This is a genomic window from Ruegeria sp., assembly GCF_040830605.1.
In the GTDB taxonomy this organism is placed as follows: Bacteria; Pseudomonadota; Alphaproteobacteria; order Rhodobacterales; family Rhodobacteraceae; genus Ruegeria.
The window spans coordinates 57,672-112,782 of sequence record NZ_JBFOMD010000016.1; the positions used below are offsets into that span (position 1 = coordinate 57,672).

Consider the following 55,111-nt stretch of genomic DNA (forward strand, 5'->3'; position numbering starts at 1 on the left):
GAATTGGCCTCGTGATCCTGATTGGTGACCACGATCGCCTCACCCGGCTGCATCCATTGCCGGACTGCCTGCGCCAGAACATAGGTGTTCTGCGTGGTCGAGGGGCCAAAGCTCAACTCATCGGCCTCAACCCCCAAAAGAGCCGCCATGCGCGTGCGCGCCTCGTCCATTTCCGCACCACCCAGACGGCTGGCCTCGTAAGCCCCATAGGGCTGCACCTTGCGCTGGGTGTAAAACCGGGTCAGCCGGTCGATCACCGGCTTGCAGGTGTAAGATCCGCCTGCATTTTCAAAGAATGCCTGCCCATTCAACGAAGGTTCGGAAAACGCAGGGAATTGCCCGCGTACAAAATCGATATCGAGCGCCATGGCCTCCCCCGGTGCAATTTCGAAATGGATGCCGGTCTTGGGTCGGCGGGTCAAGCCCGCAGCTGATGCCAGAAACTGACATCAGGGCATGTCACCCTCGGGGGTATCTCAACCAAGGAGGTGACAGATGAGTTACGTACCCAAGGATTTTCTGGTCTGGGGAGAGCTTCCCGTCTCGGACCTGGACGCAGCCCTGAAATTCTACGCCACCACCACCGGAGCCGAACTGGAAGTGGATGAAACCGGCCCGAACCCGGTGGTGATGTTCAAACCCGCCGATGCGGCCACCGGCATTGCCCTGCATCTTTATCCGGGCAAGCCTGCGGGCGACGGGCGCGGCCCGACGTTGCACCTGGCGTCCGAGGGCGCGCTTGAGGACACGATGACACGGGTCAACGATGCCGGGGGTCAGGTGGTTTCGCCCATCATCCAGATCCCGCCGGGGCGGTTTTTCTACGCAACCGATCTGGACGGCAACTCGATCGGGTTCTTTGAAACCGAGGCCGCATGAAAAAGGCCCCGGAGCGTATCCGGGGCCTTTCCAATGTCTGTTGCGGCAAGCTTACTTCCCGCGCCGCTCACGCGACAGGCCGATGAAGATCGACACGCACATCAGCATCAGCACGATGGCAAAGGGGAAGCCGGTCGCGATCGAGGCCGCCTGAAGCGCCCCCAGTCCGCCGCCCAGCAACAGCACGATGGCGATGGCGCCTTCCAGAATGCACCAGAACACGCGCTGCGCGGTAGGCGCATCGGTCTTGCCGCCCGCGGTGATGGTGTCGATCACCAGCGAACCCGAATCCGACGAGGTGACGAAGAACACCACCACCAGGATGATGCCGACAAAGGACAGGATGCCGGTCATCGGGAAGGCCTCGAACATCTTGAACATTTTCAGCTCAAGTGCCGCATCCGACAGCGCCTGACCGGTGCCGGACATCACCTGATCCAGCGCCGCGCCGCCAAAGACGCTCATCCACAGGGCGCCGACGACGGTCGGAATCACCAGCACGCAGACGATGAACTCGCGCACGGTGCGCCCGCGCGAAATGCGCGCGATGAACATACCCACGAACGGCGACCACGAGATCCACCAGGCCCAGTAGAAGGTGGTCCAGCCCTGCACGAAATTGGTGTCCTCACGGCCCATCCAGTTCATCATCGCCGGCAATTGCGCGGCGTAATCCACCAGATTGGTGAAGAAACCCGAGATGATCGCGATGGTCGGACCGACGATCAGCACCAGGATCAGCAGCGCGGCGGCCAGCACCATATTGGCCTCGGACAGCCGCTTGACGCCCTTGTCCAGACCGGCCACGACCGAGACCAGCGCAAAGATGGTGATCAGCACGATCAGCAGCACTTTCATGCCGTCGGTTACCGGTACACCGAACAGATAATTCAGACCTGCCAGCGCCTGTGTTGCGCCCAGACCAAGCGAGGTCGCAAGGCCGAAGATGGTGGCAAACACCGCCAGCACGTCGATGACATGGCCCAGAATGCCCCAGGTCGCCTGCCCGAAGATCGGGTAGAAGACCGAGCGCATGGTCAACGGCAGCCCCCGGTTAAAGCTGAAGAACGCCAGTGCCAGAGCGACAACGGCATAGATCGCCCAAGGGTGCAGACCCCAGTGATAGATGGTGGCCGCCATCGCCAGATCGCGCGCGGCTTGCGGATCCTCTGCGGCGGCACCCAGCGGCGCCCAGTCGGTGCGCAGCCCGTCTTCGCCCACGGCCACGCCACCCAGCGACGCGCCATAGTGTGAGATCGGCTCGGCCACGCCCCAGAAAACCAACCCGATGCCCATGCCCGCGGCAAACAGCATCGAGAACCAGCCGGCGTAGCTGTAGTCGGGCCTTGCATCCGCGCCGCCCAGCCGGATCGAGCCATAGGGGGTGACGATCAGCAGCAGCGAGAACAGCACGAAGACGTTGCAGGCGATCATGAACACCCAGTCGAAATTGCTGGTCAGCGCCGGGCGCAACCATCCGAAGAATTCGGTCGCCTGCTCGCGGAACACGAGCGAGAAGAACACGAATGCAACGATGGTCAGGCCCGAGACAGCAAAGACCGGATTATGGACGTCCAGACCCAAGATCTGCACATTGTCCTGACCGACTTCATAGTCGGTCTCCGTTGTGTCGGACATTGTCTCTTCCTCTCCATTATTCGTGGCCTTCTAATCAAGGAAGAGACGAAAATCCGGCGTTATGAAATGGACCCTCTGCGGCCCGAAACCGACGTTTTGGCGGATTATGACAGAAAAGCGACACATAGGCGCATCAGATGCGTCGCTTTTCATCCTTGAAGGGTCGCATGCCTATGCGGCCAATTGTATCCGCCTTGCACTGCCTATCGGGCAAGCATTGCGTTTGCCACCTTCGCCCGTGCTGCTGCCGTGGTGAGCGCGAGCCAACTCAAACAAAGAAACGAGCGCACCGCTGGCGCGCACTCAGCAAACCGGGGCGTTCCGGCCCGACCTGTCACATGGGAAGCAGATAAAGGGTTTTAGTTCTGAACCTTGGTGTAGGTCCCTTCACCCGCCAGAATGCCGCGGAACCCACCGGGTTCGTCCAGCGAGAACACGATGATCGGCAGGTTGTTGTCCCGCGCCAGCGCGATGGCCGAGGCGTCCATGACGCCTAGGCGCTTGGCCAGCACGTCGTCATAGCTTACTTGATCATAGCGCTTGGCATCCTCGAACTTCACAGGGTCCCTGTCATAGACCCCATCCACCTTGGTGCCCTTGAAGATCGCTTCGCAGCTCATCTCGTTTGCGCGCAGCGTGGCGGCGGTGTCGGTGGTGAAATAGGGGTTGCCGGTCCCGGCGGCAAAGATGCACACCCGTTTTTTCTCAAGGTGCCGAACGGCACGGCGACGGATATAAGGCTCACAGACCTGATCCATCGGAATGGCCGAGATCACGCGGGTGAACACCCCCAGCCCTTCCAGCGCCGACTGCATCGCCAGCGCGTTCATCACCGTGGCCAGCATCCCCATGTAATCCGCCGTCGTCCGCTCCATCCCCTGCGCCGATCCGGATAGCCCGCGAAAGATGTTGCCGCCACCGATGACCATGCAGATCTCGACACCCAGATCGTGCACCGACTTCACCTCTTCGGCGATGCGTTGGACGGTGGGTGGGTGCAGACCGAATCCCTGATCCCCCATCAGCGCCTCGCCGGAAATCTTCAGCATGACGCGGTTATAGGTGGTCTGGGGCTTTTCAAGGGTTTCCACGGGGGAGGATGAGGTCATGTTGCGCTCCGGGCTGGCACAGGGTTATTTTCCGGCGCAAAATGGAGCAAAAGCCACGCAGGTTCAATGCGGCTTGGTAAGGAATGAGGCACCGGCCCGATGGCATCAGACACTGCGGCACGATTGCTAGGGGCTTTGCCCCCGATTCCGGCGGATATGCCGGTGCTGATCGCGGGGCCGACGGCATCGGGAAAATCGGCGCTGGGGCTGGCCATTGCCGAGCGTCATGGCGGCGTGATCGTCAACGCCGATGCCAGCCAGGTCTATGATTGCTGGCGGGTGATCACCGCCCGTCCCTCGGCGCAGGAAGAAGCGCAGGCGCCGCATCAGCTTTACGGTCACGTGCCCTATGACGCCCCCTATTCCGCCGGACACTGGCTGCGCGAGGTGGTGCCGCTGCTGACCGGGCCGCAGCGCCCGATCATCACCGGCGGCACCGGGCTCTATTTCAAGGCGCTGACCGAAGGAATGGCTGAGATCCCCGCCACCCCGCCCGAGGTTCGGGCCGAGGCCGATGCGATGACGCATGAGGCACTGCTGGCCGGGCTCGATGCTGCATCCGCCAGCGGGCTTGATCAACAGAACCGCGCCCGCGTGCAGCGTGCGTGGGAGGTGCAGCGTGCCACCGGGCGCCCCCTGAGCCAGTGGCAGGCCGAAACGCCGCCACCGGCCCTGCCGCTGAGCGATGCGGCACCGCTGGTGTTTGACGTGGACAAGGACTGGCTGCTCGACCGCATCACACGGCGCTTCGATCAGATGCTTCAACAGGGCGCGTTGGACGAAGTTGCGGCCATGCGCGACCGCTACGATCCCGCCCTGCCCTCATGCAAGGCCATCGGGGTGCCCGAGTTGATGGCCCATCTGGACGGCACGCTGACACTCGATCAGGCGCGTGAGCGGGCGGGCATTTCCACCCGCCAATTCGCCAAGCGTCAGCGCACCTGGTTCCGGGCCCGGATGCAGGGCTGGCACCCGGTTAAAATGCCACTCTGAGACTTCGTTTTCCCGGGTCGCTTGGGCGCGGAAAGTGATTCCCATCCGCCGCAATACCCGTAAACTGCGGTTTTACTCGCTATTACCCTGCTTTTTCGTGGATTTTTGTCCCGATGCTCCAGGAAACCACATCCGGCCCGAGTCGTTTAATAGCGCTCAAGATGTCGTTTTTGTCTCATTGATGACGAAACCGAACATTGACGTGGCCCGCGATCTGGTGCCGAATACCGACTATGGGGATGCGTACGTTCCAAATGCAGGTCATCGACGATCGAACCGATTCGACGGATCGGTGAGCGATCCTGAAAACCTCCTCCAACAAAATTTACGTCACAGGGAGACTTACATGACAAATCAAACCATGACTGGAAATCCGGTCCACTGGGCAGCCGAGATGCACGCCCAGGAATATCGGGACGGCAAGCTGAGCCGCCGCGAATTCCTGACCCGTGCCACCGGCCTGGGTGTGACGGCAGCGGCCGCCTACGGGATGATCGGCCTGCCCACACCCGCCATGGCTCAGAGCGATGCGGCCAAGCAGGAGGGCGGCACCCTACGCGTGCAGGCGGCTGTCCGTGCACTGAAGGATCCGCGCACGTATGACTGGTCGGAGATGGGCAACCAGAGCCGCGGCACGCTGGAATACCTGGTCGAGTACAACTCGGACGGCACCTTCCGCGGCATGCTGCTGGAAGGCTGGGAAATCAACGAAGACGCCACCCAGTACACGCTGAACGTCCGTCAGGGCGTCAAGTGGAACAACGGCGACGACTTCACCGCCGATGATGTGGCCCGCAACATCGCCCGCTGGTGCGACAAGAGCTCGGAAACCAACTCGATGGCGGGACGGTTCGCCACGCTGGTGGATGAAGGCACCGGACAGGCCATCGACGGCGCTATCGAAGTGGCCGACGCCAACACCGTCAAGCTGAACCTGCCGAAATCGGATATCTCGCTGATCGCGGGCATGTCGGATTATCCGGCGGCGATTGTGCACAGCTCGTTCAACGAGAACGATCTGACCAACAATGTCGGAACCGGCCCCTATCTGATCGAAGAGCTGGAAGTGGGCGTGAAATGCACGCTGGTGCGCAACGAGAACCATAGCTGGTGGGGCGAAGCCGCGTTCGGGCGTCCCGCACTCGACCGGATCGAATATATCGACTACGGCACCGACCCGTCGGCTTGGCTGGCCGCCATCGAGTCGGACGAGGTCGACATGCTGCACGAATCGGTGGGCGAGTTCATCGACGTGCTGGACGGTCTGGGCTATGTGAAGTCCGAAGTGGTCACCATGGGTTCGATCGTGATCCGTCCGAACCAGCTGGCCGAAGTGGACGGCAAGCAGCCCTATGCCGACAAGCGCGTGCGTCAGGCCCTGCAGATGGCCGTGGACAACGCGATCTGCCTTGAGTTGGGCTACGGCGGGCGCGGTGCGGCCGCAGAGAACCACCATGTGGGTCCGATCCATCCGGAATATGCCGAACTGCCGCCGCAAAAGCATGACCCGGCGGGCGCCCTGGCTCTGATGGAAGAGGCCGGCATGGCCGATTACGAGCATGAGTTGCTCTCGATCGACGACGACTGGCGCCGCAACACCACCGATGCGGTGGCCGCGCAGTTGCGCGACGCGGGCATCAAGGTCAAGCGGACGGTGCTGCCGGGCAACACCTTCTGGAACGACTGGGCGAAATACCCCTACAGCTCGACCAACTGGAACCACCGTCCGCTGGGCGTGCAGATCTGGGCACTGGCCTACAAATCGGGTGAAGCCTGGAACGAGTTTGGCTGGGCCAATGCCGACTTCGACGCGATCCTCGACGAGGCGCTTGCCATCGCCGATGCTGAAAAGCGCAGCGAAGTTGCCGCAAAAGGCATGGCGCTGATCCAGGAGGAAGGCGTGACCGTTCAGCCCTATTGGCGGTCGCTCTATCGCCACATGAAGGAAGGCCTGGTCGGCACCGACATGCACATCTCGTTCGAGCACCATCACTACAAGTGGGGCTGGGCAGCCTGACCCACCGCTGATGTAAAAAACCGGGGGCGCCTATAACGGGCGCCCCTCTCCAGCCGCAGACGTCCCGGCGCCACGCCGGATGTTCGAGGCCAGACAATGGTCCAGTGATCTGCGGGATACCTGAAAAACAGGGGCCATCATGGGACTATTTCTCCTCCGGCGGGTCGGTGTGATGCTGTTGACGGCATTGTGTCTGACCTTTGTGGTCTTCTTCCTGACCAACCTCTATCCGAACCTCGAAAAACTGGCCAAGACCCAGGGCAACCAGCGGATGAGCGACGCACAGGTCGCTGCTTGGCTGGACAACCGGGGCTATGAACAGCCCATCGTCAAACAATATGGCCAGTGGCTGGGGATCGTGCCCGGTTTCACCAACACGCTGGATGACGGCCAGTTCGTCGGCACTTGCGTCCGGCCCGGCTCAACCCCCGAGGACACGCCGACATTCTGCGGCCTGTTACAGGGCGAATGGGGTTATTCCACCGTTTTCAAGGACGATGTCGGAGGCATCGTGTGGAAACGTCTGGGCAATACCGGATACCTGATGTTCTGGGTTCTGGTGCTGATGGTCCCGATGGCGCTGATCGTTGGTGTGCTGGCGGGCATGAAGGAAGGCTCGGCATTGGACCGGTCGCTGTCGACCTTCTCGATCATCACCACCGCAACGCCGGAATACGTGTCGGGCGTGATCTTCATCGCGGTCTTCACCTCGTCCACGGTGGGCCTGAAATGGTTCAAGGGCACCGCGACGCAGGCGATGGACAACCCGACCTTCGAGAACTTCTTCCTGCCGGTGCTGACCATCGCGCTGTACGGCATGGGCTACATCGCCCGGATGACCCGCGCCTCGATGACCGAGGTGATGACGGCGCAGTATATCCGCACGGCACGGCTGAAAGGCGTCAGTTTCCCCAACGTCGTGATGAAACACGCGCTGCGCAACGCGCTGATCGCGCCTTTCACCGTCATCATGCTGCAGTTCCCATGGCTGCTGAACGGCGTGGTGATCGTCGAGACGCTCTTCAACTACAAGGGCTTCGGCTGGGCGCTGGTTCAGGCCGCCGGCAACAACGACATCCAGCTGTTGCTGGCCATTTCGGTGGTGTCGGTCTTTGTGGTGCTGGTGACACAGCTGATATCGGATATCGGCTATGTCTACCTCAACCCGCGCATCCGTATTTCGTAAGGGAGGATAGATCATGGAACCTCTTAGCTGGACCGGCTCTATCGCCTTTCTGAACCCCCTGCTGATGATCGCGATCGCGGCGCTGGTGCTGTCGATACTGATCTGGATCGTGGGCAGCATTCTACTGCCCGAGGAACAGGTGAGCGTGAATGCCGATGGCACGGTTGCGGCCAGCGGCGGTATTCGCGGATTGACCCAACAGGCCTTGCGCTTTAGCTTCCTGGCCTGCGTCGGTTTGGCGCTGGCCTATCTGGTGCTGGGTATCCTGATGGGAACCAGCGCAGGCATTATCGGGGCGATGTCGCAGCAATTCCTGCCCGTCTGGGTCGCGCTGGTCATCGTGTTTGCCATGTCCATCGCCTTCAAGCGGCGGCTTGGCCTGTATGGCAAGCTCTATGACAGCCCGATCGGCATGATCGGCTTTGGCCTTGTCACGTTCTGGGTCTTTACCGGGATATTCGGAGCGCTGGACCTGATCGTCACCCATGACCCGCTGGTGCAGGTCTCGGGGATGAAGAACAAGGTGCCCGGGACACCGCTGCCGAACCTGGAAGAAGGCGAGTATGCCTGGTATCTGCTGGGTGGCGACAACCTGGCCCGCGACGTCTTTAGCCGGATGGTCAAAGGGGCCTGGATCGTGGTGCAGATCGCGCCGCTTGCGACGCTCTTTGCCTTCATGGTCGGTATCACGCTGGGCTTGCCCGCGGGGTATTACGGTGGCCGTCTGGACACGTTCCTGTCCTTCCTCGCCAACCTGATCCTGGCCTTCCCGGTCATCCTGCTGTTCTATCTGCTGGTTACGCCAGAGATCGTTGCCACGGGTGTTCCGAACTATATGGCTGCGGTGCTGTTCGTGTTCCCGATCCTCTTTATCGGCGTCTTGCTGAATTCGCGCTTTTACACGCGCCCGAATTTCCGCACGCCGCTGCTGATCGGGGTTCTGGGAGTTGCGATCTGGTTCTATCTGTCGCTGATTTCGACCGGTGGCTACGTCATCAATACCGACAGCTACCGGATCTGGGGCCTGCCGACCTATCTCGACCTTTTCGACATCCCTGGCGGTATTCTTGTGGTCTTCGTCTCGGTGGTCTTCGTGAACTCGCCCACCGTGTTCCGGATCGTCCGGGGCCTGGCGCTGGACATCAAGACCCGCGACTACGTGGCCGCCGCTCAGACCCGGGGCGAAGGCCCTTGGTACATCATGCTGTGGGAGATCCTGCCCAACGCGCGCGGGCCGCTGATCGTCGATTTCTGCCTGCGCATCGGCTATACCACCATCCTTCTGGGGACCTTGGGTTTCTTCGGGCTGGGCCTGCCGCCCGAAAGCCCGGACTGGGGCTCGACGATCAACGAGGGGCGCAAGCTCTTGTCGATCTACCTGCACCCGGCTCTGCCGCCCGCGCTGGCGCTGTTGTCACTGGTTCTGGGTCTGAACCTGCTGGCGGACGGTCTTCGTGAGGAAAGCCTGAAGGACTGATGTGATCGAGGCCGGGGGCGCTGCCCCCGGACCCCCGGAGTATTTTCGAAAAGATGAAGATGGGCCCCGCCCGCCTTTGTCTAGGAGAACTAAAAATGAGCAAACTGGCGGATTATGACGGGCCAATTCTTGAGATCGACAAGCTGTCGATTTCATTCTTCACCCGCCTGCGGGAAATTCCGGCCGTGATGGATTTTTCGGTCTCGGTAATGCCGGGTGAGGCCGTGGGCCTCGTGGGCGAATCGGGGTGCGGCAAATCCACCGTGGCGCTGGGCGTCATGCAGGATCTGGGCAAGAACGGCCGCATCGTCGGCGGCACGATCAAGTTCAAGGGCCGCGACCTGAGCGAGATGAGCACGGATGAGCTGCGCGACATTCGCGGCAATGAGATCGCTATGATCTATCAGGAGCCGATGGCCAGCCTGAACCCGGCGATGAAGATCGGCAAGCAGCTGATGGAAGTGCCGATGATCCACGAGGGCGTTTCCAAGGAAGAGGCCTATACCCGCGCGCTCGAGGTGGTGACCGATGTGCGCCTGCCCGACCCCGAGCGGATGCTGAACAGCTTTCCGCATCAGCTGTCAGGCGGCCAGCAGCAGCGGATCGTCATCGCCATGGCGCTGATGTCGAAACCGGCGCTGCTGATCCTCGATGAACCGACGACGGCGCTCGACGTGACGGTCGAGGCCGCCGTGGTGGAACTGGTCAAGGATCTGGGCAAGAAATACGGCACCTCGATGCTGTTCATCAGCCACAATCTGGGGCTGGTGCTGGAAACCTGCGACCGGCTTTGTGTGATGTATTCCGGCGAGGCGGTTGAGCGCGGCTCGATCCACGACGTGTTCGACGAGATGCAGCACCCCTATACGCAGGCGCTGTTCCGCTCGATCCCGCTGCCGGGCGCCGACAAGAACTCGCGTCCACTGGTGGCGATCCCCGGCAACTTCCCCTTGCCCCACGAACGCCCGCCGGGCTGCAATTTCGGACCACGCTGCGATTACTTCGAAGAGGGTCGTTGCGACAAGGAGGACATCCTGATGGAGGCGGTGCCGGGCAATGACCGGCATCACACCCGCTGCCTGAAATTCAAGGAGATCGACTGGAACGCGCCGATCACCGTGGGTGAGCAGAAGGAGAAAGGCGAGGTCGGCAATGTCGTCCTGAAGATGGACAACCTCAAGAAATACTATGAGGTGGCGGCCAATGCGCTGTTCGGTGGCGGCGAGACCAAGGTGGTCAAGGCCAACGAAACCCTCAGCTTCGAGGCGCGCGAATCCGAGACGCTGGCGATTGTGGGCGAGTCGGGTTGCGGCAAATCCACCTTCGCGAAGGTGCTGATGGGGCTTGAGACGGCGACCGAAGGGCAGATCCTGCTGGACAACCGCAATATCGAACAGGTGCCCATCGAGGAGCGCGATGCCAAGACCGTGGGCGAAGTGCAGATGGTGTTCCAGAACCCGTTCGACACGCTGAACCCGTCGATGACCGTGGGGCGGCAGATCATCCGGGCGCTGGAAATCTTTGGCGTCGGCAATTCCGAGGCCGACCGGCGCCAGCGGATGCTGGAACTGCTGGATCTGGTGAAACTGCCCCGCGCCTTTGCCGAGCGGATGCCACGCCAGCTCTCGGGCGGGCAGAAGCAGCGTGTGGGCATCGCCCGCGCCTTTGCCGGTGACGCCCGGATCGTGGTGGCGGATGAGCCGGTCTCGGCTTTGGATGTGTCGGTGCAGGCGGCGGTGACCGATCTGCTGATGGAGATCCAGCGCGAGCAGAAGACGACGCTGTTGTTCATCTCTCACGACCTTTCCATCGTGCGCTATCTCAGCGACCGGGTGATGGTGATGTATCTGGGCCATGTGGTCGAGCTCGGCTCGACCGATCAGGTGTTCTCACCGCCCTACCATCCCTATACCGAGGCGCTGCTGTCGGCGGTGCCCATCGCCGATACATCGGTCGAGAAGGAACATATCGTGCTCGAAGGCGATATTCCCTCGGCGATGAACCCGCCATCGGGCTGCCCGTTCCAGACGCGCTGCCGATGGAAGTCCGAAGTGGCGGACGGGCGTTGCGAGCGCGAGGTGCCGCCGGTCAGGACGCTGGCAGAGGGACATCAGGTCAAGTGCCATCTGGCCGAGGATGTGCTGGCCCGCATGGAGCCGGTCATCAAGATCGCCGCCGAGTAACCGGAGTAGCAAGATCACGAAAGAACCCGCCTGACGGCGGGTTCTTTTGCTTGAGCGGTACATTTTTTCTCATCACGAAACTATGAACCCCTCATGTGCGGGAAATGCACTAGAGGCTGGTTTTGCACCGCCGCGCTCGCCGGCGATTGGTAAAAAAGCTTCCGGAAAGGACATTCATATGCCGCGCTTTGCCGCAAGCCTGTTTAGCATCATGACGCTGACCGCCGCGTTTGGGATGGCACCCGCTCTCCATGCGGAAGAAACCCCGTTGACCACTCAGCAGATTCAGGAGTTGTTGGTTGGACAGACGGTCGAAGGCATTCATTTCGGCACCCATACGCGCCAGTATTTCGCCCAGTCGGGTCTGACCCTGTGGATCAAGAAAGGCGACGCCGTCCCGTCCGAAGCGCGCTACAAGATCGAGGATGACCAATATTGCTCCAGCTGGACCGGGCTGTGGACGACGCCGGAATGGGGCTGTTTTTCGATTACTCACGACGCCGAGCAAGGGCTTTATTACTACATCGCCGACGGCTTCCGCGCACCGTTTGTGATCGCGGGCGGGTTCTCGCTGTCGTTCGACTGAAAAGGGCCAGCCCGGGATGCGGGCTGGCTCCAGACTGCTGGCAAACCTCTCGATTCCGATGGGATCGGGGAAAATTGTTCCGCGCTCCGGTTGAATGGGTGCGAGAAGGGCCGCGCCCGATCCTGGGTGGGCGCTTGCGAAACGCAGGAACTGAGCTGACCGCTCAAAACACAAGATCTTGTCAGAGATTTACACGACGTCGCAAATGCGCCCTCCCCGGGGGGAGGGTCGGGCGCGGCCCGGGCTGACGCCCGCGCCAAACGGATGGGAAGTGCCGTTCCGGATTGGTTTCCAGGATTTCGAGGCCGGTTTTCAGGAGCCCAGGGTTTGCCAGAGTACAGGAGCCAGCCCGGGACACGGGCTGGCTTTTCGCAACAGCGCTTCAGCCCTGCAACGCGTGATTGCCGAAATACAGGAACTCGCCGTTCATCCCCTGTATTTCGCCCGCCTCTAGGCTCAACGAGGCGCTGTCGAGCATCTTGTGGCTCGGCTGGCTTTGGACCCACTCATCCGCCGACTGCAGAGTGGTCAGCGTATAAGAAGTGGTCTCGTTCAGGTAATGGGTCGGGATGATCACCTTGGGCTGCAGCTTTGCCACGATGTCGTTGCCCATCTCATAGCTCAGGATGTGTTGCGAGCCATCAATCGGCAGGGTCAGCACGTCCACCTGACCAATGGCATCCCAGAACTCCTGCGGCGGGTTGTGGCGGTTGTCGCCCCAGATCAGGGTGCGAATGCCGCCCGTCTCGACCAGATAGACCACCATGTCCATGTGGCCCACATTGTCCGGCGGGCAGGCATTGACGCCGAACTCGGCCAGCGCGTCGGTCCAACTGTACCAGCCGGGCGCCACGCAGGCGTGCTTGTCGGCGAATCCGGTGATCTTGAGATCGGCGAACTCGAAATTCCCAACCATCCGGTCCAGTACCATGGTCGAGCTTGGCCGCTCGATAGCGTCGTGATCGAAATGGGCATGGGTCGACATGGTGATGTCCACCGGGATCTGCGGAAACTCGTTCTTGAACCACAGCCCCCACGCGCCCGAGGGATCGTCGCGCCACGGGTCGAACAGCACGGTCGCACCGCCGGGCGAGGTGATCTTGATCGCGCAATGGCCGTAAAAGTCGATGCCTACCGCCCCGGTGCTGGCCTGTCCGGTCGAGCCCTGCAGATCGATCACATGGTTGTTGTTGCCCGGCTGTTTCCAGGCCTGCGACTGCGCCTGCACCGGTTCGGCCCCGACCAGCGCAGCCCCTGCCCCGACCCCGGCGGCGCCTGCCGCCATGAAGAAGGACCGGCGCGACAGCCCCGGTGCCAGATCATCCTGCCCGCCCTTGAGCAGTATGGGTTTGAGATCCTTTCGATCCATTGTTCTTGCCTCCCTGTTCGTGTGAGTGAGCAGCCCCAAAGGGCCGTCTCAAACAGGCTAGCAAGGGCGAAACCCCATGCTCAGACCGGAAAAATTGGGGGGAAATAGGGGGGCGATCCCCATATTCGACGTTCACGAAATCGCGAGCAGATGGCTGCGTAGGTTCTGCCCGCGCCCGCCCAGACCCAGCTTGCGCCGGATATTGTTGCGATGGAAGTCAATGGTCGAGGTTTCGCGTGACAGTGCCCGCGCGATGTCCTTGGTGGTCTTGCCGGACATCACCATCTGAGCAATCTCGATCTCGGTCGGCGTCATGACCGAGAACGCATCCGACAACTTGTCGGACATGGTCGACGTGATCTCGCGCAGGTTCCGCTGTGCCAAGTCCAGATAGGTGCGCTGCGGCTCGGCCTGCCCAAGATGATCGCCCAGCTTGTCGAGATAGGGCAGCACCATGCCCCGCACCTGCGCCAGAACCTCGGCATCGCGATGCTTGCGGTCATCCTCGACACTGCTCAACAGCACCCGCAGGGCAGTGTTGGCCTCGCGCAATTCCCGCGTGCGCCCGTCCACGCGGGCCTCAAGATGCGCCAGCGTCTCGTTCAGCTTCCGCTCCAGTTCGCGGCGCAGGTAAACCTCTTGCAGCAAAGCCAAATCCGCCTCGACCAGCCGGGCGAACTGCGCCAGCCCCTCGCGGAACAGCAATGCCCGCCGGTTGCGCTGGCGGTCCAGCACGCAGATGGTGCCAAAGATCGAACCATCGGGCCATTTCAGCGGAAGACCGATGTAGAAGGACATGCCATGCTCCATGTCCTCATTGTCGCGCCAGTCCGGATCGCAGGAGGCATCCTCGACCACCAGTTCCCCATCGCGCTGAAACACGCCCTGACAATAGAGCTTGGGGTGCAGGCGGAACGCCATCCCTTGCGGGTAGGGATTATCCGGGTGGTCCGAGGTGACGAGTACCGCATGATCCGGTGCCTCGGTCTTCATGATCAGGCTGGCCGGGACGTCGGCAAGCTGTCCAACCAGATCCACCAGCCGCTGCCAATTGGCGAGCGTTACGCTTGGAATGTCGGGCCTGTCGGAAGTCATCATGTGCACTCACCTGCGGCTTTGGAGCAGGTAAAAGTGTAGAAGCCCACCGAACCACCGATCAAGCACAGCCCACGCCGCTGCGCAGCGTCGTATCAGCTGCCCCAGATCTTCTTGACGTAATTCTTGGTCTCGGCATAGGGCGGCACGCCGCCATATTTCTGCACCGCTTCGGGGCCAGCATTATAAGCCGCCAGCGCCAGACGCCAGGATTTGAACTTGCGGTACTGGCGCGCCAGATAGCGCGCCCCGCCATCGAGGTTCTGATACGGGTCCTTCGGGTTCACACCCAACGCGCGCGCCGTTCCCGGCATCAACTGCGCCAGCCCCAGTGCCCCCTTGTGCGACTTGGCGTGCGGGTTCCAGCCCGATTCCTGCTGCACCAGACGCAAAAACAGCTCTTCGGGCACATTGTGGCGCCGCGCCGCATCGCGTGCCATCTGCAGGTACTGGCCGCGATACTTACCCGCATAGCGCTTGTCGAACGTGCCATTGGCCGAGGGCGGCCTGAGCCGTTTGGAATCCCGATACTGGCTGGCGCCACGGGTATCGAGGAACTTGGCCTGATTGCGGAAGATGTCGCGACGGTTCTTGGTTCCGAACATGTCGGCATATGCCGGCGCTGCCGTCAGGATCAAAGAAACAACTGTAAACCCGCTAAAAAACCTGCGCATTCTTATAACCTGGCCGTTGAACCTCCGGCGGGAGTATAGGGTTTTTCGCCCAGATGGGAAGCATCGCGGGTCCGGCAGGTCAAATCTGTGACAGTCTGTGTCGTCGTGAACGATGTTTTAACCATGGCGCAGCCTAAATCGGGCCGGTACTGTCACGTGGACGGATCGTTCAGATTCGGGACATCGAGACAATAATTACGGGGAACTTCATGGCTGGCTCAGTCAACAAAGTCATTCTGGTCGGAAATCTGGGCCGCGATCCCGAGGTGCGGTCGTTCCAGAACGGCGGCAAGGTGTGCAACCTGCGCATCGCCACATCCGAGACCTGGAAAGACCGCAATACCGGCGAACGCCGCGAACGGACCGAGTGGCACTCGGTCGCCATCTTCTCGGAACCGCTGGCGCGGATCGCCGAGCAATATCTGCGCAAGGGGTCGAAGGTCTATCTCGAAGGCCAGCTGGAAACCCGCAAGTGGCAGGATCAGTCCGGCCAGGACCGCTATTCGACCGAGGTGGTGCTGCGCCCCTATCGCGGTGAGCTGACGCTGCTCGACAGCCGTGGCGAAGGCGGCGGTGGCGGATATGGCGGTGGCCAGGGTGGCAGCTACGGTGGCGGCTATGACAGCGGCCCGCAAGGCGATCCCTATGGCGCGCCGTCCGGTTCTCCGGCTCCGGCCTCGGGCGGGATCGACGACGACGAGATCCCGTTCTGATCTGACCGGAGGGATATCATGACATGGTCCTTCACACTCGGCCGCCTGTTAGGGTCGGAACTGAGGGTCCATGTCACCTTTTTCCTGCTGCTCGCCTGGGTCGGTTTTGCGGCCTATTCCGACGGCGGACTGGCTGCGGCCATTGAGAACGTCGTTTTTGTTCTGGCACTGTTTGCCTGCGTCGTTGCGCATGAGTTCGGCCATGCCCTGATGGCGCGGCGTTATGGCATCCTGACCCCCGACATCACCCTGTTGCCCATCGGCGGGCTGGCCCGGCTGGAGCGGATGCCCGAGAAGCCGCTGCAAGAGGTGATGGTGGCGTTGGCCGGTCCGGCGGTGAATGTGGTGATCTGGGCCGTCTTAATGATCATCGGCGCCGGAATGCCGCTTGAGGCTTTGGCGCGGATCGATTCCACCGATCTCGACTTTCTCAGCCGTTTGGCGCTGGTCAACCTGTTCCTGGCGGTGTTCAACATGATCCCGGCCTTTCCGATGGATGGCGGTCGGGTGTTCCGCGCCCTGCTCTGCCTGACCATGGATCGGGTGACCGCCACCCGCACCGCCGCCTTCGCCGGGCAGTTCGTGGCGTTTCTGCTGGGCTTTGCGGGCCTGAGTTCGGGCAATCCGGTGCTGGTGCTGATCGCGCTCTTCGTGTTCATCGCCGCCAATGCGGAAAGTCAGGATGTCGCCATGCGCGCCGTCGCCCGCCGCCTGCTGGCCCGCGACGCGATGATCACCAGTTTCGAGGCGCTGTCGCCGCAGGACAGTCTGAACACGGCTGCACAAGCGGTCATCCACACCACGCAGCACGAATTTCCGGTCCTTGACGGCACGGGCGCGCTGCTGGGTTTTGTCACCCGCGCGCGGCTGTTTGCTGCGCTGGCCGGGGATCATCCACTCTCGGACCCCGCTACATCGATCATGGACGAAGACATCCCGCAGGTACGGCTGACCACCGGTCTGGAAACCGTGTTGGACGCGCTGCACAAAGGCGCGCCTGCGGTGGCCGTCTGTGCCGAAAGCGGGCAGATGCTGGGCTATATCACCCGAGAGAATGTCGGTGAGTTGATGGTGATCCGGGGCCGATGAGCACGGCGCGTTGAAACAGACGTCAGCAAAGTCAACAAGTTGCCAGCGCATCCTCAAGCACGGACAGCACGGCCTCGCGCGGCACGTCCGAGGTCACGAAAGCCTGCCCGATCCCACGCGCGAGGATGAAGCGGAGCTGGCCATCCACCACCTTCTTGTCCTGCGCCATCAGATCGACCAGCGCTTCGGCGCCCGGCAGATCGCCCGGAATATCGGCCAGATCGGTTTTCATCCCCATCGCCTTGAGATGCGCGCGCACCCGGCTCGGGTCCTCCTGCGAACATAGGCCCAGACGCGCCGACAGCTCAAAGGCCAGCGCGCAGCCAATGGCCACACCTTCGCCATGCAACAGCCGGTCGGAATAGCCCGTTGCGGCCTCCAGCGCGTGGCAGAAGGTGTGCCCCAGGTTCAAAAGCGCCCGGTCCCCCTGCTCGGTCTCGTCCCGCGCCACGATATCGGCCTTCATCTGCACCGAGCGGGTCACCGCCTGGACCCGTGCTTCCATATCCCCGGCAGCCAGCGACGGACCCTGCCCTTCGAGCCAGTCAAAGAACCCAGCATCGCCCAGCAGCCCGTATTTCACCACCTCGCCGTAACCGGCCAGAAAATCCCGCGCGGTCAGTGTGCCCAGAACCGCCGTATCCGCCAGCACCAGCGACGGCTGATGAAACGCACCGATCAGGTTCTTGCCCTGCGGCGCATTGATGCCGGTCTTGCCGCCCACCGAACTGTCCACCTGCGCCAGCAGCGAGGTCGGGATCTGCACGAACCGCACCCCGCGCCGCAGCACGGCGGCCGCAAACCCGGCCAGATCGCCGATCACGCCGCCGCCAAAGGCCACGACCACATCGCGCCGCTCGACCTTTTCGGCGAGCAGCCACTCAACCGCCCGCTCGAATTGCGGCCAGCCTTTGGTGGCTTCGCCCGCAGGCAGTGCCAGCGACACCATCTCAAGGCCCGCGCGGCCCAGACCCTCGCGCAATGCATCCAGATGCAGGCCTGCCACCGTCTCATCGGTCAGCACCGCCACCCGTGGGCGTTTGAGCAGCGGCGCAATCCGTGTGCCCGCCTCCGCCAGCAGATCGGGGCCAATTTCAACATCGTAAGAACGCGCGCCCAGTTCGACATGTACGGTCTGATGCATCTATTTCCGTTCCAGCACATCCGGACGGGTCAGCAGCGCGGCTACCACCCGGTCCACCATCGTTTCGATCGAGGTCTCGCCATCGGACTCGGCGATCAGATCGGCCTCGGCATAGACCGGCACTCGCGCCTCATACAGCGCGCGCAACGTCGCATGCGGGTTCGCGGTTCGCAGCAGCGGCCGCGTGTCCTTGTGCCGGACCCGGTTCCACAGCACCTCGAGATCGGCACGCAGCCACAGCGAGGCGCCTTGCTGCGAAATCATCCGGCGATTTTCGGGCGACAGAAACGCGCCGCCACCGGTCGAGAGTATGCCACGCTCCTCGCTCAAAAGCCGCCCGATCACCTGGCTTTCCTTCTGGCGAAAAAACGGCTCTCCATCGCGTTCGAAGATCTCGGGGATGGTCATGTTGGCCGCCGATTCGATCTCGGCATCGCTATCGAGAAACGGCACCCCCAGCCGCGCCGCCAGCGCCCGACCCACGGCGGTCTTGCCTGCGCCCATCATGCCCACCATGACCACCGTTTTATGCAGCACATGGTCCTGCGCCGTGGCTGTGACGGGTGCGTTATGCTTAATTTCGCTCATTTCACCGTGAATGACGTGATCTTGGGAAAATTGCCAGTTATAACTTGGCCAAAAGAGTAAAATGGGGCAGCGTAAAATGATGGGCCGTCTGATCAAATTCCTGATTTACGTCTTATGTCTGTGTTTCATAGGGCTGGTTGGCTACGCCTATGTCGGGCCGTTTTTCGGGGCGGATTTTTCGGCGCCCAAGAATGAAGTCCGCCAACCGGTGACGTTGGATGTGGACTAGAACGGCGCTGATCGCGCTGAGTTTGACCACCCCTGCCCTGGCGCAAGACCCTCTCTCTGCCATTGACTGGCTGACCGAGCCTCCCGAAAACCTGCCCGGCACGGTTCTGCTCGAACCGCCGGTGACCGGGACCGGTTTGCGCCCTGAGATCGAAGTGACACCGCTGGAGGAGCTCAAGCCTCCCTTGGGACTGGTTTCCACCAGCGTGACCGGCCTGCCTGTCGATCTGTGGCGCGGCAGCGATCCGGCGCGGATTTCCGAGTTGATCGCAGATGTGCCGGTGCGCGAAAACCCGGCGATGCAGCGGCTGCTCTTCACACTGCTTCTGTCGGAATCCCGCTCCCCAACCGGCCCCCGCGCGGATGAGGCGCTGCTGCTGGCCCGGCTCGACCGGCTGATGCAGCTGGGCGCCACCGACCCGGCGCAGGCGCTGGTACAACTGGCGGGCCCCACCGACAGCACCGACCGCTTCCGCCGCTGGTTCGATGCCACCCTGCTGACCGGGGACGAGGACCGGAGCTGTTCGGCACTGACTGCCGAACCACACCTCTCCCGGGACTACTCCGCACAGATTTTCTGCAAAGCAAGGCGCGGCGACTGGGAATCGGCGGCCCTGACGCTCGAAGCCGCCCACGCGCTGGAGCTGCTGCCGCGCGACCGGCTGGCACTGCTCGATCGCTTCCTCAGCCCCGACCTGTTCGAGGACGCGCCACCCCTGCCGCAGCCAGCCCATCCTGACCCGCTGACCTTCCGCCTGTTCGAAACCATTGGTGAGCGCCTGCCAACCGCCTCGCTGCCGCGCGCCTTTGCCACCGCCGATCTGCGCGATGTGGCCGGGTGGAAGGCGCAGCTTGAGGCCGCCGAACGTCTGACCCGCATCGGGGCGCTGACGCCGAACCATCTGCTGGGCCTTTATACCGAACGCCAACCCGCCGCGTCGGGGGGCATCTGGGACCGGGTCGCCGCCATGCAACGGTTCGAAACGGCACTGTCCACCGGCAATCCGGCGGCCATTTCCAAGGCACTGCCTGCGGTCTGGGCCGCGATGCAAAATGCAGGCCTCGAAGTCCCATTTGCCGAATTGTTCGCCGACAAGCTCGCCGGACAAGACCTGCCCGACCCGGCGGCAGCGGACCTGCTGTGGCGCATCCGCCTGCTTTCAAGCTACTACGAGGATGCCGCGCAGACACCGCCGAACGGCTCCGGCGAGGCCGGATATCTGGCAGCACTGGCGCAGGGTGAGCCTGCCCGCACCCCTGCCCCGTCGCATATGGCCGAGGCGATCTCGGACGGGTTCGCCGAGACCCCACCGATGCCCGAGGACGTGCGGACCCTGCTGGCCGACGGGCGTCTGGGTGAGGCCATTCTGGAATCCATGCAGCTTTTTGCCAGCGGCGCGCGCGGCAATCACAGCGATCTCACCGGCGCGCTGGCGGTATTCCGGCAGATCGGGCTTGAGGACACAGCCCGCCGTGCCGCATTGCAACTGATGATCCTCGATAAGGCCTGAGCTATGGGTGGCCCCGGCACACAGGAACAGTGGATTTCGACCTTTCTCGAGGCGCAGGCGGCCGAACTGGGTGCGGCCAACAACACGCTTCTGGCGTATGGCCGCGACCTCAAGGATTTCGCGGGCTGGCTGACGCGCAAGGGCTCGGGCTTTGCCGAGGCCGACCGCGATCTGGTCGAGGCCTATCTGATCGACTGCGATGCGCAGGGGCTGGCCCGCTCGACCCGCGCCCGCAGGCTGTCGGCGATCAAGCAGATCTACCGTTTCGCCTTCGAGGAGGGCTGGCGCGAGTCCAACCCGGCGATCCAGATCAAGGGGCCGGGACGTGACAAGCGGCTGCCCAAGACGCTGGATGTCATCGAAGTGGACCGCCTGCTGGAGGCCGCCCGCGTCACCGGCCGCTCGCAGGCGGACCGCTTGCGCAACACCTGCCTGATGGAATTGCTCTATGCCACCGGCATGCGGGTGAGCGAACTGGTCTCGCTGCCGGTGTCTGCCGCGCGGGGTGATCCGCGCATGCTGCTGATCCTCGGCAAGGGCGACAAGGAACGGATGGTGCCGCTGTCACCGCCTGCGCGCGAAGCGCTGGCGGTCTGGCTGACCACCCGCGACGAGGCCGAAGACCAGGCCACGGCCAAAGGCGCGCAGCCCTCGAAATTCCTGTTCCCTTCGCGCGGCAAGTCGGGACACCTGACCCGTCATCGCTTTTATCTCCTGATCAAGGAACTGGCTGTTCAGGGTGGCGTATCGCCCGACAAGGTGACGCCTCACACGCTGCGCCACGCGTTTGCCACCCACCTGCTGGCCAATGGCGCCGATCTGCGCTCGATCCAGACGCTCTTGGGCCATGCGGATGTGGCCACGACCGAGATTTACACCCATGTGCTGGACGAACGGCTGGCCGAACTGGTGCTGGAACACCATCCGCTGGCCAAGGACAAAGACTGAATCCGGGGCTAACCCCTTGATCGGGCACAGCCGCGCCCCCATAACGGAGGCAACACCAAGGATAATCAAGGACCGATGGACCCGACCTCTTCCGTAATCGACAGTGCCTTCTGGATCACAGCGGGCGCGATCTTGTTTCTGCTTGTTCTTTCGGGATTCTTCTCGGGTTCGGAAACCGCGCTGACCGCCTCGTCCCGAGGCAAGCTCAGGGCGCAGGCCGACAAGGGGTCGCGCGGCGCGCAGAAGGCGCTGGACATCACCGACGACAATGAACGGCTGATCGGCTCGGTCCTGCTGGGCAACAATCTGGTCAACATCCTCGCCGCCTCGCTGGCCACGGCGCTCTTCACCCGGCTTTTCGGCGAAAGCGGCGTGGCGCTGGCGACGCTGGTGATGACCCTGCTGGTGCTGATCTTTGCCGAGGTCCTGCCCAAAACCTACGCCATCACCAACGCCGAAAAGGCCGCCGCCGCCGTGGCCCCGGTCATCGGCGTGATCGTCACCCTGTTCTCTCCAATCGTCGCCGCCGTCCGCCTGCTGGTACGCGGCGTTCTGAGCCTGTTCGGCGTGCGCATCGACCCGGACAGCCACATTCTGGCCGTGCGCGAAGAGATTGCGGGCGCCATCCAGCTTGGCCATTCCGAAGGCGTGGTCGAGAAAGAAGACCGCGACCGCATCCTCGGCGCGCTGGATTTGGGGGACCGGACGGTGGATGAAATCATGCTGCACCGTTCGAAGATCGAGATGATCGACGCCAATGAGGACCCCGAGGCGATCCTGCAGCAATGCCTGCAAAGCTCTCACACCCGCCTGCCGGTCTTTCGCGACGAGCAGGAGAACATCATCGGCGTCGTCCATGCCAAGGATCTGTTCCGCTCCATGTATGCCGAGGTCGGCGGCGCCGAGGGCGATGCCGACAGGCTGAAACAGTTCGACGTGGCCAAGGTCGCGAACCCTCCATACTTCGTGCCCGACACCACCACGCTGGACGACCAGATGCGGGAGTTCCTGCGCATGCGCGGCCATTTCGCGCTGGTGGTCGACGAATACGGCTCGCTGCAGGGGCTGATCACGCTCGAGGACATTCTGGAAGAGATCGTGGGCGAGATCGCCGATGAGTTCGACCTGCCCGATGAGGTGCCCGTGACCCGCACCGAGGACGGTCAGTTCCTGGTCGAGGGCGCAATGACGATCCGCGACCTCAACCGCACCATGGATTGGACCCTGCCGGATGAAGAGGCGAATACAGTGGCCGGACTGGTGATCCACGAGGCGCAAATGATCCCGACCGTTGGTCAGGTTTTTGCTTTCCATGGCTTCCGGTTCGAGGTCACCGCGCGCGAAGGCAACCGGGTCACGGCACTGAAGATCCGACCGCTGTGACTCCGGGATCTGCCGGGTCTGACAGGGCATAGCCTCCGAATGCTCGGTTTCCCGTGGCAATCGTCAAAACCTCGTCATGACGGAAAACCGCACGCGTTCGGGCGGATCCGGATCATCAATGATTCCTATGTCTTTTTTCATGTGCGCAGACCAATGCTGTAACCGGAGACGCCCGTAGGCTCGCTTGTCGACCTTGCCCCGTCTTCGGCGGATTCGATTGAAGATCAACGCAATTTTCTGTAAAATCTGGACCATCCTGACCGTGCTCCTTGACTGGATCTGCAATCAAGTCTGGCGTTCCGGGGTCATGAATTCCAATTGAACTCCATGCACAGGCATAAAGAGAGCTTATCAATGTCGCGATCCCCTCTTCCACCTCTGGCCTCTGTGAGAGTCTTTGAAGAGGCGGCGCGCTGCAAAAACTTCACTCTGGCCGCGTCGAAACTCGGGATGACGCAGGCCGCCGTCAGCTATCAGATCAAAGTGCTGGAAGAACGCGTCGGCGCACCGCTCTTCCTGAGGCAGGCACGCGGGGTCGAACTGTCTCCTGTCGGATCGAAATTCGCGGCTCGCGCATCAGAGGCGCTTGACGTGCTAAGCGACGCGTTTTCCGAAGCAAAGGGACTTTCGCAGGAGACCCTCGCGGTCAGTGTGATCCCGACCTTCGGAACCAATTTCCTGGCCCAGCGGCTTGGTACGTTTCAGTTGCAGAACCCCAAGATCGCCGTTCGTGTCGAACTCAGCGAACACTTGTCCGACCTTGCCTCGGATGGGTTTGACGTCGCCGTTCGCGGCGGCCACGGACCCTGGCCGGGACTGATCAGCCACCTTTTGATGCCGGTTCGGTTCACGCCCATGCTCAGCCCAGAACTTTTGAACAGTATCGGTGGGGTACGAGAGCCTGCGGACCTTCTGAAGCTGCCTATCCTGTCGGATGCGGACCCTTGGTGGAAACTCTGGTTTACAGCTGCCGGGCTGGATGACGGCGACTTCCCCAACAGGCCCCGGCAACAGGTCGGCCCACAGGTTCTTGAAGCCAACGCCGCAATGGCCGGACAGGGCGTTGCGATGCTGACGCCCGCTTTCTTCCAAAACGAACTCAGCCGTGGCCAGCTCGTTCAACCCTTCGACCTCGTCTGCGATGATGGCAGCGGTTACTGGCTTGTCTTTCCCGAAAGCCACCGAAACTCATTGAAAATAAAACGGTTCAGGACGTGGATCGAAGGCGAAGTGGCCGCGCTCGATGCATGAGTGATCCACCTGTCTTGGACCGAGGGCAGAGGACGCAACCAATGCGACCACTCACTCCCCCAGCAGCACAAAACGACATATTCTGTCGTAAACCATCTTGCAGACACCCATGCGCCGCGCAAACTTCCCGGCATGGCATACAAGGAGTGATCTGTTGAAAACCACCACGCGTGTGGCCGTCATTGGCGGCGGTGTTGTCGGCTGTTCCGTGCTTTATCATCTGACCAAGCTCGGCTGGTCCGATGTGATGCTGCTGGAACGCTCAGAACTGACGTCCGGGTCCACTTGGCACGCGGCGGGCGGGTTTCACACGCTCAACGGCGACACCAACATGGCGGCGCTGCAGGGGTATACGATCCGGCTCTACAAGGAATTGGAAGAGTTGACCGGCATGTCCTGCGGTTTGCACCATGTGGGCGGCGTCACGCTGGCCGACAATCAGGACCGGTTCGACATGCTGCTGGCCGAACGCGTAAAGCACCGATTCATGGGGCTGGAAACCGAGATCGTCGGCCCCGATGAGATCAAGAAGATCGCCCCGATCACCAATATCGACGGCATCATCGGCGCGCTTTATGACCCGCTCGACGGCCATCTCGACCCATCCGGCACCACCCATGCCTATGCCAAGGCCGCGCGCATGGGCGGTGCGACCATCGAGACCCATTGCATGGTGCGTGAGACCAACCAGCGTGCGGACGGCAGCTGGGACGTGGTCACCGACAAGGGCACCATCCATGCCGAGCATGTGGTCAACGCGGGCGGCCTCTGGGCGCGAGAGGTCGGCGCCATGGCAGGCATCTACTTCCCGCTGCACCCGATGGAGCATCAGTATCTGGTCACCGACAACATCCCCCAGATCGAGGCGATCATCGACGCGGGCGGCGAGCATCCGCATGTGATGGACCCGGCAGGTGAAAGCTATCTGCGGCAAGAGGGGCGCGGGCTGTGCATCGGCTTCTATGAGCAGCCCTGCAAACCATGGGCCGTGGACGGCACGCCCTGGGAGTTCGGGCACGAGTTGCTGCCGGACGACTATGACAAGATCACCGACTCGATCGAGTTCGCCTATCGCCGCTTTCCGGTGCTGGCCGAGGCCGGGGTGAAATCGGTGATCCACGGGCCCTTCACCTTCGCGCCGGACGGCAACCCTCTGGTCGGCCCGGTCCCCGGCGTGCGCAACTACTGGTCGGCCTGCGGAGTCATGGCCGGGTTCTCTCAGGGCGGCGGCGTCGGTCTGACGCTGGCCCAGTGGATGATTGAGGGCGAGCCCGAGCGCGATGTGATGGCCATGGACGTGGCCCGTTTTGGCGACTGGATCAGCCCCGGTTACACGCGGCCCAAGGTGATCGAGAACTACCAGAAACGTTTCAGCGTCGCCTACCCGAACGAGGAACTGCCCGCCGCCCGTCCCAACCGCACCACGCCCATGTATGACGTCTTCTCCGACATGGGAGCAGTCTGGGGCCAGCAATACGGGCTGGAGGTGGTGAATTACTTCGCTCAAGAGGGCGAGCCGGGATATGAAACCCCATCCTTCCGCCGCTCCGACGCGTTCGAGGCAACGGGCCGCGAAGTGCGTGGCGTGCGCGAGGGCGTGGGCATCAACGAGGTCCACAATTTCGGAAAATACCTGATCAAAGGTGCAGGCGCACGGGCGTGGCTGGACCGGATCATGGCGGGCCGCATTCCGCAGCCGGGGCGTCTGAGCCTGACCCCGATGCTGTCGCCCAAAGGCAAGCTGATCGGCGACTTCACCGTCTCCTGCCTGAGCGAGGATGAGTTCCAGCTCACCGCCTCCTACGGCAGTCAGGCCTTCCACATGCGCTGGTTCCTGCAACATGCAGAGAGCGGCGTAAGCATTGAAAATATCAGCGACAAACGGAACGGCTTCCAGATCGCAGGTCCCAAGGCGCGCGAAGTGCTTGCCGCCTGCACCCGAACTGACATCAGCGACATGCGCTTCATGGATGTGCGCCGGATGACCATCGGCATGACCGATTGCATCGTGCAGCGCGTCAGCTATACCGGCGATCTGGGGTATGAAATCTATTGCGACCCGATGGCCCAGCGGCAGCTCTGGTGGACGCTGTGGCAGGCGGGCCAGCCCCACGGCATGGTCCCCTTCGGCATGCGCGCGATGATGAGTATGCGGCTGGACAAGTTCTTTGGCTCATGGATGGCCGAATTCTCGCCGGATTACACCGCCGCCGAAACCGGGCTGGACCGGTTCATTTCCTTCAAGAAGAACGCCGATTTCATTGGCCGCGCTGCAGCGGAAGCAGAGCGCGAGGCAGGCACCGCCCGAAAGCTTGTGGCCTTTGAGGTTGATGCCGACGATGCGGATGTGAATGCCTATGAACCGATCTGGCTGGACGGCGAAGTGGTCGGGTTCTGCACTTCGGGCGGCTATTCGCATCACGCGCAGAAATCGATTGCGCAGGGGTTCCTGCCAACAGACCGCGTGGCCGATGGGCTGGGGGTCGAAATCGAAATCCTCGGCCAGATGCGCAAGGCCCGGGTGATCTCGACCCCGCTTTTCGACGTGGACGGGGCGCGGATGCGCGGGTGACAAGCCCAGCCTGCCGGGCCAAGGTGGCTGGATGAGCGAGATACCCATCATCCTGCTGGCCGCCGGTCAGTCCAGCCGTATGGGCGGCACCGACAAGCTGATGCAGCAGGTGGACGGTATACCCCTCCTGCGCCGCGCTGCCGGGATCGCACGTCAGGTCGGGCCGGTCTTCGTCGCCCTGCCCCCACAGCCGCATCCCCGATACAGTGCGTTGTCCGGTTTGGATGTGGGTATCGTGGAGGTCCCGGATGCCGCCGAAGGCATGAACGCCAGCCTGCGCCGCGCCATTGCGGCGCTTCCTGAACAGACGCCCGCCGCGATGATCCTGCTGGCCGACCTGCCCGATCTAACGGTCGAGGATCTGCAGACTACGCTTTATGCGGTCAGCAAGTTCCCGGCTTGCAAAATCTGGCGCGGCGCCACCGAGGACGGCAAGCCGGGCCACCCGGTGATCTTCCATCGCTCGCTGTTTCCCGAACTGATAGCATTGACGGGCGACAACGGGGCGCATTCTGTGACCAGACGACATCCTGAAAACGTGCATCTCGTGCCCCTACCGGGCCAGCGCGCCCGGCTGGATCTGGACACACCGGCAGACTGGCAAGACTGGCGCAACAGGAAAAGAGACCGCGAATAGAACCGGCTGCACCGGATGACGATACCAGGATAGTGCTGACTCGGCCTACGAAACCAGCCGCGCCAGCCGCTTGCCAGCAGTCGGGCGTGCCAGCGGATGGGGCTTTTGTCTGGAACCGGTTTTCAGTTCAGGAAACAGTTCAAAGATCTCGCCTCGCTGCGCATTGTCCATCCCGGCGAGCGCTTCGACACTGGGGTGAAAGCTCTCAGCCCAGATGCCGTTCGACAGCACGACCTCGTGCCGATCACACATGAAATGGATGTAACGCAGGTTCGAGGCCTCGACCACGTCCACGCCTTTCACGCCGATCAGATGCTTTGCCGCGGCCAAAACCTCGGGTTCATCGGTCTCGAGCATGGTCTGGTCGCCGGACACGAGCACGCGGTGATTGGGACTGACCAGCGTATCACGTTCGGGCAGCCCATTCCCCAGCGCCCCTTGCCGGATCAGCACCGGCCGCAGATAACTGGCATAGCGCAACCGGGTCTGGCCGATGACGGTGTTGCCGATCCATCTGATGGTTTGGATTCCATTGTCGCGGGTAATCACGCGGTCGCCGGGCTTCAGATCCTCGACCCGGCGTTCGCCTTTGGGTGTCGCGATCATGGTGCCGGGCGTAAAGCAGGGCGAAATGCGCTCAGCTCCGGACCCCGTGTCGACCTGTCCTTTTTCGGGTTCGTCGGCAGCAGACGCTTCCGAACGCCCATCCCCCAGAGAACCGTCCGGCTGTCTCAATTTTTCCAACAATGATCTTTCAAATTGCCCCACGAGGCCAACTCCCACCAAAGCGGCGCCCATGAATTGCGCCTGACCGGTCAGCCCGGGCGAACAAATGGTTTTCGCCGCTCACTGACCTTTTCACCAAAAACCGGGGACGGGTCGGTCCGACCTCAACATCAAGGCCAGACCGATCACCCAACACACCAATTGCCACGGATGCTTTGAACCCCAGGCACGTTCCGAAATCCGAACTACCTGGTTACGCCGCCGCCAAACCTACAAATGACCCCCTCATTACCCTGGCGGCGGGCGTTCCCAGCATCTGATAAAAAACTTCCGATCGCCCCCGTACCGGCAGTTCCCCCTCAGTTGGGCAAGTCAATGCTTGACCAAGAATTCGATACAAACAACGAAAAATTTTGAGAAGTTTCTGTGTCAGTTAGAGGGCGAGAATGTGGCGCCCCACCCCCACTCAACCCTAGATCAACCTATGGGATATCGATCCGAAAAGATGCTTTTAAATGGCACCTCTGGAAAGGCGCTATTTCCTTAGCTTCACCGCATCCGAGTCAGGATTTTCAAGGCGGCATGCCGGTGATGGCCGAATAAGCATGAGCACACCTCGCACAACCCATAAGCGATCAATCGCGTGATATCAGGGGCTTATGATCGGCATTTTTGCTACAGGAACCAATGTACTTTCCCTGCCGCTATTCTCTCCATTTCAAGAACAATAGGGGCGATCAGGTGATTCGATGCCGCGCAATGCCGGATCGATTCGAACGACGAACGAGCAGGAAGCGGGCAAAATTCCGCTTAGGCTTTTCTGCCGCAAGCGCTTCTGGCCAGCGTATCGACACCGAACAATCCCATCGCCGCCCGACCACCCGTGTCGTGCCCGCATGAACGCAGATGAAGAACTCTTAATCTTCCGTCCAGACAGCCCTCAGATTCAATCGCCATGTCTCCGATCAAGCCCCGGGCATGAACCGGTGCAAGACACAGGAGATTCATATGAGCTTTCGCAAATCCAACCGCCTGATGCCGCCGCTGACCAGATGGACCGGCGCTCCGGCTCTCGGCGCGGCGCTGATTGCGGCGACGGCCTTGCCCGGCCACGCGGACGAAGCGCTGGCCGATCTGGTCGAGGAGGTCGCCCCCTCGGTCGTGACCATCGTTGCCAAACAGGATAAGGCACCGGCTACGCCCCGGGGCTTCGACCCCGAGCGCCATCCCTTTGGCGAATTCTTCCGGCAGTTCGGCGCACCGGAGGGGTTTGACCTGCCTCAGCAAGGCCCGCGGCAGGGGCTGGGCTCCGGCTTCATTCTGGACGAGGCCGGCTATATCGTGACCAACCACCATGTGGTTGACGGTGCAAACACTGTGACCGTCCGGCTGAACGACGACCGGTCGTTCGAGGCCGAGGTGATCGGCACCGACCCGCTGACCGATATCGCCCTGCTCAGGATCGACGCCGGACACACCCTGCCCGCGGTCGAGTTCGGCGACAGCGACGCGATCCGCGTGGGTGAGGATGTGGTGGCCGTGGGCAACCCGTTCGGACTCAGCTCGACCGTCACCACCGGCATCGTCTCGGCCAAGGGCCGCAATATCTCCGAAGGGCCCTATGCCGAATTCCTGCAGACCGACGCCGCCATCAACAAGGGCAATTCCGGCGGGCCGCTCTTCAACATGGAAGGCGAAGTGGTCGGCGTGAACTCGGCCATCTACTCGCCAACCGGCGGCTCGGTGGGCCTGGGTTTTGCCGTGACATCGAACATCGTGGAAACCATCGTGGCCGATCTGCGCGATGACGGTCAGGTGGATCGCGGCTGGCTGGGCGTGTCGATCCAGAACCTCAACCCCGACATCGCCGCGGCAATGGGCCTGGGCAAGGCCACCGGCGCACTGGTTTCGGACGTGGTCGCGGACAGCCCTGCCGATGGCGCGCTGAAATCCGGTGACGTGATCGTTGCCTTCGACGGCAAGGACGTGACGTCCAGCGCCGACCTGCCGCGTCTGGTCGGCACCACGAAGATCGGAACCGAGAGCACGCTCAAGGTCCTGCGCAACGGTCAGGAGCAGGAGGTGACCGTGACCATCGGCGCGCATCAGTTGGCCTCGGCAGACCTTGGCCAACCCGCGGACGAAGCGCCCGCCACCACTCTGGGTGTCACCGTGGCCCCGCTGACCGAGACCGCGCGGGCGGAAATCGGTGTCGGCGATGAGGTCACCGGCGTCGTGGTCATGTCGCTTGAGCCCGACAGCCCGGCAGCGAAGGCCGGACTGAAGCGCGGCGACGTGATCGTCAAGCTGGGCGCCCAGGAAACCGACAGCCCCAAGGCACTCAAGGCCGCGCTGCAAAGCGAAAAGACCGATCCGGCCCTCATGCTGATCAATCGGGGCGGCAGCCAGATCTTCGTCGCGGTCGAGATCGCCTGACGTGAACCCGCGCGCGCCATAGATGGGGAGTCCAGCGCGCGCATGTTCGGCGGCTCCGGCCTACCCTCCACCCGCCGAACCGGCCGGGCGCGGCCCCCCGCGCCCGGCACGTGCATTCTCGAAAGGCAATGTATATACCTCAAGAAAAAGGGATCTTTGAGCATGAGCCGACGCCTTCTGATCGTCGAGGATGACAGCGAAACCCGCGAGTTCATCGCCAAGGGCTTTGCCGAAGAAGGTTTTGCCGTCGAGACCGCCCCGGACGGGCGCGAAGGTCTCTACCACGCGACTGATGGCAGTTTTGATGTGATCATTCTGGACCGGATGCTGCCGGGGCTCGACGGGCTTGCGCTGATCAAATCGATCCGCGCGGCGGGGCTGAAGACGCCGGTGCTGATGCTGACCGCGATGAGTGCGGTGGACGAGCGGGTCAAGGGCCTGCGCGCGGGCGCCGATGATTATCTGGTCAAGCCGTTCTCGTTTCAGGAACTGCACGCCCGGATCGAGGCACTGCTGCGCCGCCCGCAGGATACCGAAGAGGCGGCTGTCCTCACCTGCCGCGACCTGCAGATGGACCTGCTGGCCCGCCGGGTGACGCGCGGCGGGCAGGACATCGCATTGACCCCGCGCGAATTTCAGATCCTCGAGTTTTTCCTGCGCCGCAAGAACCGGGTGATCTCGCGCACCATGCTGCTCGAGGGGGTGTGGGACTATCATTTCGACCCCAACACCAATGTGGTGGACGTGCATATCTCGAAACTCCGCCGCCAGATCGACGAACATGGAAACGGCGCGCTGATCGAGACCGTGCGCGGCGCGGGCTACATGATGTCCGATGGCTAAACCACTGGTCTTCATCAGAAACTCGCGCACCCGTCTGGTTCTGGCCAGCATGGTGCTCAGCACGCTTCTGACGGCGGCTGTCCTGGGGCTGGTCTACGTCACCGCCAACCGCACCATCGCGGGCGAAACCCGCTCGGTGGTGACCGCCGAACTGACCGGGCTGGCCGACGAATACGAGCGGCTGGGCATGATCGGCCTGATCACCGCCATCGAACGCCGGACCGAGAATGCCGCCGAACGCGACGCGCTCTATCTGCTGACCGATCCGCTGGGCACAGTGCTGGCGGGCAATCTGACCAGCTGGCCGCCCGAGGTCGAACCCGGCAGCGGCTGGGTCGAGCTGGATCTGATCCGCACCGCGTCGAACGAGCCGGTGCCGATCTCGGCCGCTTCGATCCGGCTGCGCGGGGGTGAGCGGCTGCTGGTCGGACGCGACGCCTCGGCCCGGCGGCAGTTCGACCGGGTGCTGTTCCGCTCGGTGGCGCTGGCGCTGATGGCGGCGCTGGCGCTCAGCCTGCTGACCGGCTGGCTGCTGACCCGGCTGGTGTTCTCGCGCCTTAAGGATATCGCACAGACCGCCGACGACATCGTGTCGGGCGATCTGACCCGCCGCATTCCGCTGCGCGGCTCGGGTGACGAATTCGACCAGATGGGCGCGACACTGAACGAGATGCTGGACCGGATCGAGGAACTGGTGAGCAACCTGCGCACCGCCTCGAACTCGGTTGCGCACGACCTGCGCTCGCCCCTGTCGCGCCTGCGCCAGCGGGTCGAGGCGCTGTCCGATCCCGGGCGCACCGGCCCCGAGCGCGAAGCCGACGCCGCCCGCGCCCTGTCCGAGGTGGATCACCTGCTGCGGGTCTTTGCCCAGCTCACTGAAATCTCGCGCGCCGAGGCGGGTCTTGGGCGCGAAGAATTCGAACCGGTGGATCTGGGCCAACTGGTGCAGGATGTGGTCGAGCTTTATGACCCGGTGGCCGCCGATCAGAGCGTGCGCCTGCAGGTCGAGGGCGAAGCCGAGCCGGTCCGAGGTCACCGCCCGCTGCTGTCGCAGGCCTTGTCGAACCTGCTGGAAAACGCCCTGCGCTATGCGCCGCCGGGCAGTGAGATCACTGTCAGCCTCTCGGATGTGCGTGGATATCCCAGGCTCAGCGTCCGCGACGAAGGCCCTGGCGTGCCCGAAACCGAACTGCCCCGGCTGGCGCAGCCCTTCGTCACCCTCGATCCGGCGCGCAGCTGCCGCAATTCAGGGTTGGGGCTGGCACTGGTTGCGGCCATCGCCCGGATGCATGGCGGCGCCTTCGCGGCAGAAAACCGTGATCCGGGGCTTGAGGTCACGCTATCGCTGGCCAAACAGGCCGCCTAACGGGCGCTGAACGCCTGAAACGCCTGCGCCACGCCCAAAGCGGCCAGCTCCAGCAGCCGCGCGCCATGCTCGGGCCGCGCCAGCGCCGAGTGCGATCCGACCCGGCCATCGGGAAACATCGCCCGGTGCTCCTCGGGCGGGCCATGCCGGTCGCCTGCATGGGCGGCGATGAACTTAGGGCTCAACTGTTCGGGCGGCGCGGCGGCATCCCCTTCCGGCAGAACCCCCAGCAGCGCCTGCGTGATCGCCACCTCGGAGGGCGTGGCATGCATCCCCTCCCAATCTCCATAAAACGACTTGCGCAAGGCATCGGCCTCGGGCGCCTCCCACCAGCTCATGATCTGCAACGCGCCCTCTGCCAACCGTTCACCGATCCGTCGCAGCGGTGCGAGATTGGCGCCGTGGCCGTTGACGACAAACACGCCCCTGAACCCCTGCGCCAGCAGGCCCTCGATGACCTCGGCTGCCATCGCTTCGAATACGGGCTGAGACAGCGACACGGTGCCGGGAAAGGCGGTGTTGAACGGCGCGGGCGTATAGGCCAGCGCGGGCGCGACAATGGCATCGCTCAGGTCGGCGGCCCGCAATGCCACCGCCTCGGCACAGATCGTGTCGGTGCCGATCCGCCCCATCGGCCCGTGCTGCTCGGTCGAGCCCACCGGCAGCATCGCGCAGGCCCCCTGCCCGATCCGCGCCTCGACCGCCTGCCACGTCATATGCGCCAGCTGCATTCCACACCCTCTCGGCTCTTTCGGTTTCACTCCGCCCACACTAGTCTTGGCCCATGGAAGATTCAGCCCCTCGCGAGGCGCCCGGCCCAACCCTGGACCAGAAAGTCGGCGCCGCCGTCAAACACCACCGCGCGCTGGCCGGTCTAACGCTGGCCGAGTTGTCGGCGCGGGCGCAGGTCTCGACCGCGATGATCTCGAAAATCGAGCGCGGACAGGTCTCTGCCTCACTCACCACGCTACAGGCGCTGTCAGGCGGCATCGGGGTGCCGCTGATCAATTTCTTCGCGGGCACCGTCGAGCGCTCGGACGTCTCCTTCGTCCGTGCTGGCGAAGGCATCACCGTGCAGCGGCTCGGCAGCGATTTCGGCCATAGCTACAAGATGATCGGCCGGGCCGAGGCCAGTCACGTGGGCTTCGAATGTTTCGACGTCACGCTGGAACAGCCGCTGGCGGCGCGCCCCGTCTACCTGCATCGCGGTATCGAGTTCATCCATCTGACCGAGGGCGAGATGGTCTATCGCTGCGGCGATGCCTCGTACCACATGCGCCCCGGCGACAGCCTGTCCTTTGACAGTAACAGCGCCCATGGCCCGCAGGAGCTGCTGAACGACCGGGTGCGGTTCATCACCGTAGTGGCCAAAGCCGAACCCAAGGACCCCGGACTCTAAACGGGGCCGCGCATTCGCGCGACCCCGTACATTCACGCGTGGCAGCCCGCTCAGAGGCCCCACTTGGCCTTGGTCGTTTCAAAGAACCCCTGCGCCTGTTTCACCTTCACCCAGTTGTTCACGTAGTTGATCCAGACCTGATCGTTCTGAGGCAACAGCATCGCAATCGGCGAGGGTGAGCGCGGCTCGGCCCCGGTCACGCGCACGACCGGGAACTTGGCCTCAAGCGTCGAGCCTTCGATGTTCGATGTGATGAACACGTCCGCGCGGCCCGCCAGCACTTCCTGAAACCCGCGCGCCGGGGCCTCGACCACCTTGATATCCGCATCCGGGAACCACTCGCGCACCCGCTTCTCAAAGGTGGTGCCCAGCGTGGTGGCCACCTTCACATCCGGCTTGTTGATCGAGTCGTAGCCGTCGAACCGGTCCGCCTTGTCCTTGAGAGTATAGGGATAAAGCTCCACTGAGATATAGCTCTCCGAAAACCCCGCGACTTTCATCCGCGGCGGCGAGATCGAGGCCGAGCCGGTCATGTGGTATTTGCCCGCCACCACACCGTTGACCAGCGTCTTCCAGTCGGTCGGCACGAACTCCAGCTCAACCCCCAGATCGGTGGCCAGCTCGGTCATCACGTCGATGTCGAACCCCTTGTAGCTGTTGGTCGCCGGATCGCGCTGGGTCATCGGATTCCAGTCACCAGTTGTACCGACCTTCAGCACCCCGCCATCGAGGATTTCGTTCAGCGCCGACTGCGCCTGCGCCGCGCCGGACAGCGCGATCCCGATGGCGGCAACGGCGGCTGCCTTGAGAAGGTGTTTCATGAGTTTCTCCCGTTGGTGGCTTTTTGTTCTGGGCATCATAGCCGGATTGCTGCTTGATTTAAGGCAAAGATAACTCTTAGTCTCAAGAAAAAATTTTCCCCCCAGGAAAACAAGCCCCAGGGAGTGTGCCATGCCGGAAACCGCAATCGAGCTTGTTGGCGTCAACAAGTGGTATGGCACGTTCCACGTGCTCAAAGACATCGACCTGATCGTGGGGGCGGGTCAAAAGGTCGTGATCTGCGGCCCGTCGGGGTCGGGCAAAAGCACGGTGGTGCGCTGCATCAACCGGCTGGAAGAGCATCAGAAAGGTACCATCCGCGTCGACGGGATCGAGCTGACCAACGACCCGAAATCCGTGGCCGCGATCCGGTCCGAGGTCGGCATGGTGTTTCAGCAGTTCAACCTGTTTCCACATCTGACGGTGCTGGAAAACCTGACCCTCGGACCGATGAAGGCGCGCGGCTATTCCAGGACCGAGGCCGAGGATCGCGCCCGCCACTATCTGGAACGGGTGCATATCCCCGATCAGGCGCTGAAACGGCCCGGCCAGTTGTCGGGCGGTCAGCAGCAGCGGGTGGCGATCGCCCGGTCGCTGTGCATGGAGCCCAAGGTGCTTTTGTTCGACGAACCCACTTCGGCGCTCGACCCCGAGATGATTTCCGAGGTGCTCGACGTGATGGTCGAACTGGCCGATGAGGGCATGACCATGGTGGTGGTCACCCACGAGATGGGGTTTGCCCGCAAGGTGGCCGACAACATGGTGTTCATGGATGCGGGCGAGATCGTGGAACACGGCCCGCCTGAGGAATTCTTCGGCGCCCCGCGATCCGAGCGCTGCCAGAAATTCCTCAGCCAGATCCTCCAACATTAAGAACGGGGCACAAGATGAAGAAACTTATCGTATTCTCCCTGCCCTTCCTGTTGCTCTCAGGCTGCTCCAGTTCCTCCACCTGGGGCTGGTACGTGATCGACCCGCGCACCGCGTCGGGCTGGACCAACGTGAAATTCCTGATCTCGGGCATGGGCGACACGATCCTGATCTCGATCATCGCCGCCGCGATCTCGATCGTGGTGGGCCTGCTGGTCGCCCTGCCGGGCCTGTCGAACCGCTGGCCGATCCGGCTGATCAACCGGGTCTATGTGGAGTTCATCCGCTCGATCCCGCTGCTGCCGATGCTGTTCTGGGTGTTCTACGGCCTGCCCATCGTGTTCCAGTCCATGGGGCTCAACATCCCCATCGACCCGTTCTGGGGTGCGATCATCACGCTGGCGATCTCGGACAGCGCATTCACGGCGGAAATCTACCGCGCGGGCATCCAGTCGATCCCCAAAGGGCAAAGCGAGGCGGCCCAGACCATCGGCCTGAACTACGCCCAGACCATGCGATACGTGATCCTGCCTCAGGCGATCCGCCGCATCCTGCCCCCCTTGGCCAACCAGTTCATCTATATCGTCAAGATGAGCGCCTTTGCCTCGGTCATCGGCATGCAGGAACTGACCCGCCGCGCGAACGAACTGGTGGTGACCGAATACCGCCCGCTGGAAATCTACACTCTGCTTATCCTCGAATATCTGGTGCTGGTCCTGATCATCAGCGCCGGGGTGCGCTGGCTGGAACGGCGCATGGGATCGGATGAGCGCAGTTAACGGAGAGAGACATGGACTGGACCGCATTCATGGCCGAGATCGAGGGCGATATCGGCACCTATGCCAAGGAAGTGCCCGAGACAATGAGGGGCTTCGGCACCATGGGCGCTGCCGCCAAGAAAAGCGGTGCTCTGGATGAAAAAACCAAGGAAATCATGGCGCTCGGCATCGCCATTGCCACGCGCTGCGACAGTTGCATCGGCTTTCACACCCGCTCCTTGGTCCGTCTGGGCATGACCCGGGACGAGATGTGCGAGGCGCTGGCGATGGCAACCTATATGGGCGGCGGCCCGTCGCTGGCCTATTCCGCCAAGGCGCTCAAGGCCTATGACACCTTTTCGGAGCAGGAATGATGCAGGCGGACCTGATCGGCGCTGACGGCTATGTCCGCAATTGCTGGTATGTCGCCGCGCGCAGCGAGGACGTCACCAACACGCCCACCGCCGCCACGCTGCTGGAGGATGAAATCGTCCTGTTCCGCGGCGCCAAGGGCGAGCCTATCGCGCTCGAGGACGCCTGCCCGCACCGCAAGCTGCCGCTGTCGCGCGGCACGGTCGAGGGCTCGACCATTGTCTGCGGCTATCACGGGCTGACCTTCGACTGCACCGGCTCGTGCGTGCACGCGCCCACGCAAGAGGATGCCCGCCCTCGCCGCGCCCTGATCCGCTCCTACCCGGTGGTGGACCGCTACGGATTCCTGTGGATCTGGATGGGCGATGCGCAGTCCGCCAACCCGGACGACATCATCGACATCCCCAATTTCGACAACCCGGGCTGGGGCAAGACCCCCAAGGGCGCGCTGTCGATGGCCTGCAACTACCTCTACATCACCGACAACCTGCTCGACCCCAGCCACGTGGCCTGGGTGCATCTGACCTCATTCGCGGGCGCCGGAACCGACAACCGGCCGCTGGACATCGAAGAGACCAAGGACGGCGTGATCGTCTATCGCTGGATTCCGTCCGAACCCGCACCGCGCTACTACGCTCAGATGCTGCCCTTTGCCGACAGTTGCGACCGCAAGCAGCATTACGAATGCCGCCTGCCCGCAACCGCGATCAACATGTCAATCTACACGCCAGCCGGTCAGGGCGGCGCCGACAAACCCCTGTCGGATGAGGCATTCGTCAACATCTCGTACAATTTCATCACGCCGGTGGACGCGGAAACCTCGCTCTATTTCTGGTTTCAGCACCGCAACATGCACGCGGACAACGCCGAGATGTCGCAGCGCATGTTCGAAGGCGCCACCATGGCCTTTCACGAGGACAAGGAGGTGCTGGAATATGTCCAGACCGGCATGGCCAAGCGCAAGACGCCCTATCTGAACCTCGGGCTGGATGCCGGCGCGATGCGGTTTCGAAAGATGGTGCAGCGCGCCTTGGAGGCAGAAGCCTGACCTTTCAGACGGGGAGGCCTTCGACGGCCAGTGTCCGGTTTCTATACCGCCGGTCGCTGGTCACCTCGGCGCCAAACCAATCAGGAGGCGTGAAGGACAATGCCTCCTCCTCCGAAGGAAACTCCACCTCGACCATCCGCAACGGCGCCAAAGCCCCTGAAAACACGTCCAGCTCAAAGGTCAGGCCGCCCGCCAATGCACCTGTAAACCGTTCCTTCTCGATCCGCCGCCCGTCGGTCTCGGGCCAGAACGTGTCGAACTGCAGGCGCGTGATCTCAACTTCGCGTTCGCCCCTGACCAGACCTTCGCCATCTTTCAGCGTCAGGAGATAGCGTTCGTCCATCTGGCGCAGGCGCAGTTCGGTGGAATCGTCGGGCCGCGTCAGATAACCTTGCCGCACCTGCGCCCGCCTGGCCGCGCTCAGATCCGGTAGGGCGGCAACCAGAAACCTGCGTTCGATTTCCCGGTTCATGGCCCTCGCTTCCTCTGGTTTCTGAGCGGTCAAGCCGCCCGCCGCTGATGTTACCCCATCACACGCGCTCAAGCGGCTGATGAAACAGGGTCCGAAACACCCGCCGGGTCCTGTCACTGTCGAACTTTGCGATGCTCCTTTCAACCCGCCCGCGTTCCGCACGCTGGCGCCGGGACAGGACGGTGATCAAGCCACCAACGGCAAGCGCGATCTCGGCATCCGGTTCACCCCGCCGCTTGCCCGTGCCCAGAAACGCCAGCAACGCCTCTTGCTGCACCGAATAGTCATTGAACAGACCCAAGTTTTCCTGCAGCTTCTTCAAAGGCTTGAGCCCCTTGCGAAAAGAGCGGGTGTCAAAGAGCGGGTCAAAAAACTCCATGAGATAGCGCAGTTTCTTGCACTGAAGGCGCAGCGCATGCACTTCCTCATCCGGAGTGCGCGCGTCGATCGCCCGCGCGATCCTGCAGACTTTGCGGTAGCGCTTCCAGATCAGGCGGCAGGCATAGTCGCTGGCCGCAAGCTGCGCTCGTGGTCCCGGTTTCAGCCCGTTGGGGCTATCAAAAAGCGCTTCCAGGTCCGAGACCGAGGCCGCATACCCCGCGCTGCGCAACCGTTTGGCCAGCTTGCGGTGTTCAGCCGCGCGGTCACGTTCGAACTGCGTAAACATCGCCTCCAGCCCGCCATGCAGGCTGCCCGGCAGCAAGTCGAAATACCGGGGCCGTTCCAGCAGATAGACATCCAGATCGCGCAGCCGCCCGGTCGCGGTCATCAGATCGGCAAACTCCTGTTTCAACGCAACAGTCAGTTCGTCCGCGTACACACCCTTGAACAGGCTCAGCACCGAACGCACCTTGCGCAAGGCCACGCGGTAGTCGTGCAGAAACTCGGTGTCATGATCGGCGATGATCCCCGCTTCGTTCTGACGCGCGACCTGTAGATGGGCACGGATGAGATCATTGGCGACCTCGATGGCGGGCTCGGCGGGGCGCATCCTGATCTTCGGTTTGGCGCGATAGACGGCCAGGTCTGGCGCAAGGGTCGAAAACAGGGTGGAAACATCCGCCCCGGCACCGGTCATCTGCGTTTTCAACAAGTTATGGGCCTTATCCTGCCCGGGATCGGGAATGACCAACGTAACCTCGCCCGACCCGGTCTTCAGCGTCAGGAACCCGGCCTGGCCCACCTCGCGCTGCTTCTCCGTCACCACGGCGCGGCGCATCTCTGCGCGGCCCCGGCACATCTCAAGCAACGCCCGCAAGGGCGGGAATCTGGCCAAAGCCACCCGCACCGGACCGGCGGGCAGATCGGTCACGAACCTGCCCGACCGCAACCCGGATTGATCGCTGACAGTGCCGTCAGCGCCCAGCAGATACAGCCTGTCCCCGGTATCGAGCAGCCCCCGCCCGGACCGGCGCAACGACTGATCGAAACAGTCGAGCAGTGCGAAATCGCGGATCTCACTCGATGAGATGAGTTTCAGACGAACCTTGCCGGTCTTCCGCGCCAGCCGGGCAACATCCACGGCACCGGGAACAACAAAGAACCTGCCCGATGATGTGTCCATATCCGCCCTTGCCGCCAGTCGCTATCCGTGTTCACACCCCCCGATCATGAAACCACCGGCACCTGCGGGCCTCAAGCCAATTCCGCAGGCAGCGCAGCGTATCCGTGGAACCGGATGCGGCCGCCGGGAACCCGTCCGGGCAACAACCGGTAGTTTGGGAACCGGTCCAGCAGACGCCCGATTGCAATGCGGCCCTCCATCCGCGCCAGCGTCAGGCCAACGCAGACATGCGGCCCTCCTGCAAAGGCCAGATGCCGGTTCGGCTTGCGGGTGATGTCGAACCGCTGCGGATCATCGAACATCGCCGGGTCGCGATTGGCGGCGCCGATGCACAGATGCAGGTTGGTGCCCGCCGGAATGGTCAGCCCGTCCAACTCGATCTCGGCGGTGGTCTCGCGGTTGCCGAACTGGTTGGGCGAGCGGAACCGCAGGGTTTCCTCGATGGCTGGAACGATCAGGTCCGGGGTCTCCAACAGCATCCGCCGCTGGTCGGGGTGATCGTTGAGCAGCGCCAGGCCGTTGCCGATCAGGTTGGTCGTGGTCTCGTGCCCGGCATTAAGGATGAAGATGCAGTTCTGCAAAAGCTCGATCTCGCTCAGCTGCGCATCGGCACCTTCGCCCCGGATCAGCCGGGTCAGCACGTCCGTCTCGGGATCGCCCGGTTGCGCTCGGCGGCGGGCCACCAGATCCCTGAGATAGGCCTTGAATTCATCGACGGCGCGATGCCCGCGCGCCAGTTGTTCCTCGGTCAGTGCAGGCTCCAGCGCCCCCAGAATGGCCAGCGACCAGTCGCGCAGCGGGCCGCGTTCGTCCATCGGCACGTCCAGCAGGTTGCCGATGATCTGGATCGGGATGGTCGAGGCGAAATCCTCGATCAGGTCCACCTGCCCCTTGCCCTCCATCGCGTCCAGCAGATGGTCCACAGTGTCGATCAGCCCCGGCTCCATCCGCGCAATCGCGCGCGGGGTCAGCGCCGAGGTCATGATCTTGCGCACCCGCGTGTGCAGCGGAGGGTCGGAAAACACCAGCGACGTGGTGTGATGTTCAAAGAGCGGAGAGCCCACGCCGAATTTAGGGCCAAAGGCGGCTTTCTTGTCCGAGGAATAGAGCCCCGTGTCGCGATAGATCCGGTCCAGATCGCGATGGCGGCTGAGCAGGACCGATCCATCCGACTGTGGCAGCACAGGCGCATGGGCCAGAAGCGCGTCGTAGAAGGGAAACGGATCCTCTACGAACCCCGCTGGCGGGTCGGTCAGGTCCAATCCCCTCGCCGCCGCCGCAATGTCCTGCACATCCATCCCGCTCTCCCCTAACGGCCTGCCCTCTCTCCAGGATTTGGGTAGCGCAGCGCGGTGTGCGGAACAAGGCGGCAGGATGACATCCCCGCGCGGGACGGGTAGAACGAGGCCATGTCCGATCCCGTTTCCTCGATCCGCAATCTCGGCCCCGCGTTCGAGCAGAGCTGTGCCCGCGCCGGCATCCACTCGGCGCAGGAGCTGCGCGCGCTGGGGGCGGACGAGGCCTATGCCCGCATTCTGCAAGCCGGCGTGCGGCCGCATTTCATCGGCTATTACGTGCTGGTCATGGGGTTGCAGGGGCGGCCCTGGAATGACTGCAAGGGCGCCGAGAAAAAGGCGCTGCGCGCGCGGTTCGACAAGATCAAGGCGAACGCGACCGTGGCACCGGATTCGCAGCTGGCGGCGGAGCTGGATGCGATCGGAGTACGAGTCAGCGCCGCCGATCTGAAACCACAGAGCTGAGAGCGGACGCACTTGAAAGCGCATCGCGCGGATCGGCGGGCCAAGGCGTTTGCAAGCGGCTTCCCCCGCAAACGAAAAAGGCCGCTCCGAAACCTCGAAGCGGCCCTGGAAATTCAACCGATCAGCGGCTTAGCCGACCAGTTCGATACCCGAGAAGAAATAGGCGATCTCGACCGCGGCGGTTTCCGGCGCGTCCGAACCGTGGACCGAGTTCTCGCCCACCGATTCCGCAAACTCGGCGCGGATGGTGCCGGGTGCGGCATCCGCCGGGTTGGTGGCGCCCATCACTTCGCGGTTCTTGGCGATGGCGTTTTCGCCTTCCAGAACCTGCACCACGACCGGGGCCGAGGACATGAACTCGCACAATTCGTCATAGAACGGACGCTCGGCATGCACTTCGTAGAACTTGCCCGCCTGCGCCTTGGTCATGTGGATACGCTTCTGCGCGACGACGCGCAGGCCCGCCTCTTCGAACTTGGCGTTGATCTTGCCGGTCAGGTTGCGGCGGGTTGCATCGGGCTTGATGATCGAAAACGTGCGTTCCAGTGCCATTCGGGCTTCTCCTGTTGACGGCGGGCAGGATGCCCATCCGGTACTGATGTCAAATCGGCGCCCGGTTAGCATGGGCTCTGCGGTTTGGAAAGGGTGCATCTGAACCTCGTCCAAAGGATTGTGCTGCGCCCTCGCAGCCAGTTTCGTGTATGCTGGGCAGACACATTGAACACGGTGGTTAACCATGGTCCGGCTGACCCGACGCTCGCTGCTGGCACAAGGCACAGCACTGGCCGCCCTGCCCCGCCCGGCATTTGCCATGCTGAGCCGGACGAATGCGCATATCATCGACATGGGCAATGCCGCCTATTTCGACCGGGACCGGACGCGGCCCGACCTGGATGCCGCCGACGGCTGCACCCGCGCCAACCACGATTTCTACGAAACGCTGGCACGCTCGGGCGTTGATACCGTGATCCGCTACTACTCGGATCAGAACAATGCCAATCTCAACTGCAAGAACGTGACCCGCCGCGAACGCGACATGCTGCACGATCACGGGCTGTCGCTGGCCATCGTCTACCAGTTCGAGGGGCGCAAGAAGAACCGGTTCACCGGCGACCGCGGATCGCGCGACGCGCAATTCTGCCTGGACCGGGCAAGGGTCATCGGCCAGCCCGAGGACAGCACCATCTATTTCGGCGTCGACTCGGATGCGCAGCTCAACACCGATCAGGGCGTGCTGGACTATTTCCGCGCGGTGAACCGGGTGCTGGGCGGGCGGTTCGATATCGGCATCTACGCCGCCGGGGCGCGCTGCCGCCTGATCCAGAACGCTGGGCTGGCCAGCCGGTTCTGGGTGCCCGAGGCCCCGGCCTGGGCCGGAACCCATGCCTATCTGAACTCGGGCGACTGGCACCTGTTTCAGAACAAGACCAATATCAACCTCAACAGCGTGACCGACGGGCACGGCCAGCCTATCCATATCGACACCAATATCGTGAACCCGGACCAGACCGCCACAATTGGCGCCTTCAACCGGGACGGCAGCATCCGAACTTACGACCGGCAGCGCCTGACCGCGATTGCTGATGCGCGCTACTGGGTCAACGGGGACAAGGCCACGGTTCACCGCAGCCCCGGCGACCCCGAGGTGGCCCATATCTGCGTCGCCCGCACCGTCCATGTCACCGGCATCTACGGCGAATGGGCCGAGGTGGATATCGACGAGGACGGGCTGCCCGAGGGCTACACCCGCCTCGACGGGCTGACACCGCTGCGGCAGATGCCCAAATGGCGGCGATCCTCGTGCAAGCTGATGGATATCTGACCCTCTGGCGCAGGCGCATCACCTCTGCTACGCCCCTGTCATGCTTCGGATCAACAACATCACATATGCGGTCGAGGGCCGCCCGCTGTTCGACGGCGCCAGCGCCACGATCCCCACCGGTCACAAGGTGGGCCTGGTGGGGCGCAACGGCACCGGCAAGACCACGCTGTTCCGCCTGATCCGGAGCGAACTGGCACTGGAATCGGGTGACATCGCCCTGCCCCGCCATGCGCGCATCGGCGGTGTCGCGCAAGAGGCTCCGGCCTCGGACGTCTCGCTGATCAATACCGTGCTGGCCGCCGATACCGAACGCGCCGCGCTGATGGCCGAGGCCGAGACGGCGCAGGACCCCTCTCGCATCGCCGATATCCAGACCCGGCTTTCGGATATCGACGCCTGGTCGGCCGAGGCACGCGCGGCCTCGATCCTCAAAGGTCTGGGTTTCGACGACGCGGAGCAACTCAAACCCTGCGCGGATTTCTCCGGCGGCTGGCGCATGCGCGTCGCACTGGCGGCAGTGCTGTTCTCGCAGCCCGACCTGTTGCTGCTGGACGAACCCACCAACTATCTCGACCTCGAAGGCGCGCTGTGGCTGGAGAGTTATCTGGCGCGATACCCGCACACGGTGATCATCATCAGCCACGACCGGGGCCTGTTGAACCGCGCCGTGGGCGCGATCCTGCATCTCGAGGATCGCAAGCTGACGCTCTATCCGGGCCCCTATGACCAGTTCGCCCGCCAGCGCGCCGAGAAACTGGCGCTGGCCGAGGCCATGGCCAAGAAGCAGGAGGCGCGCCGGGCGCATCTGCAATCCTACGTGGATCGGTTCCGCTATAAGGCCGATAAGGCCAAACAGGCTCAGTCCCGCCTCAAGGCGCTGGCCCGGATGCAGCCGATCACCTCGCCGCAAGAGGCCGCCCTGCGTGCCTTCACCTTCCCTAAGCCCGAGGAGATGTCGCCACCCATCATCCATCTGGAGGGCGGTGTCACCGGCTATGGCGAGACACAGGTGCTCAAACGGCTGAACCTGCGCATCGATCAGGACGACCGCATCGCGCTTTTGGGCAAGAACGGTCAGGGCAAATCGACGCTGTCCAAACTGCTCTCGGACCGGCTGCCGCTGATGGCGGGCAAGATGACCCGCAGCACCAAACTGCGCATCGGCTATTTCGCCCAGCATCAGGTGGATGAGCTTTACGTGGACGAAACCCCGCTCGACCACCTGCGCCGCCTGCGTCCCGAGGAACTGCCCGCGAAGCACCGCGCACGGTTGGCCGGGTTCGGCCTTGGCGCGGAACAGGCGGAGACGAAAGTAGGACGGCTCTCAGGCGGGCAGAAGGCGCGGCTCAGCCTGCTGATCGCCACCATCGACGCACCGCATATGCTGATCCTCGACGAGCCCACCAACCATCTGGACATCGAAAGCCGCGAGGCGCTGGTCGAGGCGCTGACCGCTTATTCCGGTGCGGTGATTCTGGTCAGCCACGACATGCACCTGCTTGGCCTCGTGGCCGACCGGCTGTGGCTGGTCTCGGACGCCACTGTCAAACCGTTCGAGGGCGATCTTGAGGCCTATCGCGACCTGCTCCTGACCCGGGACAAGCCGACCGGCAAAACCGGTGCAAAACCGCAATCCGCCAAACCCAAACGCGCCCCGCGCGAGGTGCTGCTGGCGTTGCGCGCGGATGTGCGCAAATGCGAGGAGCGGGTCGAGAAGCTCACCGAGATGCATGACAAACTCTCGGCCAAGCTGGCCGATCCGACGCTCTATGACGATGGCAAGGTCGGCGATCTCGAGGTCTGGAACCGCAAATACGCCGAGGTGGCCGAGGCGATGGAACGGGCCGAAACCCTGTGGCTGGCCGCGCAGGAAAAGCTGGAGGCAGCCGAGGCCCAATGATCGACACCGCCTTTCTGATCACCGCCTTCACCACGCTGGTCGTGGTGATCGACCCGCCAGCGCAGACGCCGATCTTCGTGGCCCTGACGCAGGGAATGGACAAGCAGACCCGGCGCGGTGTCGCCATACGGGCCTGTCTGACGGCGGCTGGAATTCTCGCCCTCTTCGCCGCCTTCGGCGAGGCGGTTCTGGGCTTTGTCGGCATCTCGATGCCCGCATTCCGGGTCGCTGGCGGCGTGCTGCTGTTTCTGACCGCGCTCGACATGCTCTTCGAACGCCGCACCAAGCGGCGCGAAAACAGTGCCGAGGAAGAAGAACATCCGGACCCTTCGGTCTTTCCGCTCGGCATTCCGCTGATCGCGGGCCCCGGCGCCATTGCCACGATGATCCTTCTGGCCGGGCAGAAGCAGGGGATCGAGGGTCTGGCCGTGGTGATCGGTGTCATGCTGACCGTGATCGCCATGGTTTTCCTGGTCTATCTCGCCTCGGGCGCGGTCGCGCGGATCCTGGGAAAAACCGGTCTGAACGTGCTGACCCGGCTTCTGGGAATGCTGCTTGCCGCCCTGTCGGTCCAGTTCATCCTGGATGGGCTCAAGGCCTTTGGTTTCGCTGCCTGAGGCCCATATATCCAACAAGTGACCTTACATGAGTGATGCCATGGACGCCGACAACATTGCCCGCCTGACCTACCTCGTCCTTCTGGGGAGCGCGGTGCTGATGTGGTTCATCACCCAGAACCGCACGTCGCTCGGCAAGACGATGCAGCAGGCGCTGATCTGGGTCTTCATCTTCATGGGCGTGATTGCGGTGGTCGGGCTGTGGGAAGATATCCAAAACACGGTCCAGCCCGGGCCGCGCATGGTGGTGACCGAGGATTCGATCCAGGTGCCGCGCGGGGCGGACGGGCATTATTACCTGCAACTTCTGGTGAACGGAGAACCGGTCGATTTCCTGGTCGATACCGGCGCCAGCCAAGTGGTGCTCAGCCAGCAGGACGCCGAGCGGCTGGGCATCGACATCGCGGATCTGAACTATTTCGGACGCGCCCTGACCGCCAATGGCGAGGTACGCACCGCCCCGGTCAAGCTCGAACGAATCGAGCTGGGCGCATTCACCGAGCGCAACATGACGGCCTGGGTCAACGAGGGTCAGATGGACGAGTCACTGCTGGGCATGGATTACCTGCAGCGCTTCTCCAGCATCGCGATCTCGGGCGGTCAACTGGTGCTGACGCGCTGAGGGTTGACGGGACCCCGGTTTTACTCCGGCAGAAACAGGCGCGAAGGGCCGCGCCCGACCCTGGGTGGGCGCCCGCGCCAGGATTGAACTGGGACCTGCACCGCCCCCAAAATAGACACCCAAACCACAAACGAAAACCCCGGCCGCGGCGCCGGGGTTTCGTCATAAACGAGTATAGGCGCTTATTCAGCAGCCTCGGGCGCGTCACCATCGCTGGGCGGCTTGGACTCTGCAGCGGGCTTGGCTGGTTCCGCAGGGGCCGCTTTCGGCTTGCGGGTGCGCGGACGGCGGGCGGGTTTTTCCGCAGCGGGCTTGGCCTCAGCCGCCTCAGCTTTGCTCGTATGGCTTTCGGGCGTGTCCACCAGACCACTGCCCTGTTCACCGGCATCAGCCGTAAAATCCAGCACATCCGGTTGCGGCGCCTCGGCCGGATCGGCGGCGCGGGCAGCGGCCTCGCGTTCCTGCCGCTCGGCGCGCTCGCGGTCGCGCTCGGCCTGACGCTCGCGGTTCTGGCGTTCCTGCTCTTCGCGACGCGCCTCGATCTCGCGCTGAGCCTCGCTCAGCAGCCGCAGATAATGCTCGGCATGCTGCTGGAAATTCTCGGTTGCAACACGGTCATTGGACAGCTGCGCATCGCGGGCCAGCTGATTGTATTTGTCAATGATCTGCTGCGGCGTGCCACGCACCTTGCCTTCGGGGCCCGAACTGTCGAACACCCGATTAACGACATTGCCACCAGAAGGACGGTTGCGGTTATTCTTCGCCCGCGAGCGGGATTTGGAAGATCTCATCTTGTTTAACGTCAGCCTTGTACTTCGTCGCCGATGGACCCAATTCGATGCCAATTACTGCGGCCGAGCTTACGGGTCGTCGACTTATTTTGGGCTTGGCGTCGAGGGCGCGCTGAGAGAGCGTCAACCTCATCGACCTCTTTGAGTAAGCATGTCCGGCGCGCGCAGGCAAGGGGGTCGTAGGAAAATTCGCAGCTTTTTTACATCAACTGGCATATTTCAGCCTCACTTGCCCCGGTTTCAGCCCGGTGCACGGGCGCTGACGACCCGGTCGCGCCCGTCCAGATCCGGAATCACGCGGATATCCGCCAGCCCGGTTGCGTCGAACAGCGCGGCTACCATGCGGGCCTGTGTCGGGCCAATCTCAACCACCAGGCGCCCGCCCGGCATCAGATGGTCGGGCGCCCCGGCGGCGATGCGGCGATATGCGCCCAGCCCGTCCCCCTCATCGGTCAGCGCCATGCGCGGCTCATGCTCGCGCACCTCGGCCGCCAGATCCTCCATCTCGTCGAGCGCGATATAGGGCGGGTTCGAAACAATCAGATCGAACGCGCCGTCAATGTCGCTGAACCAGTCGGACTTCGCGATCTCGACCCGCGCATCGACCCGGTGCAGCACCGCATTGGCCCCTGCCTGCAGGCAGGCCCCCTCGCTCAGATCAACGCCCAGACCGGTGGCGCTGGGACGCTCGGCCAGCAGCGTGACAAGGATACAGCCCGAGCCCACGCCCAGATCCAGCACCCGGTCGAACGGTTCCGACAGCGCCGCCTCGATCAGCGTCTCCGTTTCGGGGCGCGGGTCCAGCACGTCGCGGCTGACCTTGAAGCGGCGGCCGTAGAAATCGCGCTCGCCCAGCAGATGCGAAACCGGAACCCGGATCGACCGCAGCGAGATAAGCTGTTCATATCGCTCGGCAATCTCCGGAGACAGCTCGTCCGGCGCGATCAGAGTAACCCGGCTGGCCTCGATCCGCGCCGCATGGGCCAGCAGCAGCCGCGCATCGCGCGCCGGATCGGCAACACCCGCCGCCCGCAGGCGCGCGGTCGCGGCCACCATGGCCTGTGCCGCTGTCGATGCGCCGCTCATTGCGCCATCTCGGCCAACAGCCGCGCCTGGCCGTCGGCGGTCAGCGCGTCGATGACCTCGTCCAGATCGCCCTGCATCACCTGATCCAGCTTGTAGAGCGTCAGGTTGATGCGGTGATCGGTCATCCGGCCTTGAGGGAAATTATAAGTGCGGATGCGTTCCGACCGGTCGCCCGAACCCACCTGGCTGGCCCGATCCGCCGAGCGCTCGCTGTCGATGCGCTGGCGCTCCAGATCATAGAGCCGGGTCTTGAGCACCTGCATCGCGATCTCGCGGTTGCGGTGCTGTGATTTCTCGGAGCTTGTCACCACGATGCCGCTGGGAATATGGGTGATCCGCACCGCCGAGTCGGTGGTGTTCACGTGCTGCCCGCCCGCGCCCGAACTGCGCATGGTGTCGATACGGATGTCATTTGCGTCGATCTGGATGTCCACATCCTCGGCCTCGGGCAGCACCGCCACGGTCGCCGCCGAGGTATGGATACGCCCGCCGCTTTCGGTCTCGGGCACGCGCTGCACCCGATGCACACCGGATTCGTATTTCAACCGGGCAAAAACGTTGGCGCCCCTGATATGGGCCACCACTTCCTTGATGCCGCCCAGTTCGGTCTGCTGTTCCTCGATGATCTCGAACTGCCAACCCCGCGCCTCGGCGTAGCGCTGATACATGCGCAGCAGGTCGCCCGCAAACAACGCCGCCTCGTCCCCGCCGGTCCCGGGCCGGATTTCCAGCATCGCAGGCCGCGCATCGGCCTTGTCCTTGGGCAAAAGCGCCAGTTGCAGTGCATGCTCGGCCTCGGGGATACGGGCCTGCAGGTCCGGGATTTCCTCTTCGGCCAGTTCCTTCATATCCGGATCGGACAGCATCGCCTCGGCCTCGGCCAGATCGGCCACCAATTGCCGCCAGAGCGCGATCTGCTCGACCACCGGCTTGAGGTCGGAATACTCCTTGGCCAGTGCGGCGATATCCCCGCCCGACGCACCATCGGCCATGGCGGCTTCGAGATACTGAAACCGCTGGGTGATCTGTTCAAGGCGTTCTTCTGGGATCATCTGGGCGGTGTCCGACATCCCGGGGCTTTGGTCAAGGGGCCAGACTGTGCTAGGCTGGTGACATGAAACGATTTGTCGTCATCCTGTGCCTGCTGGCAAACCCGGTTCTGGCGGATGTGGTCGGCCCCGGCGGCAAGGTGCAGGACTGCTATTGCACCGACCGCTCTGGCGCCCGCGTTGAACTGGGAGAAATGATCTGCCTGCAGGTGGATGGCCGCATGTTCATGGCCCAGTGCCAGATGTCACTGAACGTGCCGATGTGGCGCGAGGTGCAGGAAGGGTGCTTGTCATCGGGGCTGGACCAATCATGGCCTGATCTCCAAGTGCCATCTGCTTTCAACAACACCCTGTGATCCGTCAAAGATCGTCCCACCTGCTCAGCTTGTATTTCTTTCGCTGATACCATCGGAGCAAAATGGACAGCGCAACAAGGGGAACTGCGGCCAAGAATGCAGGTCCGACAATGTCGGGGATACAAATTCTACCGTCTAACAAAAACCTAAGCGCCGCATTAACGGTTCCTATTGAAACGACCAAGAAGAGAAACAGATACACATTCGACAAAGCCGACTCCCAATAGAGAAATGGCCTGGGTTCAAAGCCAATCACTGCCAGCCGTCGAAGGTCCGAGTCGATACTGATGTGCTTGGTTAGCCCGACACCTTCCATCTCAACCTGCGCGCGTTTGAACTTTCGCTCGTAGGAGCTGATGCCAGTTTCAGAGGGTGTATCCGTCACTCTGTTACGCACCCTTTACATCTGCCCCAACCACCCGTCGACGCGCGCCTTGTTCACTCCAAAATCCTTGCGCCCGAACCTTAGACGCCCATGAATTCGCAGATTATCACCGTCCTGTTGCGCCGTGGTGTAGTCGGGAAATCCGATCACCTTGGTGCGCGAGATATAGGTGATCATCCCCTCCTCCACCGACCCGGCCAAAACCTTGGTGCGCGGCGCTACACGGGCGATTGCATCGAACCGCGCCAGCCCGTCCGGCCCGGTCTGCACCACCCGCAGAATACCGCCCTTGAAATCCCTGTCGGTCTCACCCTGCGGCGCCACGTGCCACTCCGCCGGATCCGATGGCGCCAGCCGTATGTAACCTGCCCCAAGGATCACCCCTATCAGCAGCAGCCAGAGAATGGTCATAACGCGTCCCATGAAACCCCTCGGAACAGACTAATTGTGGAACCCGCCGCCACAGGCCACCCCTATCGCGACGTCACACCGGGAAGGACACACAGCAGTTCATACAGCAGATTGGCGCCGGTCAGCGCCGTGTTGCCCGACGGATCGTAAGGCGGCGACACCTCGACCAGATCGCATCCCACGATGTTGAGCCCCTTGAGCGCACGGACCAGTTCCAGCGCCTGAGGTGTCGTCAGCCCGCCAATCTCGGGCGTGCCGGTACCGGGCGCATAGGCGGGATCGAGGCTGTCGATGTCATAGGTCACATAAACCGGACGATCCCCGATATCGCGGCGGATCTCGGTCGCCATCGGGGCCAGGCTGCGATACCACAGATCCTCGGCCGGGAAATGCTGAAACCCCCAGCCCTGCGCCTCGGTGAAATCCGTCGCCGCATAGCCCGAGCCGCGAATGCCGATCTGATAGGTCTTGTCGGGCTGGATCAGCCCCTCTTCATATGCGCGGCGAAACACGGTGCCATGGGTCTCGCGCTCACCGAACATCTCGTCATTCACATCCGCATGGGCATCCACATGCACCAGTGCCACCGGCCCATGCTTGGCCGCCACCGCGCGCAGGATCGGCAGGGTGATCGAGTGATCGCCCCCCATCGCCACCGGGATCACGCCACTGGCGAGAATGCCGTCATAGCTGGATTTGATGATCTTCAGGCTTTCGGCCAGCGAAAACGTGTTGATCGCCAGATCGCCGATATCGGCAATCTGCAGGCTGTCAAAAGGCGCCGCCCCCGTGGCCATGTTGTAGGGCCGGATCATCGCGCTCTCGGCACGGATCTGTTTGGGTCCGAACCTTGTGCCCGAGCGCCACGAGGTGCCGATATCCATCGGAATACCCAGCACCGCCACGTCCAGCCCGTCCAGCGCACTGGCCTGCGGCAGACGCATGAAGGTATTCGGGCCGGAAAACCGCGCCAGATCGTTGCCGCTGATCGGTTGATTGAAGCTGCTCATGTGATCTTGTTCCATCCCAGCAAACAGATGATCTGCGTGGCGATATGGGCGCCCGCGATGGCGGTGGCGCCCGAGGTGTCATAGGGCGGCGATACCTCGACCACGTCCCCGCCCTTGATATTGATCCCGGCAATGTCCCGCAGGATGATCGACGCCTGGATCGAGGTGATTCCGCCCCAGACCGGCGTGCCGGTGCCGGGGGCAAAGGCCGGGTCCAGCCCGTCGATGTCAAAGCTCAGATAGACCGGATTGTCGCCCACAATCCCCCTGATCTTCTGCGCCACGGCGGCGGGGCCGGATTCGTAGACCTCACGCGCGTCGATAATGTTGACGCCCAGCGTATCCTCGTTAGTGGTCCGTATCCCCACCTGAACCGAGCGTTTCGGGTCCACCAGACCCGATTTCACCGCCTTGTAGAACATGGTGCCGTGATCCACGCGGCTCATGTCATCGTCGGCCCAGGTGTCGGTATGGGCATCGAACTGCAGCAGCGACATCGGCCCGAATTTCTCGGCATAGGCCTTGAGGATCGGAAAGCTGATATAGTGATCCCCGCCCAGCGTGACCGAGGCGACATCGGCGGCCAGAATGGTGCGGATATGCTCGGTCAGCGTGTCGGGAAAGGCCGGGATGTTGGCATAGTCATAGGCCATGTCGCCATAATCGACGATGGCCAGCTCGCTCAGCGCGTCAAACGGCCAGCCATAAGGCGCGTCGGGCGACTGCAGCGCGCTGGCCTCGCGGATCGCGCGCGGTCCCAGCCGCGTGCCCGGCCGGTTCGTCACCGCCTGATCGAAAGGCACCCCGGTCACGGCGATATCGACGCCTTTCAGGTCCTTGGTATAGAGCCGCCGCAGAAAGGATGTCGCCCCGCCAAAGGTGTTTTCATAGGACAACCCCTTGAGTTCGGAATTGGTGAACGCCTCGTCCACCTGGGTCTTTGCATCTTCCAGAGCCATACTGATTTGGTCCTTGCCTTGGTTCCCGGCAGAACGGCGACGCGCGAAAACGTCAAGCCACGGGCTGCGCCCTCTCCACGATCCGCGCGAAGAAGGACGCGCCCACCGGCGCGATATCGTCGTTGAAGTTGTATTTCGGATGGTGCAGGCCAGCCCCCTCGCCCTGCCCGAGGAACAGATAGGCGCCGGGCCGGGCCTGCAGCATGTACGAGAAATCCTCGGCCCCCATCTCGCGCCCGGAATTGCCGCTGACACGCCCCTCGCCTGCAACCTCGCGCGCCACCTCGGCGGCAAACCCGGCCTTCTCGGGGTCGTTGATGGTGGCTGGATACCCCACGGTATATTCCAGTTCCGCCTCCACCCCATATGACGCCGCCTGCCCCGTCACGATCTGCGCCATCCGCTCCCTCACCATCTTCTGCACCTGGCGGTCAAACGTGCGCACCGTGCCGTTGAGATAGGCGGTATCGGGGATCACATTGTCCACGGTGCCGGTATGGATCTGGGTGACCGAGACCACCAGATCGTCCAGCGCATAATGGTTGCGGCTGACGATGGTTTGGATCGCCTGCGCGATGCCACAGGCCGCCATCACCGGGTCGCGGGTCTCATGCGGCATGGCCCCATGCCCGCCGGTGCCCTGGATGTGGATATCGAACGTGTCCACCGCCGCCATGATCGGTCCGGGCGTGGTATAGAACGCCCCCGCCTCGACGCCGGGCGCATTGTGCAGCGCATAAACCTCGGCGATGCCGAACCGGTCCATGACGCCTTCATCCACCATGACACCCGCCCCGCCGCCGGTCTCTTCGGCGGGCTGAAAGATCAGCGCCACACGGCCCGCAAAATTCCGCGTCTCAGCCAGATAGCGCGCCGCACCCAACAGCATCGTGGTGTGCCCGTCATGCCCGCAGGCGTGCATCTTGCCGGGGTTTTGCGAGGCATAGTCCACCCCCGTCTCCTCAGCAATCGGCAGCGCATCCATATCGGCACGCAACCCGATGGTCGGCCCCGCGCCCCGACCTTCGATGATCGCGACGATCCCGGTCTGCGCAATCCCCTCGTGGATCTCATCCACCCCAAACGCGCGCAGCCGCGCCGCAACGAAACCCGCCGTTTCAACGCAATCAAAGGCCAGTTCCGGGATGGTATGCAGATGCTTGCGCCACGCGGCCATGTCGGCGGCAAACTCGGCAATACGGTTCACGATGGGCATTGAGGCTAGACTCCTTGGCCGGACTGCGGGATGGATGCATCTGACACCGGAACGAGGGCCTTCGCAATGCCAGAAAACCCGCTGATCCACGACTCCGACGCCGGGATCGAACGCCTGCTGGAAATCATGCGCCGCCTGCGCGATCCGCAATCGGGCTGTCCTTGGGATATCGAGCAGAGTTTCGCCACCATCGCGCCTTACACGATCGAAGAGGCGTACGAGGTCGCCGACGCCATCGAACGGCAGGCCTGGGACGAGCTGAAGGGCGAGTTGGGGGACCTTCTGTTCCAATCCGTCTTCCACGCTCAGATGGCCGAAGAAGCCGGGCATTTTGGCTTTCAGGACGTGGTGCGCACCATGTCCGACAAGATGGTCGACCGCCACCCGCATGTGTTCGGCGACGAGAATCGCGACAAATCCGCTGAACAGCAGACCCGCGACTGGGAGGCGATCAAGGCCGCCGAGCGCGAAGGCAAGGAACAGAAAGGCGCGCTGGACGGCGTCGCCGCCAACCTGCCCGCCCTGCTGCGCGCCCACAAGCTGCAAAAACGCGCCGCCCGCGTCGGCTTCGACTGGCCCGATGCCAGCTTCGTGCTGGCCAAGATCACCGAAGAGGCCGCCGAACTGCAAGAGGCGCGCGACAGCATGGATGCCGACGCGCTCGAGGACGAATTCGGCGACCTGCTCTTTGTGATCGTCAACCTGGGCCGCCATCTGGATATCGAGCCCGAGGCCGCCCTGCGCCGCACCAACGCCAAGTTCACCCGCCGCTTCACGCAGGTCGAGGCGCGCCTGGCCGCGCGCGGACGTACCCCGCAGCAAAGCACGCTCGATGAGATGGACGCGCTCTGGGACGAGGTCAAACACGACGAGAAACAGGCCGGCAAGATCACCGCCTGATGCTTCTTCTTGCTCCAAATACGCAAAGCCCGGCCTATGCACCCGCGCGCCCTCTGGACAAGGGCGGGCCGGAATGCAACTGTCCCGCTTCGCAAGCGAGGAGCCGCAGATGAGCGCGCGCAAGATCATCATCGACACCGACCCCGGACAGGACGACGCGGTTGCGATCCTGCTGGCGCTGGCCAGCCCCGACGAGATCGAGCTGCTGGGCATCACCGCCGTTGCCGGCAACGTGCCCCTGGCCCTGACCGCCAAGAACGCGCGCATCGTCTGCGAACTGGCCG

The 55,111-nt window shown here is 63.0% G+C and carries 55 protein-coding genes (2 of these 55 only partly in view); 32 read left to right on the top strand and 23 right to left on the bottom strand.

Features of this window, described 5'->3' with window-relative positions:
- Nucleotides 1-368, bottom strand: the 5' end (the start) of a protein-coding gene (locus AB3N21_RS20175) for an aminotransferase class V-fold PLP-dependent enzyme (protein WP_367936955.1). 856 nt of this gene lie to the left of the window's left edge; the window shows 368 of its 1,224 coding nt (coding positions 1-368); its start codon is at nucleotides 366-368; the stop codon falls past the left edge of the window.
- 127 nt (nucleotides 369-495) lie between these two features.
- On the opposite strand from AB3N21_RS20175, the gene AB3N21_RS20180 reads away from it, so the two are divergent.
- Nucleotides 496-879, top strand: coding sequence for a VOC family protein (locus AB3N21_RS20180; RefSeq protein WP_367936891.1), 384 nt, complete (start codon nucleotides 496-498; stop codon nucleotides 877-879).
- A gap of 51 nt (nucleotides 880-930) precedes the next feature.
- Here AB3N21_RS20180 and AB3N21_RS20185 read toward each other — a convergent pair whose 3' ends face one another.
- Nucleotides 931-2,517: a BCCT family transporter gene (locus tag AB3N21_RS20185; RefSeq protein ID WP_367936892.1), complete on the bottom strand. Its 1,587-nt coding sequence runs from the start codon at nucleotides 2,515-2,517 to the stop codon at nucleotides 931-933.
- Between the two features lie 359 nt (nucleotides 2,518-2,876).
- A complete protein-coding gene (gene pyrH, locus AB3N21_RS20190; RefSeq protein WP_171181106.1) occupies nucleotides 2,877-3,626 on the bottom strand; it encodes a UMP kinase in 750 nt (249 codons plus the stop codon).
- A gap of 99 nt (nucleotides 3,627-3,725) precedes the next feature.
- Between pyrH and miaA the strand changes: the two genes are divergently transcribed.
- From miaA to AB3N21_RS20220, 6 genes are all read left to right on the top strand, one after another.
- A complete protein-coding gene (gene miaA, locus AB3N21_RS20195; RefSeq protein ID WP_367936893.1) occupies nucleotides 3,726-4,619 on the top strand; it encodes a tRNA (adenosine(37)-N6)-dimethylallyltransferase MiaA in 894 nt (297 codons plus the stop codon).
- Between the two features lie 346 nt (nucleotides 4,620-4,965).
- Nucleotides 4,966-6,636, top strand: coding sequence for an ABC transporter substrate-binding protein (locus tag AB3N21_RS20200; protein ID WP_367936894.1), 1,671 nt, complete (start codon nucleotides 4,966-4,968; stop codon nucleotides 6,634-6,636).
- A gap of 139 nt (nucleotides 6,637-6,775) precedes the next feature.
- A complete protein-coding gene (locus AB3N21_RS20205; RefSeq protein WP_171181103.1) occupies nucleotides 6,776-7,822 on the top strand; it encodes an ABC transporter permease in 1,047 nt (348 codons plus the stop codon).
- A gap of 13 nt (nucleotides 7,823-7,835) precedes the next feature.
- Nucleotides 7,836-9,299, top strand: a complete 1,464-nt coding sequence (locus tag AB3N21_RS20210) for an ABC transporter permease (protein WP_367936895.1) — start codon at nucleotides 7,836-7,838, stop codon at nucleotides 9,297-9,299.
- Between the two features lie 95 nt (nucleotides 9,300-9,394).
- The gene (locus AB3N21_RS20215; RefSeq protein WP_367936896.1) at nucleotides 9,395-11,482 is read left to right on the top strand and encodes a dipeptide ABC transporter ATP-binding protein; all 2,088 of its coding nucleotides are present in this window, start codon (nucleotides 9,395-9,397) and stop codon (nucleotides 11,480-11,482) included.
- An 82-nt stretch (nucleotides 11,483-11,564) separates the two neighbouring features.
- On the top strand, nucleotides 11,565-12,068 hold the full coding sequence (locus AB3N21_RS20220; RefSeq protein ID WP_367936897.1) for a hypothetical protein: 504 nt from the start codon (nucleotides 11,565-11,567) through the stop codon (nucleotides 12,066-12,068).
- A gap of 382 nt (nucleotides 12,069-12,450) precedes the next feature.
- Here the strand turns inward: AB3N21_RS20220 and AB3N21_RS20225 are convergent, their stop codons facing one another.
- The 3 genes from AB3N21_RS20225 to AB3N21_RS20235 form a co-directional block, all read right to left on the bottom strand.
- Nucleotides 12,451-13,437, bottom strand: coding sequence for an MBL fold metallo-hydrolase (locus AB3N21_RS20225; protein ID WP_367936898.1), 987 nt, complete (start codon nucleotides 13,435-13,437; stop codon nucleotides 12,451-12,453).
- 132 nt (nucleotides 13,438-13,569) lie between these two features.
- A complete protein-coding gene (locus AB3N21_RS20230) occupies nucleotides 13,570-14,535 on the bottom strand; it encodes a LuxR C-terminal-related transcriptional regulator (protein WP_367936899.1) in 966 nt (321 codons plus the stop codon).
- A 92-nt stretch (nucleotides 14,536-14,627) separates the two neighbouring features.
- On the bottom strand, nucleotides 14,628-15,206 hold the full coding sequence (locus AB3N21_RS20235; protein ID WP_171174048.1) for a lytic transglycosylase domain-containing protein: 579 nt from the start codon (nucleotides 15,204-15,206) through the stop codon (nucleotides 14,628-14,630).
- Nucleotides 15,207-15,415: 209 nt separating this feature from the next.
- Here AB3N21_RS20235 and ssb point away from each other — a divergent pair, with 209 nt between their 5' ends.
- Together ssb and AB3N21_RS20245 are read left to right on the top strand one after the other, a co-directional pair.
- Nucleotides 15,416-15,919, top strand: coding sequence for a single-stranded DNA-binding protein (gene ssb / locus AB3N21_RS20240; RefSeq protein ID WP_171174049.1), 504 nt, complete (start codon nucleotides 15,416-15,418; stop codon nucleotides 15,917-15,919).
- 18 nt (nucleotides 15,920-15,937) lie between these two features.
- Nucleotides 15,938-17,008, top strand: coding sequence for a site-2 protease family protein (locus AB3N21_RS20245; protein ID WP_367936900.1), 1,071 nt, complete (start codon nucleotides 15,938-15,940; stop codon nucleotides 17,006-17,008).
- Nucleotides 17,009-17,039: 31 nt separating this feature from the next.
- Here AB3N21_RS20245 and aroB read toward each other — a convergent pair whose 3' ends face one another.
- Together aroB and AB3N21_RS20255 are read right to left on the bottom strand one after the other, a co-directional pair.
- The gene (gene aroB / locus AB3N21_RS20250) at nucleotides 17,040-18,152 is read right to left on the bottom strand and encodes a 3-dehydroquinate synthase (RefSeq protein ID WP_367936901.1); all 1,113 of its coding nucleotides are present in this window, start codon (nucleotides 18,150-18,152) and stop codon (nucleotides 17,040-17,042) included.
- Entirely contained in the window at nucleotides 18,153-18,740 is a 588-nt protein-coding gene (locus AB3N21_RS20255) for a shikimate kinase (RefSeq protein ID WP_367936902.1), read from the bottom strand.
- Nucleotides 18,741-18,801: 61 nt separating this feature from the next.
- Here AB3N21_RS20255 and AB3N21_RS20260 point away from each other — a divergent pair, with 61 nt between their 5' ends.
- From AB3N21_RS20260 to AB3N21_RS20290, 7 genes are all read left to right on the top strand, one after another.
- Complete coding sequence (locus AB3N21_RS20260; protein WP_171174040.1) at nucleotides 18,802-18,969, top strand: hypothetical protein; 168 nt, start codon at nucleotides 18,802-18,804, stop codon at nucleotides 18,967-18,969.
- Complete coding sequence (locus tag AB3N21_RS20265; RefSeq protein WP_367936903.1) at nucleotides 18,959-20,479, top strand: hypothetical protein; 1,521 nt, start codon at nucleotides 18,959-18,961, stop codon at nucleotides 20,477-20,479. The genes AB3N21_RS20260 and AB3N21_RS20265 overlap by 11 nt, the downstream gene beginning before the upstream one ends.
- 3 nt (nucleotides 20,480-20,482) lie before the next feature.
- A complete protein-coding gene (locus tag AB3N21_RS20270) occupies nucleotides 20,483-21,427 on the top strand; it encodes a tyrosine recombinase (protein WP_367936904.1) in 945 nt (314 codons plus the stop codon).
- 75 nt (nucleotides 21,428-21,502) lie between these two features.
- Entirely contained in the window at nucleotides 21,503-22,810 is a 1,308-nt protein-coding gene (locus tag AB3N21_RS20275) for an HlyC/CorC family transporter (RefSeq protein WP_367936905.1), read from the top strand.
- Nucleotides 22,811-23,164: 354 nt separating this feature from the next.
- Entirely contained in the window at nucleotides 23,165-24,061 is an 897-nt protein-coding gene (locus tag AB3N21_RS20280) for a LysR substrate-binding domain-containing protein (RefSeq protein WP_367936956.1), read from the top strand.
- A 154-nt stretch (nucleotides 24,062-24,215) separates the two neighbouring features.
- The gene (locus tag AB3N21_RS20285; RefSeq protein ID WP_367936906.1) at nucleotides 24,216-26,633 is read left to right on the top strand and encodes an FAD-dependent oxidoreductase; all 2,418 of its coding nucleotides are present in this window, start codon (nucleotides 24,216-24,218) and stop codon (nucleotides 26,631-26,633) included.
- A 31-nt stretch (nucleotides 26,634-26,664) separates the two neighbouring features.
- Nucleotides 26,665-27,270 (top strand): NTP transferase domain-containing protein, encoded by a 606-nt coding sequence (locus AB3N21_RS20290; protein WP_367936907.1) that lies wholly within the window; start codon nucleotides 26,665-26,667, stop codon nucleotides 27,268-27,270.
- A 45-nt stretch (nucleotides 27,271-27,315) separates the two neighbouring features.
- On the opposite strand, the gene AB3N21_RS20295 is transcribed toward AB3N21_RS20290, so the two are convergent.
- Entirely contained in the window at nucleotides 27,316-28,068 is a 753-nt protein-coding gene (locus AB3N21_RS20295; protein ID WP_367936908.1) for a Hint domain-containing protein, read from the bottom strand.
- A 936-nt stretch (nucleotides 28,069-29,004) separates the two neighbouring features.
- Here AB3N21_RS20295 and AB3N21_RS20300 point away from each other — a divergent pair.
- From AB3N21_RS20300 to AB3N21_RS20310, 3 genes are all read left to right on the top strand, one after another.
- On the top strand, nucleotides 29,005-30,432 hold the full coding sequence (locus tag AB3N21_RS20300; RefSeq protein WP_367936909.1) for a DegQ family serine endoprotease: 1,428 nt from the start codon (nucleotides 29,005-29,007) through the stop codon (nucleotides 30,430-30,432).
- Between the two features lie 162 nt (nucleotides 30,433-30,594).
- Entirely contained in the window at nucleotides 30,595-31,275 is a 681-nt protein-coding gene (locus tag AB3N21_RS20305) for a response regulator transcription factor (RefSeq protein ID WP_367936910.1), read from the top strand.
- Nucleotides 31,268-32,641 (top strand): ATP-binding protein, encoded by a 1,374-nt coding sequence (locus AB3N21_RS20310; protein ID WP_367936911.1) that lies wholly within the window; start codon nucleotides 31,268-31,270, stop codon nucleotides 32,639-32,641. The genes AB3N21_RS20305 and AB3N21_RS20310 overlap by 8 nt, the downstream gene beginning before the upstream one ends.
- Here the strand turns inward: AB3N21_RS20310 and AB3N21_RS20315 are convergent.
- The gene (locus AB3N21_RS20315; RefSeq protein ID WP_367936912.1) at nucleotides 32,638-33,372 is read right to left on the bottom strand and encodes a creatininase family protein; all 735 of its coding nucleotides are present in this window, start codon (nucleotides 33,370-33,372) and stop codon (nucleotides 32,638-32,640) included. The two genes, AB3N21_RS20310 and AB3N21_RS20315, sit on opposite strands and share 4 nt — an antisense overlap.
- A 53-nt stretch (nucleotides 33,373-33,425) precedes the next feature.
- Between AB3N21_RS20315 and AB3N21_RS20320 the strand changes: the two genes are divergently transcribed.
- On the top strand, nucleotides 33,426-34,040 hold the full coding sequence (locus tag AB3N21_RS20320; RefSeq protein WP_367936913.1) for a helix-turn-helix domain-containing protein: 615 nt from the start codon (nucleotides 33,426-33,428) through the stop codon (nucleotides 34,038-34,040).
- Between the two features lie 50 nt (nucleotides 34,041-34,090).
- Here the strand turns inward: AB3N21_RS20320 and AB3N21_RS20325 are convergent, their stop codons facing one another.
- Nucleotides 34,091-34,861, bottom strand: a complete 771-nt coding sequence (locus AB3N21_RS20325; protein WP_171174083.1) for a transporter substrate-binding domain-containing protein — start codon at nucleotides 34,859-34,861, stop codon at nucleotides 34,091-34,093.
- 130 nt (nucleotides 34,862-34,991) lie between these two features.
- Here AB3N21_RS20325 and AB3N21_RS20330 point away from each other — a divergent pair, with 130 nt between their 5' ends.
- The 4 genes from AB3N21_RS20330 to AB3N21_RS20345 are packed head-to-tail and all read left to right on the top strand — an operon-like array spanning nucleotide 34,992 to nucleotide 37,907.
- Nucleotides 34,992-35,732, top strand: a complete 741-nt coding sequence (locus tag AB3N21_RS20330) for an amino acid ABC transporter ATP-binding protein (RefSeq protein WP_367936914.1) — start codon at nucleotides 34,992-34,994, stop codon at nucleotides 35,730-35,732.
- Between the two features lie 14 nt (nucleotides 35,733-35,746).
- A complete protein-coding gene (locus AB3N21_RS20335; protein ID WP_367936915.1) occupies nucleotides 35,747-36,508 on the top strand; it encodes an amino acid ABC transporter permease in 762 nt (253 codons plus the stop codon).
- Between the two features lie 11 nt (nucleotides 36,509-36,519).
- The gene (locus AB3N21_RS20340; RefSeq protein WP_367936916.1) at nucleotides 36,520-36,861 is read left to right on the top strand and encodes a carboxymuconolactone decarboxylase family protein; all 342 of its coding nucleotides are present in this window, start codon (nucleotides 36,520-36,522) and stop codon (nucleotides 36,859-36,861) included.
- Nucleotides 36,858-37,907, top strand: coding sequence for a Rieske 2Fe-2S domain-containing protein (locus AB3N21_RS20345; protein WP_367936917.1), 1,050 nt, complete (start codon nucleotides 36,858-36,860; stop codon nucleotides 37,905-37,907). Before AB3N21_RS20340 ends, AB3N21_RS20345 begins: the two co-directional genes overlap by 4 nt.
- 4 nt (nucleotides 37,908-37,911) lie before the next feature.
- On the opposite strand, the gene AB3N21_RS20350 is transcribed toward AB3N21_RS20345, so the two are convergent.
- The 3 genes from AB3N21_RS20350 to AB3N21_RS20360 form a co-directional block, all read right to left on the bottom strand.
- Nucleotides 37,912-38,379, bottom strand: coding sequence for a CYTH domain-containing protein (locus tag AB3N21_RS20350; RefSeq protein ID WP_367936918.1), 468 nt, complete (start codon nucleotides 38,377-38,379; stop codon nucleotides 37,912-37,914).
- A gap of 58 nt (nucleotides 38,380-38,437) precedes the next feature.
- Entirely contained in the window at nucleotides 38,438-39,943 is a 1,506-nt protein-coding gene (locus AB3N21_RS20355) for a CHAD domain-containing protein (protein ID WP_367936919.1), read from the bottom strand.
- Nucleotides 39,944-40,014: 71 nt separating this feature from the next.
- Complete coding sequence (locus tag AB3N21_RS20360; protein ID WP_367936920.1) at nucleotides 40,015-41,241, bottom strand: cytochrome P450; 1,227 nt, start codon at nucleotides 41,239-41,241, stop codon at nucleotides 40,015-40,017.
- Between the two features lie 111 nt (nucleotides 41,242-41,352).
- Here AB3N21_RS20360 and AB3N21_RS20365 point away from each other — a divergent pair, with 111 nt between their 5' ends.
- Nucleotides 41,353-41,703, top strand: coding sequence for a TfoX/Sxy family protein (locus AB3N21_RS20365; protein WP_367936921.1), 351 nt, complete (start codon nucleotides 41,353-41,355; stop codon nucleotides 41,701-41,703).
- A gap of 129 nt (nucleotides 41,704-41,832) precedes the next feature.
- Here AB3N21_RS20365 and ndk read toward each other — a convergent pair whose 3' ends face one another.
- Nucleotides 41,833-42,255 carry a nucleoside-diphosphate kinase gene (ndk, locus tag AB3N21_RS20370; RefSeq protein ID WP_171174098.1) on the bottom strand — a complete coding sequence of 141 codons (423 nt, stop codon included), beginning with the start codon at nucleotides 42,253-42,255 and terminating at the stop codon, nucleotides 41,833-41,835.
- Between the two features lie 184 nt (nucleotides 42,256-42,439).
- Here ndk and AB3N21_RS20375 point away from each other — a divergent pair, with 184 nt between their 5' ends.
- Genes AB3N21_RS20375 through AB3N21_RS20390 form a run of 4 tightly spaced genes read left to right on the top strand, consistent with a single transcriptional unit; the run spans nucleotide 42,440 to nucleotide 46,664 of the window.
- Nucleotides 42,440-43,525 (top strand): glycoside hydrolase domain-containing protein, encoded by a 1,086-nt coding sequence (locus tag AB3N21_RS20375; RefSeq protein ID WP_367936922.1) that lies wholly within the window; start codon nucleotides 42,440-42,442, stop codon nucleotides 43,523-43,525.
- Nucleotides 43,526-43,565: 40 nt separating this feature from the next.
- Nucleotides 43,566-45,425, top strand: coding sequence for an ABC-F family ATP-binding cassette domain-containing protein (locus AB3N21_RS20380; protein WP_367936923.1), 1,860 nt, complete (start codon nucleotides 43,566-43,568; stop codon nucleotides 45,423-45,425).
- The gene (locus AB3N21_RS20385) at nucleotides 45,422-46,042 is read left to right on the top strand and encodes a MarC family protein (protein WP_367936924.1); all 621 of its coding nucleotides are present in this window, start codon (nucleotides 45,422-45,424) and stop codon (nucleotides 46,040-46,042) included. The genes AB3N21_RS20380 and AB3N21_RS20385 overlap by 4 nt, the downstream gene beginning before the upstream one ends.
- A gap of 40 nt (nucleotides 46,043-46,082) precedes the next feature.
- Nucleotides 46,083-46,664, top strand: a complete 582-nt coding sequence (locus tag AB3N21_RS20390; RefSeq protein ID WP_367936957.1) for a TIGR02281 family clan AA aspartic protease — start codon at nucleotides 46,083-46,085, stop codon at nucleotides 46,662-46,664.
- Nucleotides 46,665-46,846: 182 nt separating this feature from the next.
- Here AB3N21_RS20390 and AB3N21_RS20395 read toward each other — a convergent pair whose 3' ends face one another.
- The 3 genes from AB3N21_RS20395 to prfA all read right to left on the bottom strand — a co-directional run bounded on the left by AB3N21_RS20395 (nucleotide 46,847) and on the right by prfA (nucleotide 49,593).
- Nucleotides 46,847-47,455: a DUF4167 domain-containing protein gene (locus tag AB3N21_RS20395; RefSeq protein ID WP_367936925.1), complete on the bottom strand. Its 609-nt coding sequence runs from the start codon at nucleotides 47,453-47,455 to the stop codon at nucleotides 46,847-46,849.
- A gap of 240 nt (nucleotides 47,456-47,695) precedes the next feature.
- Nucleotides 47,696-48,541, bottom strand: coding sequence for a peptide chain release factor N(5)-glutamine methyltransferase (prmC, locus tag AB3N21_RS20400; protein ID WP_367936926.1), 846 nt, complete (start codon nucleotides 48,539-48,541; stop codon nucleotides 47,696-47,698).
- Complete coding sequence (gene prfA / locus AB3N21_RS20405) at nucleotides 48,538-49,593, bottom strand: peptide chain release factor 1 (protein WP_171174821.1); 1,056 nt, start codon at nucleotides 49,591-49,593, stop codon at nucleotides 48,538-48,540. The genes prmC and prfA overlap by 4 nt, the downstream gene beginning before the upstream one ends.
- 62 nt (nucleotides 49,594-49,655) lie before the next feature.
- Here prfA and AB3N21_RS20410 point away from each other — a divergent pair, with 62 nt between their 5' ends.
- Nucleotides 49,656-49,946: a hypothetical protein gene (locus AB3N21_RS20410; RefSeq protein ID WP_367936927.1), complete on the top strand. Its 291-nt coding sequence runs from the start codon at nucleotides 49,656-49,658 to the stop codon at nucleotides 49,944-49,946.
- Between the two features lie 4 nt (nucleotides 49,947-49,950).
- On the opposite strand, the gene AB3N21_RS20415 is transcribed toward AB3N21_RS20410, so the two are convergent.
- The 5 genes from AB3N21_RS20415 to AB3N21_RS20435 are packed head-to-tail and all read right to left on the bottom strand — an operon-like array spanning nucleotide 49,951 to nucleotide 53,927.
- Entirely contained in the window at nucleotides 49,951-50,343 is a 393-nt protein-coding gene (locus AB3N21_RS20415) for a DUF6404 family protein (protein WP_367936928.1), read from the bottom strand.
- A 3-nt stretch (nucleotides 50,344-50,346) separates the two neighbouring features.
- A complete protein-coding gene (locus AB3N21_RS20420) occupies nucleotides 50,347-50,754 on the bottom strand; it encodes a DUF1499 domain-containing protein (RefSeq protein WP_367936929.1) in 408 nt (135 codons plus the stop codon).
- Between the two features lie 50 nt (nucleotides 50,755-50,804).
- Complete coding sequence (gene speB, locus AB3N21_RS20425) at nucleotides 50,805-51,752, bottom strand: agmatinase (RefSeq protein WP_367936930.1); 948 nt, start codon at nucleotides 51,750-51,752, stop codon at nucleotides 50,805-50,807.
- Nucleotides 51,749-52,711 carry an agmatinase gene (gene speB, locus AB3N21_RS20430; RefSeq protein ID WP_367936931.1) on the bottom strand — a complete coding sequence of 321 codons (963 nt, stop codon included), beginning with the start codon at nucleotides 52,709-52,711 and terminating at the stop codon, nucleotides 51,749-51,751. Before speB (AB3N21_RS20430) ends, speB (AB3N21_RS20425) begins: the two co-directional genes overlap by 4 nt.
- Before the next feature lie 52 nt (nucleotides 52,712-52,763).
- Complete coding sequence (locus tag AB3N21_RS20435; RefSeq protein ID WP_367936932.1) at nucleotides 52,764-53,927, bottom strand: M20 aminoacylase family protein; 1,164 nt, start codon at nucleotides 53,925-53,927, stop codon at nucleotides 52,764-52,766.
- 66 nt (nucleotides 53,928-53,993) lie between these two features.
- On the opposite strand from AB3N21_RS20435, the gene mazG reads away from it, so the two are divergent.
- Together mazG and AB3N21_RS20445 are read left to right on the top strand one after the other, a co-directional pair.
- Nucleotides 53,994-54,827 (top strand): nucleoside triphosphate pyrophosphohydrolase, encoded by an 834-nt coding sequence (gene mazG, locus AB3N21_RS20440; RefSeq protein ID WP_367936933.1) that lies wholly within the window; start codon nucleotides 53,994-53,996, stop codon nucleotides 54,825-54,827.
- A gap of 109 nt (nucleotides 54,828-54,936) precedes the next feature.
- A protein-coding gene (locus AB3N21_RS20445) for a nucleoside hydrolase (RefSeq protein WP_367936934.1) crosses the window boundary here: on the top strand, nucleotides 54,937-55,111 show its 5' end (the start). It continues 767 nt past the right edge of the window; 175 of the gene's 942 nt are visible here — the first part of the coding sequence; it begins with the start codon at nucleotides 54,937-54,939; its stop codon lies off the right edge, out of view.

Bases quoted from the DNA above. Each gene is read 5' to 3' on its own strand.
- AB3N21_RS20180 (WP_367936891.1), top strand. From the start codon at position 496: ATGAGTTACGTACCCAAGGATTTTCTGGTCTGGGGAGAGCTTCCCGTC.
- AB3N21_RS20185 (WP_367936892.1), bottom strand. From the start codon at position 2,517: ATGTCCGACACAACGGAGACCGACTATGAAGTCGGTCAGGACAATGTG.
- pyrH (WP_171181106.1), bottom strand. From the start codon at position 3,626: ATGACCTCATCCTCCCCCGTGGAAACCCTTGAAAAGCCCCAGACCACC.
- miaA (WP_367936893.1), top strand. From the start codon at position 3,726: ATGGCATCAGACACTGCGGCACGATTGCTAGGGGCTTTGCCCCCGATT.
- AB3N21_RS20200 (WP_367936894.1), top strand. From the start codon at position 4,966: ATGACAAATCAAACCATGACTGGAAATCCGGTCCACTGGGCAGCCGAG.
- AB3N21_RS20205 (WP_171181103.1), top strand. From the start codon at position 6,776: ATGGGACTATTTCTCCTCCGGCGGGTCGGTGTGATGCTGTTGACGGCA.
- AB3N21_RS20210 (WP_367936895.1), top strand. From the start codon at position 7,836: ATGGAACCTCTTAGCTGGACCGGCTCTATCGCCTTTCTGAACCCCCTG.
- AB3N21_RS20215 (WP_367936896.1), top strand. From the start codon at position 9,395: ATGAGCAAACTGGCGGATTATGACGGGCCAATTCTTGAGATCGACAAG.
- AB3N21_RS20220 (WP_367936897.1), top strand. From the start codon at position 11,565: ATGAACCCCTCATGTGCGGGAAATGCACTAGAGGCTGGTTTTGCACCG.
- AB3N21_RS20225 (WP_367936898.1), bottom strand. From the start codon at position 13,437: ATGGATCGAAAGGATCTCAAACCCATACTGCTCAAGGGCGGGCAGGAT.
- AB3N21_RS20230 (WP_367936899.1), bottom strand. From the start codon at position 14,535: ATGATGACTTCCGACAGGCCCGACATTCCAAGCGTAACGCTCGCCAAT.
- AB3N21_RS20235 (WP_171174048.1), bottom strand. From the start codon at position 15,206: ATGCGCAGGTTTTTTAGCGGGTTTACAGTTGTTTCTTTGATCCTGACG.
- ssb (WP_171174049.1), top strand. From the start codon at position 15,416: ATGGCTGGCTCAGTCAACAAAGTCATTCTGGTCGGAAATCTGGGCCGC.
- AB3N21_RS20245 (WP_367936900.1), top strand. From the start codon at position 15,938: ATGACATGGTCCTTCACACTCGGCCGCCTGTTAGGGTCGGAACTGAGG.
- aroB (WP_367936901.1), bottom strand. From the start codon at position 18,152: ATGCATCAGACCGTACATGTCGAACTGGGCGCGCGTTCTTACGATGTT.
- AB3N21_RS20255 (WP_367936902.1), bottom strand. From the start codon at position 18,740: ATGAGCGAAATTAAGCATAACGCACCCGTCACAGCCACGGCGCAGGAC.
- AB3N21_RS20260 (WP_171174040.1), top strand. From the start codon at position 18,802: ATGGGGCAGCGTAAAATGATGGGCCGTCTGATCAAATTCCTGATTTAC.
- AB3N21_RS20265 (WP_367936903.1), top strand. From the start codon at position 18,959: ATGTGGACTAGAACGGCGCTGATCGCGCTGAGTTTGACCACCCCTGCC.
- AB3N21_RS20270 (WP_367936904.1), top strand. From the start codon at position 20,483: ATGGGTGGCCCCGGCACACAGGAACAGTGGATTTCGACCTTTCTCGAG.
- AB3N21_RS20275 (WP_367936905.1), top strand. From the start codon at position 21,503: ATGGACCCGACCTCTTCCGTAATCGACAGTGCCTTCTGGATCACAGCG.
- AB3N21_RS20280 (WP_367936956.1), top strand. From the start codon at position 23,165: ATGTCGCGATCCCCTCTTCCACCTCTGGCCTCTGTGAGAGTCTTTGAA.
- AB3N21_RS20290 (WP_367936907.1), top strand. From the start codon at position 26,665: ATGAGCGAGATACCCATCATCCTGCTGGCCGCCGGTCAGTCCAGCCGT.
- AB3N21_RS20295 (WP_367936908.1), bottom strand. From the start codon at position 28,068: ATGGGCGCCGCTTTGGTGGGAGTTGGCCTCGTGGGGCAATTTGAAAGA.
- AB3N21_RS20300 (WP_367936909.1), top strand. From the start codon at position 29,005: ATGAGCTTTCGCAAATCCAACCGCCTGATGCCGCCGCTGACCAGATGG.
- AB3N21_RS20305 (WP_367936910.1), top strand. From the start codon at position 30,595: ATGAGCCGACGCCTTCTGATCGTCGAGGATGACAGCGAAACCCGCGAG.
- AB3N21_RS20310 (WP_367936911.1), top strand. From the start codon at position 31,268: ATGGCTAAACCACTGGTCTTCATCAGAAACTCGCGCACCCGTCTGGTT.
- AB3N21_RS20315 (WP_367936912.1), bottom strand. From the start codon at position 33,372: ATGCAGCTGGCGCATATGACGTGGCAGGCGGTCGAGGCGCGGATCGGG.
- AB3N21_RS20320 (WP_367936913.1), top strand. From the start codon at position 33,426: ATGGAAGATTCAGCCCCTCGCGAGGCGCCCGGCCCAACCCTGGACCAG.
- AB3N21_RS20325 (WP_171174083.1), bottom strand. From the start codon at position 34,861: ATGAAACACCTTCTCAAGGCAGCCGCCGTTGCCGCCATCGGGATCGCG.
- AB3N21_RS20330 (WP_367936914.1), top strand. From the start codon at position 34,992: ATGCCGGAAACCGCAATCGAGCTTGTTGGCGTCAACAAGTGGTATGGC.
- AB3N21_RS20335 (WP_367936915.1), top strand. From the start codon at position 35,747: ATGAAGAAACTTATCGTATTCTCCCTGCCCTTCCTGTTGCTCTCAGGC.
- AB3N21_RS20340 (WP_367936916.1), top strand. From the start codon at position 36,520: ATGGACTGGACCGCATTCATGGCCGAGATCGAGGGCGATATCGGCACC.
- AB3N21_RS20345 (WP_367936917.1), top strand. From the start codon at position 36,858: ATGATGCAGGCGGACCTGATCGGCGCTGACGGCTATGTCCGCAATTGC.
- AB3N21_RS20350 (WP_367936918.1), bottom strand. From the start codon at position 38,379: ATGAACCGGGAAATCGAACGCAGGTTTCTGGTTGCCGCCCTACCGGAT.
- AB3N21_RS20355 (WP_367936919.1), bottom strand. From the start codon at position 39,943: ATGGACACATCATCGGGCAGGTTCTTTGTTGTTCCCGGTGCCGTGGAT.
- AB3N21_RS20360 (WP_367936920.1), bottom strand. From the start codon at position 41,241: ATGGATGTGCAGGACATTGCGGCGGCGGCGAGGGGATTGGACCTGACC.
- AB3N21_RS20365 (WP_367936921.1), top strand. From the start codon at position 41,353: ATGTCCGATCCCGTTTCCTCGATCCGCAATCTCGGCCCCGCGTTCGAG.
- ndk (WP_171174098.1), bottom strand. From the start codon at position 42,255: ATGGCACTGGAACGCACGTTTTCGATCATCAAGCCCGATGCAACCCGC.
- AB3N21_RS20375 (WP_367936922.1), top strand. From the start codon at position 42,440: ATGGTCCGGCTGACCCGACGCTCGCTGCTGGCACAAGGCACAGCACTG.
- AB3N21_RS20380 (WP_367936923.1), top strand. From the start codon at position 43,566: ATGCTTCGGATCAACAACATCACATATGCGGTCGAGGGCCGCCCGCTG.
- AB3N21_RS20385 (WP_367936924.1), top strand. From the start codon at position 45,422: ATGATCGACACCGCCTTTCTGATCACCGCCTTCACCACGCTGGTCGTG.
- AB3N21_RS20390 (WP_367936957.1), top strand. From the start codon at position 46,083: ATGGACGCCGACAACATTGCCCGCCTGACCTACCTCGTCCTTCTGGGG.
- AB3N21_RS20395 (WP_367936925.1), bottom strand. From the start codon at position 47,455: ATGAGATCTTCCAAATCCCGCTCGCGGGCGAAGAATAACCGCAACCGT.
- prmC (WP_367936926.1), bottom strand. From the start codon at position 48,541: ATGAGCGGCGCATCGACAGCGGCACAGGCCATGGTGGCCGCGACCGCG.
- prfA (WP_171174821.1), bottom strand. From the start codon at position 49,593: ATGATCCCAGAAGAACGCCTTGAACAGATCACCCAGCGGTTTCAGTAT.
- AB3N21_RS20410 (WP_367936927.1), top strand. From the start codon at position 49,656: ATGAAACGATTTGTCGTCATCCTGTGCCTGCTGGCAAACCCGGTTCTG.
- AB3N21_RS20420 (WP_367936929.1), bottom strand. From the start codon at position 50,754: ATGGGACGCGTTATGACCATTCTCTGGCTGCTGCTGATAGGGGTGATC.
- speB (WP_367936930.1), bottom strand. From the start codon at position 51,752: ATGAGCAGCTTCAATCAACCGATCAGCGGCAACGATCTGGCGCGGTTT.
- speB (WP_367936931.1), bottom strand. From the start codon at position 52,711: ATGGCTCTGGAAGATGCAAAGACCCAGGTGGACGAGGCGTTCACCAAT.
- AB3N21_RS20435 (WP_367936932.1), bottom strand. From the start codon at position 53,927: ATGCCCATCGTGAACCGTATTGCCGAGTTTGCCGCCGACATGGCCGCG.
- mazG (WP_367936933.1), top strand. From the start codon at position 53,994: ATGCCAGAAAACCCGCTGATCCACGACTCCGACGCCGGGATCGAACGC.